Below are 57,216 nucleotides of genomic sequence, written 5' to 3' on the forward strand. Positions count from 1 at the left end.
CAGCCTGCCCCGGGACTCGCTGCTGAGCATTCCCGGGCACGGCCGGAACAAGCTGAACTCGGCGTACTCGTTCGGCGGCCCGAAGCTGCTCACCCGGACCGTGGAACAGGCCACCGGGCTGCGCATCGACCACTACGCGGAGATCGGCTTCGACGGTTTTGTCAACGTGGTCGACGCGGTCGGCGGCGTGGACATGTGCATCCCGGAGGCGATGAAGGACCCGAAGGCCGGGCTGAACGTCAAGGCCGGCTGCCAGCGGCTCGACGGACAGACCGCGCTCGGTTACGTGCGCACCCGCGCCACCCCCCGGGCCGACCTGGACCGCGTTCAGCACCAGCGTGAGTTCCTGTCCGCGCTGATGAAGCAGGTGGCCAGCCCGTGGACGGTGCTCAACCCGTTCCGGCTGGTCGGGCTGGTGCGCGCGATGCCGGGCGCACTCACGGTGGACAGCAGCGACCACCTGTGGAACCTGGTCGGGCTGGCGCTCGCGATGCACAGGCTGTCCGGCGGCAGCGGCGTGACGACCACGGTGCCGATCGGCGGGTTCAGCACGGTCAACGGCAGCTCGGTGCTGCGTTGGGACAACACCCGCGCCAAGCAGCTGTTCGGCGCGCTGGAGAAGGACCAGCAAGTACCCAAGTCCGCCCTGGGCTGAGTTTTTGTACCGCGAGTCGGGGCTCTCAGCACACCGTGTCGCGGACCTCAGCACACAATCGACGTGTGGCGGACGCGGCGTGGCGGGAGTTGTTGGGGCAGGCCTGGTCGGCCGTGGCGGGCGGGACGGCGATGCCTGCCGAGCTACGGGTAGACGGGCCCCCCATCGGCGAGCTGCCGTCCACGCTGCCGGTGGCGGACACCGCGCTAGCCTGCACCGGAACGGCGTTGCTCGCGGCGGTGGCCCTGGGCCGGAGCCGGTCCGGCGCGGCCGGCTCGCGAGGTGCCGGGCGGCCGGTCGCGCCAGGTGCCGGGCAGCCGGCCGCGCTGCGCGCCGAGCAGGTGGCGGCCGCCGTCCGGAGCGAGGCATACCTGCTGGTCGACGGCACACCGCTGGGCCCGGGGTTCGCGCCGCTGTCCCGGTTCTGGCGCACCGAGGACGGCTGGATCCGCACGCACGCGAACTATCCGTGGCACCGGGCCGCGTTGCTCGCCGCGCTCGACGCCGACGAGGACGGGGTGGCCGCCGCGCTCGCCGAACTCCCGGCCGCCGAAGCCGAACAGCGAGTGGTGGACGCCGGTGGGGTGGCCGCGGCACTGCGCGGCGCCGAGCAGTGGGTGGCGCACCCGCACGGCCGGGTGGTCGCCGGTCAACCGCTGGTCACCGACACCCACTTCGAGACCCACACCCGCCGCGCGGCAGGGAGCCCGCGCCGCCCGGAGCCAGGGCCAGAACCAGGGTCACTGCCCGCCTCCGGCATCCGGGTGCTGGACCTGACCAGGGTCATCGCCGGCCCGGTGGCCACCCGCTACCTCGCCGCACTCGGCGCCGACGTCCTGCGGCTGGACCACCCGGACCGCCCCGAGCTGCCGATCCACCGCTACGACGGGCTGGTCGGCAAGCGCAGCGCACTGCTGGACGCGGCCACCCCGGACGGCGCCGCGCGGCTGCACGAGCTGTTGGCCGGCGCCGATGTGCTGGTCCACGGCTACCGGCCCGGCGCGCTTGCCCGGTTCGGGCTGGCCGGCGCCGCGCTCGCCGAGCGGCACCCGGGGCTCGTCGTGGTGGCGATGTCGGCCTGGGGCAGCCAGGGACCGTGGGGCGACCGGCGCGGGTTCGACAGCATCGTGCAGACGGCGGTCGGCATCGCGGCGCGGGAGTCCCGGGACGGCGACCCGTCCACGGTGGGCTCGGACGCCCGGCCGGGGGCACTGCCGTGTCAGCTGCTCGACCACGGCACCGGCTACCTGTGCGCGGCCGCCGCGTTGGACGGGTTGCGGCGCCAGGCCGAGTCGGGCGGTACCTGGCTGCGCGAACTGTCGCTGGTCCGCACCGCGCACTGGTTGCTCGCGCAGCCGGCCACCGAGCGCCGACCGCCGGTGCCCGCGACCGACACCGACTGGCTCACCGAGGTCCCCAGCGCCGACGGCCCGGTGACCACGGTGACCCCGCCCGGGTCACTCGACGGCGCCCCGCTGAGCTGGCCGGACCTGCGGCTGCGTTACGGCATCGACGCAGCTCAGTGGTCGTGAGTGGCAAGTGTTGCCAGAGCGACACTTGCCACTCACGAGGTAGGCGCGGGTCAGGCGGTGCGGCGGGGGCGTTTGGTGCCCTTGCCGGCGGTGCGGGGTTTGGGCGTGGACTCGGACTTGGTGTCGGCTTTGGGCTCGGCCTTGCTCTTGGCGGGAGCCTTGGCGGGGGCCTTCGTCGCGGTCTTCGTGCCGCCGGCGGACTCGGGCTCCGGGTCGTCCGCCGCTCCGGACCGCTGCGCGGGCACCTTCGCCGCCCCGGCCGACCCACCGGCCCCGGCCCCGGTCCCGGACGAGCCGGCCTTCGCCGCTTCGACGCTGCGCTGCAGGGCGGTGAGCAGGTCGGTCATGCTGTCCGCGCCGGTGCTCCCGGAGTCGGCCGCCACGGGCGCTTCCCGGGTGTCGCCGGTGCTGCGCTTGCGGTCGATCAGCTCGATCATCGCGTCGCGGTACTCGTCGGTGAACCGGCTCGGGTCGAACTCCGCGCCCATGCTGTCCACCAGCGAAGAGGCCATCTGCATCTCCTGCGGACGCAGCTCCACCTCGGCGTCGAGGATGTCGAACTCGGGCGTGCGCACCTCGTCCGGCCAGAGCATGGTCTGCAGCACGATGACCTTGTCCCGGACCCGCAGCAGCGCCAGCGTCTCTCGGGACCGGATGGCCACCTTGACCAGCGCCATCCGGTCGGTCGTGCGCAGCGCCTCGCGGAGCAGGGCGTACGGCTTGGCGGCCTTGGAGTCCGGCTCGAGGAAGTAGCTGCGGTCCAGCAGCAGCGGGTCGACCTCGTCGGACGGCACGAACTCCATCACGTCGATCTCGCGGTTGCCACTGGCGGCCGGTAGCGACTCCAGGTCTGCCTCGTCGAGCGTGATCAGCTCGCCGTCCTCGGTCTCGAAGCCCTTGACGATGTCGGCGTACTCGACCTCGTTGCCGCACACCTCGCAGACCCGCTTGTACCGGATCCGACCGCCGTCCGCGCCGTGGACCTGGTGGAAGCGGACGTCGTGGTTCTCCGTCGCCGAGTACAGCTTCACCGGCACGCTGACCAGACCGAACGACACCGCGCCGGTCCACATTGCGCGCATGGTCGGTCTCCTCCCCTTGGCATGCGTCGTGGGTGACAGCATGAGCCCGTGGACCCCATGCTCGCCACCCCTGGATCTCTTCCGGTCGGTGCCCAGTGGTGTTACGAGGTCAAATGGGACGGCATGCGGCTGCTCGCCGACATCAGCTCGGGAGCCCAGCAGGGCGGCGCTCCGGGGGCGGCGCAGCCGCGGCTGCGGCTGGCCAGCCGGACCGATCGGGACATGACCCGGCACTTCCCGGAGCTGGGCGGACTGACCGGTCAGCTGTCCGATGCGCTGCTGGACGGCGAGGTGGTGTCGCTGGCCGGCGGCGCGCCGTCGTTCGCCACGCTGGCCGACCGGTTCCACCGGGTGCCGACGCCGGCCGAGGTGGCCGCCCGACCGGTGATCTACCTGGTGTTCGACGTGCTGCGGCTGTACGGGGTGTCGCTGGTGGACCGCCCGCTGACCGAGCGCCGGGCCACGCTGGAGCGGCTCGGGCTGGACGGCGTGCCCCAGGTGCAGCTGTCCCCGGTGTACGACGACGGCCCGGCGCTGTTCACCGCGACGGCCGAGCAGGGCCTGGAGGGTGTGATCGCCAAGCGCCGGGACTCGGTGTACCGGCCCGGCCGGCGCAGTCCGTCCTGGGTGAAGGTGACGCACCGGCTGACCCAGGACTGCGTGGTCGGCGGTTGGCGCCCGGAGCGCACCCACCCGTCGCGGATCGGCGGCCTGCTGCTCGGGGTACCGGGGCCTGACGGCGGACTGCGCTTCGCCGGCCGGGTCGGCTCCGGGGTGGCCGGGGAGGCGGTGCAGCACGCGCTGCGGGACCGGCTGACCGCGGCCGAGGCGTCCCCGTTCGACGAGGCGCTGCCCCGCGAGGACGTCGTCGACGCGCACTGGTGTGAACCGACGCTCTTTGTCGAGGTGAGCCACACGGGGTGGACAGATGGTCACCGTCTGCGACATCCGGTGCTCTCTCGGCTGCGATTGGACCGTTGAGACCCTCGCGCCACCCGATCGGGTTAGTCGAACTAACGCCTCGGGTGGGTGTCAGGTGCTGCGGGTACCCGCCGATGCGGCCACTATGGGCCGCGACCGTGATCGCCACGTCCACAAGGAGGGCGCTATGAGTTTCCTTGACAAGGCGAAGGAAATGCTCGGCAAGCACGACGACAAGGTCGACCAGGGCATGGACAAGCTCGGTGGAATGGCCAAGGGCAAGTTCCAGGGCCATGACGAGCAGATCGACAAAGTGACCCAGATGGGCAAGGACTACGACTTCGGTGGTGGCACGGAGGGGGGCGGCAACGAGGGCGGCGGTCAGAAACCTCCGCCCGCCGCCGAGCAGCCCCCCGCCCAGTAATACCGGTCCGTCCCACGGCGGCGCGCTGGCCAGAGATGGCAGTGCGCCGCCGTACGGCTATCTTGACGCTGGTGACCACGATGTTCACCTGGCAGAGCAGTGACGGCCGGGCCATGGAAAGTGCCCGGGTGCTGCTCAGCGCGGGCGGGATGCGCGCGCTGGGTCGGTCCGTCCACGTGCCGCTGGACGGGCCGACATTCACCGCCTCCTACCGGTTGACCGTGGACGAGCAGGGTGCACTCGCCCGGCTGTCGGTCACCAGCGCGGCCGCTGACCGGGAGCGCAACCTCACGCTGAACCGCACCGAGGACGGCTACTGGATGCTGGACACCGGCTCCGGTGGCGGCCGTGCCGACTTCGCCGGTGCCCTCGACGTCGACCTGGCCTACAGCCCGCTGTACAACTCGCTGCCGATCCGCCGGCTGGGGCTGCACCGCCAATCCGGCGACCACGAGCTGCCGATGGTGTTCGTCTCGCTGCCCACCCTGAAGGTCGAGCTGGTCACCCAGTGCTATCGGACGGTGAGCCCGCTGGACGAACAGGGCCGGTCGGCCGTGCACTTCCGCTGGGCCGACTTCGCGTCCGAGCTCGTGGTCGACGAACAGGGCATGGTGCTGGACTACCCGGGCCTGGCTACCCGGATCTGATCCACTACTCCCAGCCGACCAGGACCTGACCGTGGCGGCCGAGTTCGCGCAGCCCCGCCATGTCGGTGTCCCTGGCCACCTTCAGCTCGGGTGCCGAGCGCGCGGTGCGCCACTGTTGGCGGCCCCGGTGCCCGGCGTTCACGGTGGCGGCCAGGCCGCCGGTGGAGGCCAGCGAGCCGCGCGCGGCGCCGAGGCGGCCGAGTGCGTCGTCCACCGCCGTGAGCAGCGCGGGCCGGTTCCCCTCACACATCGCCAGCACCAGCTCCGGGCGGGTGTCGGCGACCCGGGTGCCGTCGGCGAACGACCCCGCGGCCAGCAGCATGGCCAGCGCGCCCGCGCCGGGCTCACCGCCCCGCTCGTCCCCGGCCGCGACGGCGGCCAGCACGGCGGCCAGCAGGTGCGGCAGGTGGGAGATCCGGGCCACCGCCGCGTCGTGTTCCTCGGCGGCGGCCGGCACCACCCTGGCCCCGCAGTCCCAGGCCAGCTCCGCGACGTCCGCCCACACCTCGGCGTCGGTTCCGTCGTCGGCGGCGACTACCCAGTTCGCGCCGCCGAACAGCGTGGTCGACCCCGCCGCCCAGCCGGACTCGGCGGTGCCGGCCATCGGGTGCCCGCCGACGTACCGGGCGGTGGGCGCGTACTTCTCCACCGCGTCCCGCATCGCGACCTTGACGCTCACCACGTCCGTCAGCCGGCAGCGCGGGGCCACCGCGTGCACCCGGCGCAGCACCCCGGGCACCGCGGGCAGCGGCATCCCGAGTATGACCAGCGCGTCCGCGTCCTGGGCTCGGACCAGGGCCTCGTCGGTGCTCGGCGCGACGTCGTACCCGTCCGCCCGGGCGGCGGCGGCGGTAGATTCGGACGCGGTCGCCGCCCAGACGGTCCGGCCGGCGGCCACCGCGGCGCGGGCCAGTGAGCCGCCGATGAGTCCGAGCCCGAGCACACAGATTGGCCGTGAAGTCACGGGCCGGGAGCCTACGCCGGGGCGCCGGGCGTCCCGGGCGCGAGTCACTCGTGCCGTTGCTCGCGGAGAAGGGACCTCTCGGCGCAAGAACCCGTCCCGTCGTCGGCGATTCCGAGACCCCGATTTGTCACCCGTTCGAGCTACGGGTTAACTTCGCCTCGCGAGTTCTGGGGGGCGCTTGCCGGCCATCCCCAACCGGCGGCGTCGGATGGCTCGCCGGGATCGAGAGGGCGTCGATGCCCACTGTCGAACATCGCCGTGCGGCCCAGTCCCCGTTGCCGGTGACTGGCCGCTGTCACCGCTGCGGTGACCAGGTGATCGGCTGCACGGACCACGAAGACCGCCTGATCGCGGTGCACCCGATCGCCGTGCCGGGCGGCGAACTGATCATCAACGGCAGCCAGTGCCGAATAGTGCAGGTACTCACGTCGAGGGAGGCCTCCGCCGCACACCGGCGCGGTGACCTGGGATTTGTGCCGCACGCCAGGCTCTGTCGTCGTCCAGGACTCCGTTGACCGCCCGCTCCGTGCCCCGAGCGCGAAGCGTGACCAGCGCTGCCGGTGCGGCGAACAGGGCTGTCAGCGCAGCGCGTCGAGCGCCATCCCGGCGTACATGGCCACCCCGTCGGCCATCGCGGACTCGTCGAACTGCACCCGGTTGGAGTGGTTCGGCGGGGCGTTCTCCGGGTTCAGGTGCGGCGGGCAGCCGCCGAGGAAGGCCAGCGCCCCGGGCACCTGGTTGAGGACGTAGGCGAAGTCCTCCGAGCCGAGGATCGGGCTGGCCATCGGGCTGACCCGGGCTGGCCCGAGCACCGTGGCGGCCACGGCGTCCACCCGGGACGCCGCGCCGGGGTCGTTGACGACGATCGGGTAACCCGGCTCGAGCTGCACGCTGGCCGTACAGCCGTACGCGGCGGCGGTGTGCTGACACACCAGGCGGACCTGTTCGTGCAGGAAGACCCTGGTGTGCTCGGACAGCGTGCGCAGGGTCGCCTCGAGGAACGCCGACTCGGGGATGATGTTGGACGTGGTGCCGGCGCGGATGTGGGCGACCGTGAGCACGGCCGGTTCGAGCGCGGTGACCCGGCGGGTGATCATGGTCTGAAGTGCACCGACCATCGCGGCGGCGGCCGGTACCGGGTCCAGCGCATCGTGCGGCGCGGAGGCGTGCCCGCCCCGCCCGAGCACGGTCACCCGCAGTACGTCGGCCGCCGCCATCAGCGGTCCCGGCCGGGTCTGCACGGTGCCCGCCGGAATGGTGGCGCTGATGTGCAGCGCGTACGCCGAGCTCGGCACCCCGGCCGGCCCGGCGGCGTCCAGCAGCCCCTCGCCGATCATGTACCGGGCGCCGTGCTGCCCCTCCTCGCCCGGCTGGAACATCAGCAGTACCCGCCCCGCGAGCAGGTCACGGCGGTCGGCGAGCAGCCGTGCCGCCGAGGCGAGCATCGCGGTGTGCGTGTCGTGCCCGCAGGCGTGCATGGTGCCGTCGATCATCGAGGCGTACGGCAGGCCGGTCTGCTCGGTCAACGGCAGCGCGTCCATGTCGCCGCGCAGCAGCACGGTCGGCCCCGGCCGGTCGCCCTCGAGCACCGCGACCACCGAGCTGCAGGACCGCCCGGTGTGCACCTTCACCGGCAGGTCGGCCAGCTCGTTCAGCACCGCGGTGCGGGTCAGCGGCAGCTCGAGTCCCAGCTCCGGGTGGCGGTGCAGCCGGCGACGAAGCGTGACAGTGCGGGGCTGCAGCGCGCGGGCCGCGTCGGTCAGGCCGGCGAGCCGGCGGTCGGGGTTGTCCGGCATGCCCTGATCCTGGCATCAAACTCAGCGTATTGGTGCGGGGTGTGCCGGTCCCTCGGTCCGGTGATCTTCCGGCGGCGTTCGCCGACCGCTCCGTGCCGGGTGTGACCAGCGGGTGGCTCAGTCCTCGTCGCCATGTGTGACGGATGTCGAATCGGTCTTCCCCGGTCGTCCGAACGGACAACTCTGTTGGACCAACGGGTCAACTTCAGGTTGTGGTTTGGACCACATACAGAAATGGGCTTACCTTGGTGCTATGGCCGTCCAGTCTGTTCGTGACTCCGCCAACGCACGGACCGTTTCTCGGGCCGAGGCGAAGGAAGAGGTGCTGCCCGGGTTCGCGGTTGCCGCGATCCGGGAAGAGGGGCGTTGGCGCTGTGCCCGGCTGGAGGCCGAAGCGCTGGTCGATCTCGACACGGCGATCACCGAGCTGCGCGGACTGCGCTCCACCGGTGCCGTGCTGGGGTTGCTCGCGGTCGACGACTGCTTCTTCGTGCTGCTACGGCCGGTGCCGGGCGGCGTGTCACTGATGCTGTCCGACGCGGTTGCCGCGCTGGACTACGACGTGGCCGCCGACGTGCTGGACCTGCTGCGCGTCGACCTGCCGCCGGAGGACGCGGGCGACGACGAGCCGTGGCCCGAGGGGGACATGGCCATCGTGGCCGACTTCGGGTTGCCCGCCGACGAGCTCGAGGTACTCGCCGGTGAGTGGGAGCTCTACCCCGACGAGCAGCTGGCCGCGATCGGGCGCCGGTGCGGTTTCGCCGATGCGCTCGCCGAGGTCCTGAACGGCAACTGACGCTCAGGCGCAGCCACGTGCATACCGAGGCCGACGAAGCGCTGGTCCGACGCGCCCTGCAGGTTGCCCGGGGCGCGCTGGAGACCGGGGATGTGCCGGTCGGCGCGGTCGTCTTCGGCGCCGACGGCACGGAGCTGTCCGCCGCGTGCAATGCCAGGGAAGCCCTCGGTGACCCCACCGCGCACGCCGAGGTGCTCGCGCTGCGGGCCGCCGCATCGGTGGTGGGCCACTGGCGGCTCGACGGCGCAACCCTGGCGGTGACCGTGGAGCCGTGCACGATGTGCGCCGGGGCGATCGGGCTGGCCAAGGTGTCCCGGGTGGTCTTCGGCGCCTGGGAGCCGAAGACCGGTGCGGTGGGTTCGCTGTGGGACGTGCTGCGCGACCGGCGGGTGCTGCACCGGCCGCAGGTGATCGGCGGGGTGCTGGCCGAGGACTGCGCCGCGCTGCTCGGCGACTTCTTCGCCGACCGCCGCGCCCACTGACTCCGCGCCGCCCGGTGGCTCGTACCGGCGCCCTGTGGATAGGCCGCGACAGACTGTCAGGCCCACCGGGCAGACTGGGCGCCGTGAGCAAACGTGACAGCCACCGCTGGCGCCGGCGACACAGCGGGCTGACCCTCGATGTGCTCGCCAACGAGTTGTTCCACGGCTCGAGCAGGCACAGCGAGGGCGAGGGCTGGGCGGTTCGGCACGCGCAGCGCCTGGTCGCCAAGGCGTCCGGTGTGGCAGCGCCGTTCGGGCAGGCGGCCGACGCCGCGCTGACCGGCGGGCTGGACGCGACCTGGCGGATCGGCTGGCAACCGATGGACATCTGGCAGGTCTTCCGGCGCCGGATGGACGACGAGGTCGCCGAGTTCATCGTCGGCGCGATCGCGGCCGAGGCCGTCCGGTATCCGGCGGCCGCGTCGCACCCGAGGTGGCGGGCGCAGCTGGCGGAGCTGGGCGCGAGGCAGTGGTGGCCCCAGGACAAGCCCTACGCCGAGGCGTGGGCCGAGCGGGCGGGCATCGACACGGTCTCGATGCTTGCGCTCGTGCTCGAGGCACTGGCCCACCTGCGCGTACTGCAACCGGAACCGGAGCTGATCCCCCCGCCGGGTAGCTACAGCGGGCCGGGGCCGGCCTCCGGTTCGCCTCAGTCATCGATATCCGGGTCATCGGCCTCCGCCGAGGTCGACCCGAAGGTGCTGGCCAAGGTGCGCGCGCTGCTGGCGAAGGCGGAGTCCACCGAGTTCCCCGAAGAGGCCGACGCGTTCTTTGCCAAGGCGCAGGAGCTGATGAGCCGGTACTCGCTGGAGCGCGCGGTCGTCGAGGCGCTGGACTCAGCGGGCCGCGGGGTGCCGGTGCGTACGGGTGGGCGGCGGATCTGGCTGGACAGTCCGTACCTGGGGCCGAAATCAATGCTGGTCACCGTCGTGGCCTCGGCCAACCGGTGTCAGGCGGTGTTCGCCCAGGCGCTCGGTTTCGTCACGGTGATCGGCGAGGAGACCGACACCGAAATCGTCGAGGTGCTCACCACGTCGCTCCTGGTCCAGGCCGGCCGCGCGATGCTGGCCACCGGTAGTCAGGTCGACCGGCGCGGCCAGTCCCGGACGAAGTCGTTCCGGCAGTCGTTCCTGATCTCCTACGCGCAGCGGATCGGCGAGAGGCTGCTCGAGGCGACCGAGCGGGCCGAGGCGGAGGTCACCGAGTCGATCGGCGACGGCCGGCTGCTACCGGTGCTCGCCGCGCGGGAGGAAGCCGTGCAGCAGCGGGTCGCGGAGCTCTTCCCACACCTGGTCAGCCGCCGGGTGTCGGCGTCCAACCCCGCCGGGTGGACGGCCGGGCGGGCCGCCGCCGACCTCGCCGTGCTGGACGTCCACCGCGCAGTCAACGACTGAGCCCGCGCACCTGTCAGCGGCGGGGCGGCAGCACGTCGGCCACCACGATGGCGACGTTGTCCGGGGCGCCCGCGCGGCGGACGAGTGCGATCAGCTCGCCGACCACCCCGTTCGGATCCTGGTGACGCATCAGCGTGTCGCGCAGGACCACCGGGTGCAGCACGGTGTGCAGGCCGTCGGAGCAGAGCAGGTAGCGGTCGCCGGGGCTGGGGTCGTACTGGGGCAGTACCGAGGGCTCGACGATGTCCCCGCCGTGCAGCGCCCGGGTCAGGATTGCCCGCTGCGGGTGCCGCGCGGCCTCGTGCTCGGTCAACTCACCCTTGTCGATCATGCCCTGTACCAGGGTGTCGTCGTGGGTGAGCTGCAGCAGGTCGCCATTGCGCAGCAGGTATGCCCGCGAGTCGCCGACGTGCACCAGGGCGAGCTCGGAACCGGACCAGGCCAGCGCGGTCAGCGTCGTCCCGGCGCCGGACAGCGCACTGTCCGACGTGGTCAGCGCCCGGACCGCGTCGGCGGCACGCTGTGCGGCCAGCCGCAGGCCGTCCAGCAGCGCACCCGGTTGCGGCGCCGGCGCGGCGGCCATCGCCTGCAGCGCGGAGGCGCTGACCAGTCCGTTCGGGCTGGGCGGCCCGAAGCCGTCGGCGACCGCGAGCAGCCCGTCGCCGGCCCAGGCCGCGTCCAGATTCTCACCGCGCACCAGGCCGCGATCGGTGTGCGCGGCGTAGCGCAGCGTCAGTGGCGGCGCACTCGAATCGGTCATGCGGGAGCCCTCTCCGGACACGGGTTCTCCCGAACAGGGTGCACCATCGCGGCCCGGCCGACCCCGGCCCGTCCCGGTCGGTGCGCCCACCGCGGCTCGGCGGGCTCGCGCGGGTCTGTCGGCCCGCGTGGCTCGGGATGGCTCAGCGGACCCGGACCATGTCCTCGTGGTGCTGGGCGAGCATTTTCTCCAGGGTGGCCGCGTCCCGGTCGCGGATCGCGGCGACCATGTTGGTGTGCACCTCCATGTTGTGCGCCCGGGGACCCTCCTGGCCCTCGACGAAGCTGGCCTTGGTCATCGTCGCGCTGAGCACCGACACGATCGTCTGGTACAGCCCGATCAGCACCTCGATCCGGGACGCCCTGGCGATCGCCAGGTGCAGCCGCAGGTTGGCGTCCATCCAGGCGCGTGGGTTCTCGCGGGCGGCACGCATGTCGTCCAGCGCCCACTCCATGGCCCGGATGTCCTCCGGGGTGGCCCGCTGCATGGCCACCGCCGGGAACATGGTGTCCAGGTACCGGCGGGCCTCGAAGAGCTGTTCCGGGTCGACGGCGAGCCCCTGGTGCCACAGGTCGATGCCCCCGAGGCGGACCTGCGGCGGCGGGTTGGCCACGAACACCCCGCCGTTCGGCCCGGGTTTGACCTCCACCAGGTCCCGTTCGCGCAGGATGCGCAGCGCCTCGTTCATCACCGACGGGCTGACCCCGAACCGGCTGATCAGCTCGGTGCGCAGGCCGAGACGGGTGCCCGGCTCGGCGTGCTCGGCCAGAATCTGCGTCTCGAGCGTTGCGGCGACCTGCTGCGCCCGGGAAGCTCGAGGTGTCGGGTCAGCCGCCATCCGGTCCTCCGGTGCTGGTCATCGACGTGATCGTAGGCCGTGAAAATCAAATGCCACTAGAATGAGAGCACCTCAGCAGCGGCTTCGTCAAAGTTCTGAGCCAACCTCTTGAATTCTGATACTAGGATTTCTAAGGTCGGAGTCGCAACGGCAGCGCAGCCAGGAGGTGTGGCCCCATGACCGACCGGGATGGGCTGGTCGATCTTCACACTCACGCGATCTCGCCGGCGATGCCCGATCTGGGCGCCGCCGAGCCAGGTTATCGCTGGCCGTCGGTGCAGCGGCTCGACGACACGACGGCGCGGATCCTGCTCGGCGGTGCTCCGTACCGGGACGTGGACGACCGCTGCTGGTCCGCCGATCGCCGGCTCCGGGACATGGATGCCGACGGCGTCGCGGTGCAGGTCGTCTCGCCGACCCCGGTCACCTTCTGCCACGACGCCCCGGCCGACGGCGCCGCCGTGCTCGCCGCCGCGCAGAACGAGTTCCTTGCCGAGCTCACCGGCGCCCACCCGGACCGGTTCCGCGCGCTCGGCGCCGTGCCGCTGCAGGACACCGGACGGGCGATCGCCGAGCTGCGCCGCTGCATCCACGAGCTGGGCTTTCTCGGTGTGGAGATCGGCACCAGGGTCGGCGACACCGAGCTCGGCGACCCCGAGTTGGACCCGTTCTTCGACGCCGCCGCCGAGCTCGGCGCGCTGGTCTTCGTGCACCCCGCCGACGTCACGCTGGACCCCCGGCTGACCAAGCTCAAGATCCCGTTCGGCGCCGGCATGCCGTCCGAGACCGGGATCGCCGCCGCCGGCCTGCTCACCAGCGGTGCGTTCGGCCGCCGCCGCCCGGGGTTGCGGATGTGTCTCGCGCACGGCGGTGGCACCCTGCCCTGGCTGCTGCCCCGGTTGGACAAGGGCGAGTGGATCAAGAATTCGGCGGTTCCGGACGAGCAGCTGCCGAGCCGGCTGGCCACCCAGCTCTACAGCGACTCGCTGACCTACGACGCGGCGAGCCTGCTGCTGGCGGTGCACCGCTACGGCGCGGAACATGTGGTGCTGGGCACCGACTACCCGTTCGCGGCCAAGGAGGAGCCCACCGGCGCCGTGCTGAAGGCACCTGATGAGGAGCTGTCCGCGCTGCTCAAGGCGGCCATCGGCAGGGACAACGCACTGGCGCTCATGAAGGGCTAGCTGGAGTGCACCGCACAGATCTGGAGGTAGGCGCGGCATGGCACAGTTCCTCGGACTAGGGATCACCCACTACCCACTGCTCGCCGTCACCGACGAGCACATGGCCGACCTCCTCCGCTGGACCCTGACCGACCCGGGTATCCCCGAGCCGGAGAAGGACCCGGCGAACTGGCCGGAGCTGATGCGTCGGGAATGGGCCGGCGACGGCGGCACGGCGGCCGCCGCCGGGCACCGCAAGGAGCTGCGCGCCGGGTTGGCCCGCACCCGGGAGGCGCTGGACGAGTTCCAGCCGGACGTGGTGCTGGTCTGGGGCGACGACCAGTACGAGAACTTCCGCGAGGAGGTCGTGCCGCCGTTCTGCGTGCTGGCCTACGGTGAGACCGAGGTCGACCCGTTCTCGCTGATGTTCAACCGGGGCGCACCGAACGCCTGGGGCCTGCCGGAGGACACCACGTTCACCCTGCACGGCGATGCGGACGGGGCGCGGCGGCTGGCGAACGACCTGCTGGGCGACGGGTTCGACGTGGCGTACTCGTATCAGAAGCGGGAGAACGGGCACTTCCCGCACGCGATCGCGAACACCCAGCTGTTCCTGGACTACGACAACGCCGGGCGGGAGTTCCCGTACAAGATCCTGCCGATCACGGTGAACTGTTACGGCCAGCACGCCATCGTCCGGCACGGTGGTATGGCCCGGTTCGCCGAGATCACCGACGAGCGGCTGGACCCGGTCGGCCCGACCCCGGCCCGCTGTTTCGCGCTGGGGGCGTCCGTGGCCAGGGCGCTGGCGAAGACCGACAAGCGGGTGGCGCTGGTCGCCTCCTCCAGCTGGTCGCACGCGTTCCTGAACGACAAGGACTGGCACCTGCGCCCTGACACCCCGGCCGACCGGCGGCTCTACGACGCGTTCACCCGCCGGGACTGGGACGTCTGGACGGCCACCACCGGCAAGGAGGTCGTCGATGCCGGTCAGCACGAGATGCTCAACTGGTTCTGCCTTGCCGGCGCCATGCACGAGCTCGACCTACCGCTGAGCTGGTCGGAGTTCGTCACCACCGATGTGTTCAACTCGAACAAGTGCTTCGCGATCTTCGGTGAGGCGGGGGCTCCGGATCAGTTGTGACCCGGCGGCGGTGAATGAGCTGACCGGGATCGACGGCCGGCGATACAGTCGTCGCTCGGTTGCAAGGACGCGGCACATAGGGAGCAGGTTCGGTGTCAGAGACGACGGGGTTGGCCGAGTTCCGGGCCGCGCGGCAGTTCTTGTTGGACAACCGGGAGGACTACGACGCGGCGTATGCCGGGTTCCGGTGGCCGGTGCTGGACGAGTTCAACTGGGCGTTGGAGTGGTTCGACCACCTGGGTGCCGCCCCGGACAGCGCGGATCGGCCGGCGTTGTGGATCGTCGAGCAGGACGGCTCGGAGCGGAAGTGGACCTATGCGGAGATGTCCGCCCGGTCCAACCAGGTGGCCAACTGGCTGCGCTCGCGCGGGGTGGTGCGCGGTGACCGGATCGTGCTGATGCTGGGCAACCAGGTCGAGCTGTGGGAGATGATCCTGGCGGCGATGAAGCTGGGCGCGGTGGTCATCCCGGCGACCACGCTGCTGGCCGAGTCCGACCTGCGCGACCGGATCGACCGGGGTCAGGCCAAGCACGTGGTGGTGGCGTCGGCGGAGACCGACAAGTGGTCGGCCGTGTCGGGTGAGTACACCCGGATCGCGGTGGGCGAGCAGGTCGAGGGCTGGGTGTCCTACGCCGACTCGGGCAACGAGTCGCCGGTGTTCACCCCGGACGGGGTCACGAAGGCGTCGGACACGCTGTTGCTGTACTTCACCTCGGGCACCACGGCGAAGCCGAAGCTGGTGGAGCACACCCAGGTGTCCTACCCGGTGGGGCATCTGTCCACGATGTACTGGATCGGCCTCGAACCCGGCGACGTGCACCTGAACATCTCCTCGCCGGGCTGGGCCAAGCACGCCTGGTCGAACGTGTACGCGCCGTGGAACGCCGGCGCCACCGTATTGATCTACAACTACGCCAGGTTCGACGCGGCGACCATGCTGGAGGTGATCGGTCGGTGCGGCGTCGACTCGTTCTGCGCGCCGCCGACGGTGTGGCGGATGCTGATCCAGGCTGACCTGACCGCGTTGAAGACCCCGCCGGCGAAGGTGGTCGGCGCCGGTGAGCCGTTGAACCCTGAGGTCATCGAGCAGGTGGAGAAGGCTTGGGGGGTGAAGATCCGGGACGGTTTCGGCCAGACCGAGACGACCGTGCAGATCGGCAACTCGCCCGGTCAGATGGTGAAGCCGGGTTCGATGGGCCGCCCGATCCCCGGCTTCACGGTGGCGCTGGTGGACGTGGCCTCGGGTGAGGTCGCGGAGGAAGGCGAGATCTGCCTGGAGCTGACCGAGCGGCCGCTCGGGTTGATGGTGGGTTACCGGGACGACGCGGAGCGCAACGCCGAGGCGATGGCCGGCGGCTACTACCACACCGGTGACGTGGCCAACCGCGACGACGACGGCTACATCACCTATGTCGGTCGCGCGGACGACGTGTTCAAGGCGTCCGACTACCGGATCAGCCCGTTCGAGCTGGAGAGCGTGCTGATCGAGCACCCGGCGGTGGCCGAGGCCGCCGTCGTACCGCAGCCGGACCCGATCCGGCTGGCCGTGCCGAAGGCGTACGTGGTGCTCGCCGCCGGGCACGCCGCCGACCGGGATACCGCGCTGTCCATCCTGCGCTACGCCCGCGAACAGCTCGCCCCGTACAAGCGGATCCGCCGCCTGGAGTTCGCCGACCTGCCCAAAACGATCTCCGGCAAGATCCGTCGCGTCCAGCTGCGCGGCCAGGAGCAGGGCGGCTCCCGGCAGGGGGAGTACCGCGAGGAGGACTTCCCGGAGCTCAAGGACTCCTGACGCCGGTAGCGCCGGACCCGAGGAATGATCCCGGACCCGGCAGTGTCCTAGGTCCCTGCCGGTCGACATCCGATAGTAGGGGGCACGGACATGGCGAACGAGGGCACCGCGAACGCGCGGGGGACCGCGACCTACGACTTCACCGGCTCGACCGTGCTGGTCACCGGCGGCGGAACCGGGATCGGGTTGGCCATCACCGAGGCGTTCCTCGCCGCCGGCGCGAACGTGGTCATCACCGGGCGGCGCAAGGACAAGCTCGACGAGGCTCTGAAGGACGCCGACCCGGCTCGCTCGGCCGCCATCACCACGGACGTCAGCGACGGGCAGCAGGTCCGCCAACTGGTCGACCAGGTCATCAACCGCTTCGGCCGGCTGGACGTGGTGGTCAGCAATGCCGCCGGGTATGCCAACGGGCCGTTGACCGAGCTGGACGACGCCGACTGGGAGTCGTTGCGGGGGGCCAACATCGACGGGTTCTTCCACCTGGCCAAGGCCACGCTGCCGAAGTTGGCCGAGTCCGGCGGCAACCTGGTGGCGGTGTCCAGCGTGTCCGGCATGCGCGGTGACTGGGGCCAGGCCGGCTACAACGCGACCAAGGCGGCGGTGTCCAACTTCGTCCGCTCGCTGGCGCTGGACTGGGGTCCGAAGGGCGTGCGGCTCAACGCGGTGGCCCCGGCGTTCACCGTCACCGATGTCACGCGCCCGTTCGCCGAGGACGAGGCGCTGCTCCCTCGGTTCGTCAACCGTGTCGCGCTCGGCCGGGTGGGCCAGCCCGCCGACATCGCCCCGGCCGTGCTGTTCCTGGCCAGCTCGGCGGCGTCCTACGTGACCGGTGTGGTCCTGCCGGTCGACGGCGGCACCAGCGCCTCCACCGGCCAGGCGCACATCTGAGCTGGGCGCCCCGGCTCAACGGTGATGCGGGCCCTGGCTCGCGGCCCGCACGGCTGAGGTAAGGTTTTCGGCGGTGGCGTGTCCGAGCGGCCGAAGGAGCACGCCTCGAAAGCGTGTGAGGTGCAAGCCTCCGTGGGTTCAAATCCCACCGCCACCGCCAGTGTGACCAGGCAAAACGCCGGGCCTCCCGCACAGGGAGCGCCCGGCTTTTCGCTTGTGGTTGCAGTTCTGGTTGCAGTTGTTCGAGTCTGAGCAGTTCTCGAGGCTCCGAGGGGGCGACAGCACTTCTCACACGACCGACGTTGTGTCGCCGTAAACTGTGGGACTCGCTTCAACTAGCGGCCTGCTCGAGTACTTGGGTTGGTCACCACGGCTGTCTTCTGGTGCTCGTCCGGTCCGAGCGCCGTGCGGTAGAACGGCGTCCGGTCCAGCACACCCGACGGGGTCAGCTACCGAAGTACCCCGAATTAGATCGCTTGCTCCAAGATCTGGGTTCAAGTCCGTTGACCGGTCTGTCGAGATGATCGCCGCGAACCGAAGAGATGCTGTGACCGGGGTAACGTCCAGGCGCTGAGCCTCGACCTTGTAGTCACACGGGACGCGCAGGAGGAACGATGCCCAAGCCCACCAGAGTTGGAAAATTTGGTGAATATCTTGTTGACGAGGCCGGCGGAATAGTGTGGATATGGGAGGACGGGAACTGGGTGGAAGGACTCGATCCCATATTCGCTTCACCTGACGTTGAGGTATTGCGCCGCCTCGAAGACCCGCAAGACGAAGTCGACGATGAGTAACTCGGCCGACACCACCCCGTCCTCGTCAATCCAAGAGGAGGTCGTCCATGCCCAGGCAGGCAGTCAGACTCGATCTGCTGCAAAGTGGATCATCAGCACACTCGCAGCGACAGCTGGAGTCATCTTCGGTGTTGGTCCGATTGTCTCAAGGCCGACGCTCTCATGGCAACATGACAGCCTGCAGCTAATCGTCGCCATAATATTAGGTGCCGCAAGCCTAATTGGGATTGTCGTTCTAATATTGAAAGTCGCCGCGATTTTGATGCCCGTGCGCGTTACGCTATCTTCTTTGCCGTCAGTCTTGATTGCCGAGCTAGATGGATCTGCCGGAACACGTCTTCCCAATGATGCAAATAGTTTCAATAATTTCGTCGAGAATCTCAAGAAGCACGAACTTCGCGCCGTAAACATGTCGGCCGATGTTCGTCGTACGGAAAGGAAACTTCGGAGCTTGCCGCGAGGCGACGCCCGGACATTGCTCGAAAAGCGGCTCGCCGTTCTTGAACCCGAAGCTGCTACTGCCATCGCCAACAGGGAGGTATACTGGGAGACGACTCGGCGGCTGCTCCGCGACGCCACATTTATACAGCTCCGCAAACTTTACGAAGATCGAAGTAAATCTATCTGTTTCTTTGCTCTACTGGCAGCCCTAGGAGGGCTCGGATTTCAGCTATCGTTAGCCGCAGACAACAAGGAACCAGTGGGACAGGTCGCGTACGTGACCCCTATCTTGTCAGATATCGGCCAAAAAATATGGAGTGGACTCCAATTTGACCGATGCCGGCTACCCTCCGGGGAGGTTCCGGTAATTCTCGAAGGCGGCAGTGGTAGCAGTATTGATCCTTATCGATTTACAACCATGGAGGTCGTTAACGGCTGTCCAACAGAATCAATCAGCCTCTCTTCCGATCAAATCTTGATGCGCCACCCTGAACGAAACACGATCAAGATCGAACTGACGAAGTAATGACACGATAAATCATGCTGGTCCGCGGCCGCCCGCACTAACAGGTGTAGCAACATCGTCAACTGGTCCTCGGTAGGATCCATCGGTTTGACTAACCCACAATGCGCCGTGCACCCGCAGTGCAAGACGATGTGGGGCTAGCTCGCTCGACGTACTATCGAAGATCGCCTCGCCCACAACGCATGGTAGGTTTCGGCTTCTGAGATCCCGATCGATCGCCTCGACTACCCAGACGTACCGCGAGAACCGAGCGGTACGGTACTCGCGAATCGCTCGGCGGGTAAAGCCGCGACCATCTAGCCTCTGCTTGTAGGTGTTCGACGTCTGCGCGTAGGTGCGGAGTGCAAGTCTATCTTGAGAGATCAGAGTATCGAGACTGCTAACGTTCGCTAAGCCAGATTTGGCTTCACGTGCCGCAACGACACGGCGAGATACACCTACAAGGAATGTCCCGCCAGCACGTTCTGCTGCCTCAGGAGCGAGCCATAGCTTCGCGGGCGTAGGTATTTGCAGCGTCCGCCAAGGCGCGTGCTCACGTGTCTCACTGGTTAGCGGATCAATGTAGGTGTCGTACTGGATATTGGCGACGCGCAGATAAGGGCCTACTTGGTCGTCGTGTCGTATCAGTTCCACACCCTGTCTCTCAAGCGTTAGGCGACGCCACCCAATGAGAACAAATGCATGATCCAAGGTGTTGATAATTACTGGATAGCCTGAATTTAGGTAGCGGCATGCGACGGAGGCGATTCGGGAATCCCATCGTGCGGCAGGCTCGCCTTCAACTGGCGTTGGATCCGGCTTCCCCCAAGGGAGTTTTTGTTGCGGGAGCCGCCCCACGGCGTAATACGTTGCAGGCAAGCCAAACTTCCGAAACAGATCACTGACCTGCGACGCTGTAAGGCCGACAGTCGGAAGCGGTCTGTTTGGGGTTAGCCGTGGGTCTGCAAGAAGAGCGAAGTCTGCACTTACGCGGCGGCTCACGTCCCCGCGCAGCATCGCACTGTAATGACACATCCATGCTGCAGCATGTGCACAGGACCCCAAACCTGCATCCTGCTGAGCGAATGGGGCGGCGATAATCTCGAGCGGCTGACCGAAGAGGTATACGATCTCCCTCTCCGCAGTGCGCACATAGTCAACCATATCTGCGGGGGGACTCAGCATCGCGCGTGCGACCGGTCCAGTTCTGGAGGGTCGCACGACGACGTAACCTAAATAGCCGCAAGCATCCGGTAGATCGACAAGGCGTCCAGTCTCGATTCTCGTCGAGAAGAAATGGATCCGATGGGTCGAATCCGGTATGAAGCGGAATGATCGCGCGTAGAATGCAGCGTATTCGCTGCGATAGTCTAGATCAAGATAGCGGGTCTCAACGACTACTGTCTTTGTGCCGTGTTCACGGGCTATCTGCAAGCATCTGCGCAGCGGACGGGAGTTGTTGCATGGTAGATATCTCTTGAGTAGTTTATCCCAGTCCTCTGAAGCGGTTGGGTAAACAATCTCGGCAGGATTTGGGTACTCCCAGTCCTTGAGTTGCATGATCGCCGTTACTCGCCCGGAGGCAAACTAGAGTCCGAGGAGATGGACGCACCGGCAACCGTGAACACGCTGGGCGGTCCTGTTTGCTTCTGGGACACTTTTAGTCCTTCACGGGTTGCAAGCGATGAGAGAGTGATTGTAGTCACATCGGAGCACGCTGTAGCCTATCGGGTGATGAGCGTTGCTCAACGCGGCTACGTTCAGTGACGGGCCGCCGCTCAGCGTAGCCGGACTGGAGGTTGCATTGTCATAACGATTTGTGTGACACTGGGACGTTGCGGTAACGGTCGGCCCGGGTCACTCGTATCTACGGCTATAAGACTGCAAGGAGGGCCTAGTGACGACAAGAAAGAACGTTCTTGAGCCGGCCAAGACCGACTTGGAGCTGCCTCAGCGGCCCGACGAGTTGATCGATGAAGACGACAAGCAGCGCCTTGAGCAGGATCTTGAAGAGCTATCGCGCAGTCGTCGCGCGGTGGAGGCAGAGGTTGCTATGGCTCGGTCACCGTGGGGGGATTAAGTCTGATGGCTCGCGCCAAATTCTGCTAGCGAGAGTCGTGATCTAGACGTCTGCGCGGTGCTGACGCCCCACACCGGAATCAGGCAGCTCGAGGTCCGACGTCGGCTTGTGTTGCCCGATGCGGGTGGGCTACACCCGTCGCCAGCCCCAACTCGATGCAAGTAGTTCGGTCTGCGGTACGCCACCGATCGCCCTCCGTTGGGCTACGAGTCGGGCTGGTCTTCGGCTGTTGGGCGGCTTGGTGGGAGGCGGTGTTCTGTAACAGACGGGCGGTAGACGGGCCTCGGTCCTGCGCCCAAGTCGCAGCGACTGATCGATCAGGTCTGAGCCGCCGTCTGCACGCGGTGGCCGGGGCGCCGTCAAGGGAGCACCCCGGCACTCTCGCAAGAACACGATGTCCAGTTCGACGCGGCGGCCCGGGTCCGTTATCGGTGCCCGCCGGCTTTTGCGCTCGATGGTGGCTCTCCTGGTGGCTTCCAGATGAGGTCGCCTATTTGGTCTGCAACTTCTCGCCGGATGGATGCGACGATGTGCTGGTACCGCACTGCCATCGCGGTGCTTGACCAGCCCATCACCGCCATCACAGTCCGCTCGGTGACGCCGAGCAGCAGCAACACAGTGGCGGCGGAGTGTCGAGCATCGTGCAACCGGCGTTCCGGAACTCCCGCCCGTTCGAGCAGTTGCTTCCACGCGGTGTAGTCGGTACGCGGGTTGAGCGGCTGACCGGTCGGCGTCGTAAAGACGTAGCCGGTCTCAGTCCACAGATCACACGCGGCCTCGCGCTCCATGTCTTGGCGTTCCCGGTGCCTCTTCAGTAGTGACACGAGGGGATCGGGCAGACCCATACCCCGCTTTCCTGCTCGTGACTTCGTGTCGGACGTCTCTGGCCTCAGAGGGAGTCGGTCGGGGCAGTGACCGCCGTACCTGTGGCCGCACGGCTCCTTGCAGCCGTGCATCCACTTCGGCCTGAGGCGGCTTCGCAGCACGAGCAGTGTGCCGCTGTCGAGGTCGACATCAGTCCACTTGAGTCCGAGCGCCTCCCCCTGCCGGAGCCCCAAAGCCAGGGCCACCGCCCACCGGGCACTGTTTCGGTCGGAGTCGGCGACGTCGAGGATTCGCTTGACCTCCTCCACCGTGCACGGCTCGACCTCCTCCTCGTCGGGCCGCGGCGCGCGTGCCAGGACGGCCGGGTTCTCTGTGATGTGCTTCCGTCGCAGCGCCTCGTTGAGCGCTCCCCGGATCGTGCGATGAACCTGGTGAGCCGTCGCCGGCCTGGAGCCGTTCTTGACCATCTTTCGATAGAGCCGTTCGAGATGCTCCGGCTCGAGCCGGTCGATGCGATGCGCGCCGATACCTGGAATGAGGTGAACTCGGACTGCCACCCCGTATGCGGAGTGCGCGTTCTCGGTGATCGCCGGCGGCGCCACGATCGTCTCCAGCCAGTGCGTTAGCCACTGTTCGACAGTCCATGTCTGGCCGGCCTTCCGTACGCTGCCGTCATCACGTTGCCGTTCGAGAACGCGAACCTTCGTGGTGACTTCTGCTCTCGTCTTTCCCCGGACGTGGCGCCGGTCAGACTTGCCGTTGTCTTTGAGTCCGACGGTGACGTAGCCGTGCCAACTTTGGTCCTTCTCGCTGTAGTAGATGCTGGACCGGCCGTTCGCCGCTCGTGAGTTCTTGCGTGCCATGGTCAGCCCCTCCTCAGCTGCGTCCGGACGGTGGTTTGGTCGGCGACTAGTCGGGCTGCGTACTCACGGACCGAGTCGATGTGAACTCGTCGTAGGCGTCCGATCTGGACGGATGCGATTTCTCCGGCCATAACGAGGGAGTACGTCTTGGTCTTGCCGATTCCCAGGCTTTCGGCGGCCTCCTCGACGGTCAGCAGCACCCGCGTGGGCATTGCAGGTGTCGTGGGGTCGGGGGTCTCCCGTGGTTGGTCAACGGCGAGCAGGCGAGCAAGCTGGGCGAGCAGCCCGGCTACCTCCGTGGTGCGTGTGGACGGCTGATTGGCGGTGTAGTGCCGCAGGTGGCTTTGGGTGCCCATGCTGGTGGGATCTCCTCTGTGGCAGCGCTGGTGGTGGGCGCGTTTCGGTGCATGGGTTGCCTCCTGTGATTGGGGTGGTTCGTGGACGCCACGGAGTGGCTGGTGGGGTCGGTAACCCCGGTAACGTCGGTAACTTGCCTGTTCAGGCGGTTACCGTTAGGTGCGCGGTTACCGAGGGATCGGTAACCGAGCTTGGTGCGCCAGCTATTCATGCGTTCCCGGCTGCGATGCGGTTACCGACGGATCGGTAACCGAGGATTCATTGGTAACCGGCTGACCTGCGCGGTTACCGGAGTTACCGGGGTTACCGCTGCCGGCGGGTTCGGTGACGGCGGGCAGGTAGCGGCTCCAGGCGTCGGCTAGGCCGAGCTGGCGGTCGGTGCCGTAGATGACGTAGCCCTTGACGGTGGCGCTGGCGTGCTTGAACGGCACGATCCGCACCCCGTAGCGACCGAGTTCTTTGGAGAGACGCCGGGCGTCGAGTGGTCGGCCTTCGAGGTCTGCCCATCCTGATTCCTCCATCTCGAGAAGCGCGGCCAGCAGCACGGCCGACGGCAGCCGGTCGGCTTGGTGGCGGGTGAAGATGGCGCGCAGGTCGGCCAGCAGCCGCACACCGGTGGAGCGGACCTGAGGCCCGCTGTCGAGCACGAAGTACTCGCACGCGGCCCTGGCGGTGGCTGGCCAGTGCCCGCCGGCTGCATCGGCGATGGCGAGAAGTGGCTCCCAAATCTCGGCAGGGCGATCGGTGACTCCGTCCGGGATGTCGGGTTCGGCAACCCCGACCTCGTCGGCGATCGTTGACATCCAGGCGGCGAGCGACTCCCGGACCGGCGTCGCTGCTCGTTCGACCACCCGTTGTCGGAATGGCTCTACAGCCTGGTCGGCCCGGCGGCGGCGCATGTGGATGGTGACCGCCCGGGTGGTGATGGTGTCGGGCATGGCGCCGGCGATCCCGGCCAGTGCCGCCGGGGCGAAGACGTGGAACCGCTGGACCTTCATCGCCTTGGCATCGCCGACACACCGCGCGACGGTCGCGCCGTTCTTGTAGCCGGCGTTCAACAGTGCGCGTAGGTCCTCGTTGCTACCTCCGTTCTGGTTGAAGATCGCGTCTACCTCGTCGAACAAGATGGAGATCGGCCCGGCCGATACGAGTCGAAAGAGCGCCGCAGGTGTGGCCGAGATAGTCATCTCCGGCGCAGCGACCAGGTGGGCGGCGACTTCCAACACGCGGGTCTTGCCGGATCCGGGTTCGGCGGAGTCCAACACCAATCGCGGGGTGATATAGAAGCGGTCGACCACATGCGTGTGGGCGTACCAGAGCGTCAGCGTGGGGACGCAGTGGCCGTCCGGGAACACGCTGTAGCGCGAGACGAACGCCGCCACCTCGTCCAGCACATCGTGCCCCTGCCGGGGGATCGCGCCTGGCGGGGCGGGCCCGAGCCAGTCGAGGGGGCGGAGCGGGGTGACCTCAGTCGACTCGTCGGTTTCTTGCGCGCTCTCGGCCGGTACGCCGCGAGCGCGGCCGGTCAGCCACAGTGCTTGGCAGTCCTCGGAGCAGAAGTCGTCTGACGGAGCAACGCCCAGCGGCCTGCCGCACTTGCGGCACACGCGGCCGTCGGTCTCGCTGATCGCGGAGTCGATCGCGGTCATGGTGTAGTCCCAATCGCTAGTCATGTGCGCACCTCCTGCGGCGTGCTCTGGCGATGTGCGCGGTGACGCGCCGGGTTGATCAGGCCCCGCGCTCATGCGCCGCACTTCTCGCTGGTGGCCTGCTCGACAGTGGGCAGACGTCGGGGTCTGCGAGCGCCGTAGACCAGCCCGGACCGGATCGTCGTGGCCAGGCCCCGCACCGTGCAGTCGCACGGCCCGGCGGCGATCGGCTCGGCGGCGCGGGTCAGCATGACCTCGGCTTCGGACATGTCCAGGGCACCGCCGGCAGCGAGCTGGCCGAGGGCGCGGGCGGCGGTGAACACCGCCGCGTTGTGGTGCCCGCTCCCGGCTGTGTGGACTCGCTGCAACTCCTCGCGCAGTACTGCCGCGAGATACCGCCCCGGTGAACGGAGCGCCGCCGAGAGCGGTTCAGCTGCCCCTGAGCTGGCCGTGGAGCGGTCAGCAGACAGTGCCCGGTGTAGCCAAGTGGGCAGCTCAGTGGGCGGGGTGTCATCCAGCAGTTCGTAGGACCCGCCGGAGCGCCCGGCCCGGGTTCGGCTGGGCCGTCGGGGTGCGAGCCAGCACCCCGGTGCCAGGACATAGCCGCCGACACCCCGGCTGTCGAGCAGCACTCCGAGCGTCCGGGCACTGTTGCCGATCGGGGGGCCGGCCGGTGCCCGGAAGTACAGGTGCTGTCCGCCGGACGGGGTGCTCACGGTAAAGGTGTCCGGGATCTCGGCCCCGGCGGCCGCCGCGAGCTCGGCGAGGGTGTCCAGGCCCGTGACGAGCCGACCGGTGCCGGCGACGGTGCCAGGTTTGGGCATGTCGCAGTCGATGACCACCAGCCCGGACGGTCCGGCAGCGATCCCGGCATTGAACCGGGGCCGCTGGCTGTAGAAGGCGATCAACCGCGCCGGGTCGGTGCTGGCGCGCTGTTGCCAGTCGGTGATCGCGGGGCGCTTGTCGCCGGGCCGGACCGGGAACAGGTGCCAGCCTTGCTCAGCGCAGCAGATCCAGCCGGTGATCCGAGCGCGTACGTCCGGCGGCAGCCCGCCGAATGCGTTGCTGATGAGGCGTTGGGTACAGAGGTCGGTGCTCATAGCTGGCGAACTCCTGGTGACGGTAAGTGACTGTTGTTGGGTGTGGAAGGCCGCGTCGTGTCCCGATGTCGGGTATCGCGGCGGATGGTGGAGCGGGGTTAGCTGGGTAGTTAGGTGCCGGCGGGCGAGTTAGTTTCTTCACTCGCCGGGTTAGGCACGCCCTCTGAGCTGCTGACCTGCGATGAGTTAGGGTTAGTGCCGAGTTAGGTCGGACCGATCCGGGGCCTGGGGAGGCCGATCCGCGCGGTTTTGACGGACCGATCCGACCTAACTCAGCACGTGCGGCACCTAGTCCTGCTCATCCAGGTCTCCGGTTGCCCGGCTAGCCAGGGCGTCACGGATAGTGACCGGATCGACTGGCCACTTGTTGCCGGTGGAGGGCACCTTGACCCCGTGTGTGGTGGCTAGGCGCTCGCGTAGTGCCTTGCCGGTCAGCTGCCGATAAGGCAGCCAGCGAGGGGCATGCGCGGACAGCAGAGCGGGCAGGTCCGCGACTGGGACCGGCTCGTCACCGAGCACAGCGTCCAGGTCCTCCAGTAGATCCCGGGTGGCCTCGATCGCAGGGGCTCGCGTCGCGGCGCCGGGAACCCTGCCGCGTTCCTCGATCGCAGCCATGGAGCGCTCGATCAGTGGGGTGATCTGGTCGTTGTCCTTGGAGATGTCCAGGAAGTAGACCTGCACGATCTCCGAGCGCTGTCCGGAGAACCCCTTGACCACCGCTGTTCCCTTGTCAGTGCCCGGGATCAGCTCGGTCGCCCGGTGACCACCGGCGTAAGCACCCTGACCCAGCAGGGCGTCGTTGGCCACGTGGTCCCCGACGGCGAACGCGATGCCGTTTGAGCAGTTGCGGGTCACGTCCCGAGGCATCGAGTCCTTGGTCGGCGCCTGGGTGGAGACGATCAGGTGGATTCCGCGCTTGCGACCTAATCGGACGATGTCGCACAAGAGCTTCGAGATCTCCGCGCCGTAGGTGCCGTGCTGGATGGCCACGTGCGCCTCTTCCAGCAGGCAAAACAGCGGGTGGAGCCCGACATTTCGGCTGGCCCACTCCCTGGTGACGGCCGGGATTTCGTAGCGGACCAGCAGCTCACCTCGTGCTTGGACCTCGGCGTGCAGCTCGCGCAGCTGCTCGAGGATCTGTTCGATGTGCTCGTCCTCTGCGCCCATCACGTACCGGGAACAGCGAGGCCGGAACGCTTCGAAGTCGAAGTTGGTGTCCGGTACCCAAATCCGCAGCTCAGCGGTCGGATCCAGGGCGGCGCCGACCATGATGCAGCGGGCCGCCGAGGACTTGCCCTGTCCGGGCTGGCCGCCGGTGATCGTGTTGCGCTCGATCAGTGGCGCCGAGATCGGTGTACCGCGCAGCGTCCGTCCGAACGGGGCGCCCTTGAAAACGTCCACCGCACCGTCTTCGAGCAGCGGATACGCGCCGGCGCCCTCGGCCAGGGCGCCCTTGTCGGCGACCCACAGATCCAGGATGCCGGCTTCGGTGCCGGTAGTCGGCCACACCTCCTTCGCCAGCCTGTGCAGCCCGGTGGCGAGGTCCGCGCGGCGCCGCGCGATCTTCTCCGCCGTGACCCCGGCAGGCAGCCGTAGCACTGCGTGCGTGCCGCGCCCGTCGACTCGGGCTGGGGTGAGGAACTGCATCGGCAGACCCTGCTTGAGGTAGGCGTTGATCTGCGGGATCCGCAACGCCTCCAACGCGCGGGCAATGGTGGTCTCGTCGATCGAGACGTCCATGTCAGCCTCTGCCGAGGTGTTGAGCCATCTCGGTGCGTTGCCGAGCCGGCGGCCTTCTCGGTAGGCGGCCAGCACCAGCCAGAACGGCAGCGACATCAGCAGCGGCGTCCAGGCGATCGCCAGTGCGGTGAGCACCCACCGGATCACGGCCAGGATCCCGAGGATGAAGCTCGTGAACTGGCCTGCACCGGAGATCTCCACGAACAGACCCGTGAGCAAGGTGAGCAGCACGAGCGCCGAGACCGTTCCGAGCGCGACCCGGGCGACCCCGGCGATGAGGGTGGGTAGTTCGCGGACGCGATCGTGACGGGCCTGCTTGACCTGTTCCTTTCGCTCGATCCACTCCCCGACCCGTACGTGATCGCCCATGGCTTCGGCGGCTCGGATCTGCCGGCGGAACGCACCCATCGTGGAGGCGTCCCACGCTCGCCGCAGCCATGACTCCACTCCCTGGTAGATGTGCACGCCGGTACGGGCCGCCAGCCGGCCGGCTTGGGCCGGTCGCTCGGACTGGCGGATGACCAGCGCGGCCTGTGACGCCCGGGCCAACGTCGCCTGGCGGACGGCAACGGCTCGCGAGATCCGCCGGTCAAGCTCGGCGTTCTCCTGCTCGGTGAGCACCTCGGCGTGGATCACCTCGCCCGGCGCCTGTTCGGTGGGGGCGAAGACTCGACCGTCCCCGGTCCTGCCGTTCACGAGCTGCCGGGGATCGTCGTTCGTGAACGGACCGGCCGGCTGGTTCGTGAACGGGTCCTCGGGCTCCTCGTCCGGTCCGACGGGGTTGATAGTCAGCTCAGACATCGTGGGGCTCCTTGCTGTCGACCTGGTGGTTGGCAGAGCCGGCCTGGTGGAACGTCTTGGCGGAGGGACCACCAGGCAGGGTGTTGTCGGTCTGTCCGGTGCGTGCCCGGATCGGGTTGTGGTCGGTTCCTGTGCTGGGCCCGTCGGGGTTTTCTCTATGGGTGCTCACCGGAGTGGTCAGTCCTTCGTTCATGTCAGGTGGTTCCTTGGGGTTCGTGGTTGTTGTGTTCACGCGGCTACCTCCTCTTCAGCACGAGCGGTGGTGTTCGGTAGGTCCGTGACCGGGCCCGTCTGGTCGCGTTCGGCGCGCAGCGCCTTGGCGAGGTTCACTGAGGTGCCGGCCGAGCAGCCGGTGACTTGACGGCACCACACCGGAGTCGGATCGACCTCCGGAGTTAGCGCGGCGCGGGCGTCGGTGAGGTAGTCGGCGAACAGCCGACGTGGCGCCGCCTTCTTAGGCTTGCGGCGGCCCGGTCGCTCGGCACGTGGTGCCGGCGGGCTGGCCGATTTGGGAGTCCGCATCGTCGACGACTCGGGCTGCTCGACAGCCGGGGCCTGCGCGCTGCTGGACTTCTCAGCGGGCTCGTCGATTAAGTGGTGCAGGGTCGCCCCGGCGCCCAGGACCAGGACCGGGAGGCACGAGACGAAGACCACGACGGCGACTGGGGCCTTGGCGTAGCCCTGGATGGTGAGCAGGTGATAGATAACCTGTCCGACCAGGCCCAACCCCAGCCCGCCCATTGAGGACCACTTGGCGAAGCGCCGAGCCTTGACCCGCATCGGCCGCGCCGACAGCCAGGTGCCCAACGCGTACGCCGAGTAGGCCTCCACCCCGACCGGCAGTGTGATCGCCGTGTTGAGCTGCACCTGGTCAGCGATCCCGGGTAGCGGGTGGACCAGCCCGAACGCGCACATCTCCCCCAGGGCGACCCAGCCTGACCAGATCGCGACCGACGCCGGAAGTGCGAGCACCCAGAGCTGCCAGCCGCGGGGCAGCCGTAGCCGGCGCGGCCAGCCCAGCGCGGTGAAAATGTCGATGATGCTCACCGGTTTTCCCCTTCCCACAACATGGCGATCTCGAAGTCCAGGTCGATGAACAGCTCTTCCGCGCCGAGAGGGACGTGGTCGTAGGTCAGCTCCAGGAACTCGGACAGATCGACGGCGTCCAGCTCGAACAGCGCGTAGCCCGAGGGCGAACTCAGCTCCAGCACGGTGATGAACAGCTCGGCCTCATCAGGGCGGATGTGGACGTCTCCGATCCCGGCCGGGGCGTGCAGACCTTCGGCCAGCAACTCCCTACTCAGCACCCACGGCACGTCGCCGGCGTCGGTGCGCCCGGTCTGAAACACCACCCAGACTGCGTAGGGATCAGTGGCGTCCCACCGCAGCTCGACTCGGACCGGCATCGGCTCGCCGTCACCCTGTAGCTGTGCGACCACCAGGGCCGTGACGCTTTCGCTGTTCATCGCCGTTTCCCTTTCCGGCGCGCGCCGTGGGAGGCGTCTTCGATAGTCGTGGTGACCGTGACCAGTCGGCCCACCGTGATCCCGGCCAACAGGCCTGGCACTCCGAGCACCAGCGCCACGGTGCCGAAACTCGGGCTGGCTACGTGGGTCATCACCACCCACTGCGTGACCGCGATGACCGCCCCGACTAGCCCGGAAGTCAGCAAGACTTGCCCGGTACGGGATATCTCTCGGGCCCGGCGTTCGATGGTGCGGCCGGCCTTAGCTCCGGAGTTGAACGCCCATAGCGCGCCGAGCACCGCGAGCACAGCCACAATCCCGGTGTTCATCGGACACCTCCGCCGATCTGGTCCCGGCCGGCGGAGCTTTGGCGCAATACCATGGGGCTCTCCTTGCTGTCGTCCTGGTGGTTGGGAGACCCGGCCCGGTGGAACGTCTTGGCGGAGGGACCGCCGGGCCGGGGTGCAAACCGCTCAGCTGCGTCGTTTGCCGCCATCACCGCTTACCGCCGGTGGCGTCGTCGGCTGATCTGGGGCCGGCCGGCGGAATCGGGCTGGCGTCGTCCGGCTCGCCGGTAGGGATCACGAACAACCGCTCGGCCAGCGGCATCGCCAGGATGTGCTGGGCGTAGACGCGGACTTCTAGGAACCGCTGGGCTGCTTGACCGGCTTGGCTGATGGCCTCCGGTACCTCATCAAGGACGAACAGCCCAACGACTGCACCTGCGATCAGCCAGGCGATCCGACCGCCGGCGGCGTCCAACAACGTCGGGACCGAACCGGCTTTGATGAAAGTGACCGCGACACCGATCACGCCCATGTCGAGCGCCACTCGGAGCAGTGCTGCCAGCAGATCCCGGCGCGACTCGAAAACGGCCTCGCTCGGGTACCGATCAATGATCACCATGTCGCGCTCCTCGTAGTCGTTCGAATTGGTCGGGTTCTCGTTGTGCCAGCTCATCGCTGGTCTCTCCTCTCGGTGCCGCTGTTGTTGTCCTGCTTGCTGTCGTCCTGGTGGTCGGGTGACCCGGCCTGGTGAGACGACTTGGCGGAGGGACCACCAGGGCGAGCCCGCTTCAGGGCTGGGCATGTTGGGCACGGTGGGTGCCTCGGTATCGCTGACGTGGCGTTCCTGGGCGGCCGAGCAGAACCGGCAGGTGCGGTACTCGAACGCGCAGGAACCGTCGGCGAAGAACTCGTCCGCGTGGTCGGCGATTGCCTGGTCACAGCCGCAGGCCAGCCACGGGGTAAACACGTGCGGTCCGTTACAGGCGCGCTCTGGGGGTGCCGGTAGACGGCCAAACCAGCTCATCAGGCCACCTCGCCTACCGGCTGCGAAGCGACGTCGCGCAGTGGCAGCGACCGAACCACGGCGGCAAGGGCCCGGCGCTCCATCCGGCGGCGCCGGCGTTCCGCCGCACTGCCATCCATCAGTGCCGACGTCGGCTCCGGTGACTCGGTGACCGTCCTAGCTACGTCCGCGATCAGGGATGCGATCGCTGTCTCGTCAAGCCCGTCAGGGAAGTAGTTCCTCTGACGTGCGTTGCGTGAGTTGCTCTTCACTGCTCCTCCAAGGGTTTGGGTCCGTTAGTCCCCGACACCCCCACGCCACGCCCCAAGCAAGACGGCAAGACGTGGAGGATCGGCGCACAACGGCGCAGGTGGCAGCCTTGTTGACCTCCGATGACCCGGCCGGCAGCGGGGATCCGCTGGGCACCGGGCAGCGCGTGGCAGGTCTGCCAGAACACGGTTTCCGCTATGGAGTTCTCAAAGAACGAAGGCGCAGCCGTCACGCCAGCCCCGAGAGCTGACTGGAGGTCCAGCGGCCTGGGAGGTGCCCGAACTGGTCGGGCACCAGGCCGGAACGCTGGCGTCCCGCGATGGCGCAGACTGTCAATATCGCGCTCAGTTTGATACTAAATTGGTAGTTAGTCAACAGGCTGGTGTCACTTCACGCTCGATGTTGTTAGTGAGGGCTAGGCTGGGGAGCTGCGACCACAGGAGGGCCGATGGAGCACGACTGGCAGGCCGTTGGCGATGCGCTCACAGCCCGTCTGGACGAGCAGGGCATGACCATGACCGACCTCGCCGGGGCCGCACAGGTCTCTCTCACGACGGTCCGCGAGCTGGTGCATGTGCTGAACACGCGACGCCGTCAGCCGCGAACCCTCGCGGCGATCTCCGAGGCCGTTGGCTGGCCAGCGGACCACCTCGGCAAGGTGCTTCGCGGTCAGATCTCGGCCGTGCCCCGCGACCCGGCCCAACGTGCCGACATGGCAGCCCGACTCGAGGCAGTAGAGAAGCGGCTGGCTGAGATCGAGCGGCAGATTCAGAGCTGACTCTGCGTCCGCTCCGCCGGGCTGATCCGGTTGTTTGTGTGTTCCCGTTGCTTCCATGTGACTAGGAAACCGCGATTCGAACCGCCGCAATAGGCGATCTCTAGTCGCCTTCGCGCTATTCCCAGATCGAATATTCTCGAACGAACTACCCGCAGGTCAGGGCGCTCCAGGCGTCTCCGACGATCTCGCTCAGATCCGATCTTTTTGGCTGCCAACCCAGCTCGGTGCGGATTAGAGAACTGTCGGCCAGTACCTCGGGCGGTTCGTTCGCCGGAGGGCGGCGGCGCAGGGGGACTGGTCGTCCAGTCGCGGACTCGGTGGCCGCAATGACGTCGCTGACCTTGGTGCGGCGGCCACTACCGACGTTGTAGGTGCGCCAGGTGCCGGGCTCGCACGCGGCCAGGGCAAGGGAGAACGCTGCCGCCATGTCCGCCACGTGGACGAAGTCGCGGACCGCCGATCCATCGCCGTTGACCACCATCTCTGGCGCCCGACCTTGCTGGACAGCCAGGAGCTTCGGTATGAGTCGGCTCTCGTCCAGGTCCCCGCGTCCGTACGCCGCGCCGGCGATGTTGACGGCGCGGAGGCTGGTAGCTCCGATCGCGCCGGTCGCGGCAAGGTCTGCCGACGCTTGGTCTGCTGCGAGCTTGCTGGTCCCGTACGGGCTGCTCGGATCCAGGGGAGTGGTCTCTGTCATCGGCTGTACTGCCTGTGTGCCGTAGACGGCGCAGGTAGATGCCAGGACGATCCGAGTGGGTGCTGTTGCTTCGAGGAGCCCGCTCAGGATGGCGAGCGTCCCCCCGACATTGGTCTCCCAGTAGTCGAGGGGTCGAGCGAAGGATTCGCGGACCTTGGCTATGCCGGCCAGGTGGCAGACGCCCTCGATACCCGTGAGCGCCCGGCGAGTCGCCTCACGGTCGCGAAGGTCGCCGACCGCGCGCGCCACGCCTTTCGGTACCTCAGCGGTGTCGGTGCGGGTGAGCGCAGTGACTTCGTGGCCTTCGGCGACCAGGAGAGACGCAACCGCGAAGCCGACGAACCCGCTTGCGCCAGTAACGAGAACCCTCATCGGCCCAGCAGCGTGTGGCGGTGCTGCCACGCCAGCTCAATGCAAGCACGGGAGATTGGCGACAGTGGCTCCGAGCGCAGGCGCTCCCGGGCATCCGACGTGAACGGGATGCCAACGGTCGGTCGGCCAGCTTGCGTGCTGATTGCCTCACCCTCCTCGTTGACTGCCACCATCTCCGAGAACAGCTCATCAAACGTCGGGGCCTCGATGACAGCGACTGTGAGCAGCTCAACCCACAAGGTCAGTGGTTCGAGCACCATCGCGCAGGCGGAGACGCGGAAGTCGCCGGCTTGGCGAGCCTTCTTGAAGGATGCGAACGGCTCGTCCGTGTCGTAGTCGATCGGATCGATGCTGTTGCCGTCGTGCTCGGCGTTGCCGAGGAACTCCTCCGAGAACTCGCGCTGGATGTTGCGCCAGAGCGAGAAGTCATTCGACTGGTGAGCCGGCGCTATGGCGGCCGGTTGGAACACGCCTGCTGGCGCAACGTGGTACATGCCGCCGGCGGCCGCGACTGCCTTCGCATCGCGCCGGTGCAGGTACATGCGGTGGCCTTCGATCGGGTCACGCCGGATGGTGAGCGTGTTGATGCTCGGCAGCATCGGTCGCTTCAACAGGTCGAACGGATCCATGATCGCCCGACGGAACGGTAGGTCCGCAAAGCTCGGGCGCTTCCGACCTGCGTTCAGCCAGGCCAGAGCGAACTCATGGCCCAATGCCTCGCCGACGTCGAGTACGTCGAAGTAGCTGGTGTAGTTGAACCCGAGTGCGCCTCGGTTGCCGGCCCACTCAACGTCGAGCAGCCGGTAGCTCACCCGGTTGTCGAGCAGCTTTGGTCGCGCGAGATCTCGGAGTGCACGCGAGTAGCGGTCGTAGCGCTTGCCAGTCGCCATCAACGGGCGCGCTTGAGCAGACTCGGACGACCTGCCATCCAGCTCGGTGCAAGGCGATTCTGGGCGCCACGCCAGGTCGACGTTGACCAGGTCAACGGGCGAGTCGGGCACCCACTCTGGCAGCGTCAGGACTGACGTCCCCGGGATGCGCTGCTCACGGGGATAGAGGTCGGCGGCCAGGTCTCCCAAGTGAGCGCGGTTCGCGTTCAGTTCGCGCCTAACGGCCCGCCAGCGCTCCTGACTGTCATGGACCGTGCCCGGCTTGTCGCTCACCAGGGCGGCGTGGGGGACGGAGTCCTGGGAGTGATCGGGGAGCACCCCTAACCGTTCAGGTGGGATGCCCAGCGTGGTGGCGATGTGGCGCAGCTCAGAGACGTCTCTAAGTGCCTGTGAGCCCTTCTCCAACTTGGACAAGCGGGACTGGGTCGTGCGGAGCTTGACTGCGGCCTCCTGCTGCGTCAGGTTCTCCCGCGTCCGGTACCAGCGGATGACCTCGCCGACATCCGAACCGTCAGGCGGTGCCGACGCGGCATGCGCAACCTGCAACCACTCTTGACCTGTCGAGGTAAGCCCCACGGTTCCCCCCCGTGCCGTAGTGAATGCGTCCAATGATCGCAGGGGTACGACGGCATGTCAGGGGTTGAGCCATGGCCTGAGCCTGCTAGCTGACGTTTGCCGCCGTCTGGGCATCGCTCGTGCTCGTCCGGCCATGGATAGTTGGCCGTCGTGTCTCCGCGTAGTGGGCCTCCTCGCCCGGGACAGTGTGCAGTACCTTCAGGTGCCTCCCCAGTACTTGCCAGTGAAGGTGGCTCAAGATCCCGATGGAATCGCCGCAGAACTATGGCTCACCTGGTCCGCGTCGTCCATGCGGGAGCAGGGACTGTGAGGTTTTTCCTGTGCGGATGGCAGTACGACCCGAACTGTGCCTGTGCGGAGAGACTGACAACCGTAGTCTTTACAGTTCGCAGACCCCATTCGATCTTGCACGTGCTGGGTTGGCCGAGATCGGCGGGTCATGACTGCTTTGGTCCCTAGAATGTCAGGCGCTCTCCGCGTTGTAGACCTCTTCTGCGGCGCAGGAGGGCTCTCGGAGGGGTTTCGGCAAGCTGGGTATCGAGTCATTGCAGGTAGTGACCAGGATCCCGATGCCATCGCTACATACGAGGCCAACTTCCCGGCAGCTCGCGTTTTGTGTGGGGACGTGCGGGACTCCGCTCTCCGCGAACAGCTCGCCGAGGTGACAGCCACGGCTGATGTACTCGTGGGTGGACCACCGTGCCAAGCGTTCTCTCAAGTCCGCAACCATACTCGCCTGATCGACGACCCTCGAAATAGCCTGTACCGAGAATTCGTCCGCGCGGTGCAGAACGCGCGCCCCATCGGATTCCTTATGGAGAACGTACCTGGGATGGCACAAATGGGGGTCAAGGAACAGGTTCAAGCGGACCTTGAGCTCGATGGTGAATACCGAGTCTCCGCCCAGCTTGTGGACGCTGCCGACTTCGGCGTGCCGCAAACGCGCAAGCGCCTGCTGTTCCTCGGGGTGCGCTCAGACCTCGGAACTGAACCTCCGTCGCTGACCGGAACGGGCGCAACCGGCGCCCTACAGCTAGTCAGACTCCCTCGCGGGATTGCCCGCTCGGAGGAGAGTCTGAGGTCTGGGTACGCCGTCACCGCACGGACTGACGAGGTAGGTGAGATGCTTGCTGTCCGCCTTGCTGACGCGCTCGACGAGGGCCTGGTGTCAGTCTCACAGGCTATTGGCGACCTAGCTCAGCTACATCCTGGCAGGCGTGCAGAGACGCTCGAGACCGGCGAGCTCCCAGTGGCGACGTCGGCCTACCAGAAGCTAATGCGGGCCGGTTGTCGAGCCGCGCTGACCAACGTCAGCGTGCCGCGCTGCCAACGGGACACGGTTCTTCGACTCGCCGGCATCCCTCCCGGAGGAAACCACCGCGACCTTCCCGACTACCTCCGCGCTCGATACCTGAGTGGCGCGAAGTGGGGGCCCAGCAATGGCAGCGGGCGTCTAGGTCGCTCCCACTACTACGCCTACCGAAGGCTGCATTCCGACCTGTGGGCATGGACCCTCAACACCAAGGCAGACTGTGCCTACCACTACTCGGTCCCTAGATCACTGAGTGTCCGCGAGTTCGCCAGGCTCCAAAGCTTTCCGGATCGGTTTCACTTCACCACCGATTGTCGGAACGGTATTCTGCCCGGGCGAATCAGCGGCGGCGCGGCACACTCTCGTTACCGCCAAGTCGGTAACGCTGTGCCACCATCGCTTGCCGCAGCCGCAGCAGCCGCGTTGCGGCTCTCCCTCGTGGATCCTTGCGATCGAGCCATACAAATTGACTACCCGTTGATTCAGATGTGAGTTGGATGTCGTCAGAGTTCTTCGAAATGAAGCCTCATACCGACTCCGATGGGGCTGCTGTCCTCCGCTGTTTGGATACCGGGATACCCAGGACAGCAAACCGAGGCGCAAGTCGTCCATCATCAAGCGCTCGCACCCCTCGCGAGGCGAGCGCGGCCGCGTCAACCGCCAGTACCGCTGGAGTGCGGCGGCGGATGCAAGCCCAACGCACGCGTGACACTCGACCTGAGCTCGAATTGCGGCGCTTCTTGCACGCTCTGGGGATGCGCTACCGCGTGGATCGTGCGCCGCTCCCCGGGATGCGTCGACGAGCCGACCTCGTATTCGGACCAGCACGGGTCGCGGTGTACGTCGATGGCTGCTTCTGGCACGGCTGCGCACATCACGGCAATCGGCCTGCCCGAAACAGCGAGTACTGGGAGGCGAAACTTGACGGCAATAGACGCCGCGACGCCGACACTGATGCGAAGCTCACAGCGGCAGGATGGCTGTCGCTGCGAGTATGGGAGCACGAGCCTGTAGAGGATGCCGCTGCTCGGATTGCCGCGTCCGTACGTCGGCGTCTGCCCCAGCGGAGAGTACGTCATTCAGATGAGGTAGGGCTGAAGTAGCCGAGCCTCGTCTCGAGCCTGGTGCCGGTGACGAGCCCGCGGTCCAGAAACCTGTTGAACTCTTCGCATGCGGTTTCCGGTACCAGCGCACAGGAGTGGCAGGCTGCGAGGTTGCATGAGTCCGGGCCCTGACCGCCGGAGTTGCCTGATTCCATGCATATCGGATCGGCAGAACACCATTGAGCGTTGCCGAGGGCCGATTCGACCACACTCTCGAACATCCCGGGCCTGCCCATTCGAACGAGCCCGCCCATTGTGCCCTCACTGTCTCCTGCAGCGGTATAGATGAGGACTGCGGCCATGTCATCACCGACAAATAGCCGCTCGCGGAGCGAAGCGCTGCTGTAACCGCAGTCGAATGTCAGCTGATTCATCAGTAGGTGCGAGAGGGTGTGAAGGAGTACGAACCGGGCAGTGACGTCGCGGTCGCGCAGTTGCCGCTGTTGTTGTGCGATCGCGTAAAGCGAACCAAGACGATTGGCCCGCTCCCGAACGCGTGCCTGACCTTCCCACTCCCGAAGTCTGTCAGCGTGCAGGCGCAGCAGAATACCCTCGCCGTTGACCACATACGCTGGGAGCCAATCATGCGACGCGCCATTTTGGCGAAGCAGTAATTTGCGGTCGGTCAGTCCGAACGCTGAATCGGCGTTGATCCGGCTGAACCCATAGAGTGCGCGCGTCTCACGCAATCGTTCCACGAGTCGCATGCCGTAAAGGTGGCTTCCGGTGATTCCCGAATAGGGCCGATCTGGCGATTTAATCTTGAGTTCTGGTTTGTCGTAAGTACCTGTAAGTGCTTTATACTCAGGCTCACGGAAACTCATCTCGTTCCACTCTTCGCCGGGCGCGCCAGCAGGTTCCGTAACCTTCTCGAGCGAAATGAAATCGAGCGCTTCCTGTACTTGTGTGTCGGTGTATGGCTTGAGCAGCCTCTGAGCTGTCTTGTGCAGCCGGAGTTTAGCCGGGCTGGCCTCGTGCCCTGCATTATCTCGGGTGTCGATAAAGAATCTGATGAAGGTCCCAAAGTCTCCCGTGCTGAGGATCTCGAACAGCTTAGGGTCGATATCACGTTCTTGCGGCAGGAAGATCGCGCTGCGCACCAGTGCGTAGTAGACGTTAGCCGCAGCCCTTAGGCTCCCGCGTAGGGGTTGGCCGCAGCCTTTTCCTATAGCCGTGCCGTGCCACACCGATACGCCCGGGCAGGCATAGAGCTCGTTGCCGCCTGCTAAGTTGTCGGAGAGGAATGAACTAGCAGGTCTGTTATCGCGCGAGGGAATACCATCGGTTACGCGCGCCATTGTGCGCCTTGCTTTGCAGCTTGTGCATTCTACGAGCTGTGCAGCGAGGCTGGCCGCGCCTGTGCCTCGCAGGGTTAGTGGTCCCCGACAGCTTGGGTTTACGTCCCTGTGGACCCACTCGATGAAAGGGAAGTCCTGTAGGTGCCCGTAGTCGCAAATGGCGACAAAAGGTACCTGCGAGATGATGGGACCTTTCTTTCCGGACTGGGCGCATCTCCCGCACCGAGGTGTCTCGCGGTAGTCGAGCGTGAGCTGGCTCAAGTGTTTGCAGCGCCGGCAGAAATACCAAGTTGGAAAGCGAAGAAATGGGACTGTGAGGTACAGGTTCGGTTGGTCGCTCGCGCCATAGGCATTCCTCCGCCAATCGGGCGGTGTGCGGAATCCGGTTACCCCCAGCGCTGCCTCCAGGCGCCATTCTGTGATATCGAACTCGTCTTCTTCGATCCTGTCTGTGTCGCCATTCGACCGCTCAAACCAGTGGTCCAGGCCTGCGGCGACTACTCCAGTTCCGTCTGAGAGCACTGTCATCGATCCCACGCCGAATGGCGCGACCAGTTGGGCGCGGCGTATATTTCCGTAACTCACAGGTCGACCTCCTCGGCCCCGGCAGCGCGTCTGTATGCGCTACTTACTTCGACCCTGCAGTCTGCGTCGACGTCCCGCATCGAGTTGGGCGTAGCCCATGACAGCTTCCTTGCCTCGTCGGGGACCCATTGTCCGGCTCGACGCAGTAGCGGAACGTTTTCACCGGCACCCGAGGCCTGCCATTCCGTGCGCTGCCATTGTCTCCACTCGTGTAGTCGTCTGCGAAGTACTCGCTTTAGCTCATCGCTCTCGGCTGGATCCACCGCTGCTACACGTTTGATGAGCAGATCACCGGCCCGCGCGGTCAGCTCTTCATCGAATGGCCAAGGGGCGAGCTTCTCGGAACCGAGTTGCCGAACCAGCGCTACAAGGACGCCATGGAGAGCGCGGTCGAGCACAGGCGGCGAGAATGGTGTCGCGCTAGTCGGCTCGACTTGGGCATAAAGCCGTGAATGGTAAGAGCGAAAATGTTCGAAGTGGGAGCGATCGCGCGGTTTGCTGGCCCCGTAGATGGTCGCGACGAGGCCGGGCCGGTCCTTCCATCGACGACCTACGCGACCTGTCACCTGAATGTACTGTGAGGTGGACTTGGGTTGGCCGACAACTGCCATGACACTGAGTCGGTCGATGTCGATTCCGACTTCAATGATGTTCGATGCGATGCAGACGTCAAGTGCGCTCCCACTCTTGTAGGGACGCTGCAAGTCTTCGATGGCCTGTGGTATCTCGTCGTGCCGCAGCCGGCTGGTGAGCTCCTTGGTTCTAGGGAGTCTGCGAACTTCCGACCAGTCAGTGCCGTACCTGGTGTGCAGGACATTGAGATAGTCGGGAATGTCAGACTGGAGGAGCGTGAGTGAGGTTCCGAGTTCGCGAAGGCTATTGAAGAAAGACAGGAGGGTCCACCAAGGATCTCGCTGTTGTTCGGGTAGGTTCTCTGCCGCCTGCAGCAGTGCCGCGAACGTGCGAACTTGCGCTGTCTGCGTTGAGCCGAGTCCCGGGGCGTGGATTCCGACGTACATGCGCCCTGGTGACAGGGTGCCATTGGCCTCGCGCGCGTACTGGGCGAAGAACGAGTCGGCGGCATTGAGGCCATGCGGTGGGAAGAGTCGCACATCATCGCGCGCGTAGAGCGCCTTGGCTTGGTCTTCGTATCTGCGTACTGTCGCGGTCGACGTCACGATCTTTGGCTTGATGCTGCGACCCTGACGTTTGTCGGTGCACAGCGCCTCGATCGCGGTTTCATAGAGGCCAACCATGGAACCCAGAGGGCCGCTGATGAGGTGCAGCTCGTCCTGAATGATGAGCTCAGGTGGGCTAGCGACTCGGTTTCCGTCTGGTCCAATGCCGAAAATGCGGCGTGCCTCGGGCCGCCAGGTGAGCGCAGCGAACTTATCCACTGTGCCGAGCAGGAAGTCCGGCGGAGATTGGTAGATCGCCTCGTCGACTACGCTGACCGGAAGTCCTTCGCGATTATTGTAGGGACAGAGCCGCTCCGGACATTGGAAGATGACTTCGCCCCCGGACTCGGTGTATCCGGCGACTCGGACTCCCTTTGCGGGTGGATTGTCAAGCGGTCCCAGCTGTGCGGCGCACCACGGGCACCGCAGCAAGAGGAATGGGTTCTCTGCCTTCTTGTCTGGCTTCTGCATCTTACGCAATGCGCTTTTGGCGTCAACGTGAAAGTTGGGAGTTGTTCCTCCGCCCAGCCAGACTCCGATTCGGAAGGGTCCGCCAAGCTCTGGGTGTGCCTTGCGCTGTTGGTCGAGCGCACAGATAAGCGCAGCGGCACGGCTAAACTGCTGGGTTGTCAAAAGCCGCAGGGTGTAGCGCATCAGCACCTGTACCCCGTTGTCGGCAGGATGTTTGAGGCGTCGTAGCAGAATCGAAACTGCTGCGAGCCCCAGGTAAGCTTCTGTCTTACCGCCTCCAGTTGGAAAGAAGATCAGCTCGACGCTGTCGCGGTCCGGATCGCGCGGATCCACGATGCTGGGCAGCGTCGCTAACATGAAGCCAATCTGGAAGGCGCGCCACGCACGTTCCCCTCTGCCGTCGGGTGCAGGGTTCGGCGCTCCCTCCACGACGAAGCGGCCCCCTTCGTTGCGGGTAGGGCGGGTGGGCCTGGCGCTGCGCAGCTGCTGCTCGAGCATGGCGGCATTCATCAGCTGAAACGCCTTCGCAACGTGGGCGTCGCTCGTGAGTAGCCGGAGTCCGGCACGCATGCGATTTAGTGCGTACCCGCATTCGTGCAGGTGTCGCGCTGCGGTCGTGCTGTGGGGTTCGGAGAGGGCTTGAGCCTCGACCTTTCTTTGCTCGATCCAGTGCGCGTACTCGTCGACGACGCGTCGCAGGGTCGCTCGTCCGTCGTCATGAGGGTCCTCTCCCGCGAGGGGGGCGATCGGGACAGTGATGGCTGTGCCGTCTTCCAACGTGATCTCGGGCGTGATGCTAGGCGTTTCGAACGTGGGCATCGCCTCAGCGGAAAGGACGAGATTTCCTTCGTCCCGCTGCCAGTCTGCTGCGCAGCCGTGTCCGACTGCGTACGTCGCCTCATCGCGGTAGAGCAGGTTGAAGCTCGCAACCTCGGGGTCCTTGGTGTGCTCCTCACGGTCGGGGTAGGGCTCGAAACAGGCTGCCCCGGATGTGCGAAGACGCATGTGGACCTGGAATAGGCAGCGTCCGTCGAGGGGACGTGCGTTGCTGGTGCGGTTCACTAGTGTTGCGGTGATAAGGCTTTGCCGGGCCCCCCACGGCCGACAGTAGAGCTCGAGGGAGAGGTTCAGCGCCGGCCAGTGCTCGGATAAGTCACATGGCACTACCTTGCTCTCGACGTTGAGGATCTCATCTGCTCGGATCGAGGCGGTGGTCGCCGCAGGTTTTCGTAGCCACCATTCGCGGGGTTTACCGTCACTATGAACGTGAATCTGCGAGTACGTCGCCCCGCTCACATCTAAGAGAATCTGCGCATCGTCTCGGCCCAGAGTGACTAGGAAGCTAAGGCCCATTGCGCTAGGTTTGAAGGAGTTCGCCAGTGATACATCGAAATCTCCGGAATCCGCAGCTCCGGGGATGCTGCGGTGCCGAGACGTGTCGTCAGGCGTGGACCTGGCGGCGCCTTGCTGGTCGTCTGTGCCCTGGCCACCGCTGGCGGCCAGGTCGTCGCCCGGTTCTGGCCTCTGACGTGGGGGGTAGAGAACAGCCACCCCATAGCGCCGCGTAGGCGGATCCCGCTGGAGAATTTCCTCGCCCGTCACGCTATCGACCCAGGGCCCGTAGCTGTCCTCCGGATTCAGAAAGTGGACAGTTTCGTCCTTGATCTCCAGGTGATGTCCCGCTGGGCGCGGTCCGACTAGCTCCTGCCTGAGCGCATTCAGGACGGCTTCGCGGCCGCTGGTCTGGTGGATATTGGGCGTGGTCACGCAGTGGCCTCCGTCGCGAAAAATCGGGGAGTCGCGAGTTGCTTCAGCATGGTTCTGGTGGATTCGTGAGCTATCACGATCAGCCACTCCGTCGGCCGGCTTAGCGCTACGTAGAGCTCGGCTTGGGCAGCCTCACTCGTGATGTCGTCGACGCCAGTGAGGATCACGACAGGGGCTTCTAGCCCCTTGAATGAGTGCACAGTGCGAGCGGTGACCCAGCCTGGCTTCGTCGTGTCGCCCGAGTCAACGCGGTGACGCCACGGTTCGTCTGCGGGCAGGTTGCACAAAGCGGGGTTGTTACGCGTGTTACTCAGCACTGCGACGTCCCCAGCTTCGATCTTGTGGTTGCGCAAACGAGCGAAGACGGATGCGAGAACCTGCGCCTGATCCTGCTGTTGGCCGTAGAAGAAAGTCCTCGGCATGTGACCATTGTCGGGCCGCAAGATCCGGCGGTAGCCGCTCTCGAGGCCGGCGACCGCACGGGTGTACTCGGCGACGGAGGGCGTGTTCCTGCAGTTGGTAAACAGGTCGAAGCGGACTGCGTCGGGCGCACGTTGAAGCAGTTCGTTGAGATGCCCGGTACCGCCGTACAGTGCCTGCCGCTCGAGGTCGCTGAAGAACGTCCAGTGCCCGGCGGCCAAGCCGTCGCTAAGAGACGCGTCCATGCAGTCCAGATAGTTGCCGGTGAGTAGGTCCTGGGCCTCGTCGACAACGAGCACGTCGTGGGTGGGTCCTGTCGATAGCAGTCGCTCCAGGGCCAGATCGGGCAGGGTCGTGGCCCACCAAGAGGAGTTGTCGTTGGCACTGGGCCGGCCGGCAATCTCATGAAGGTAGGAGTGCCAGGTCCTCACGTCATAGCGGGCGCCTTGTGCCTGTGCCTGCGACTGCAGCCACTGTGCGAGCGATCGGTTATAGCAGGCCAGCAGCACTCTCGCGCCGGATGCGGCGGCGCGGCGGGCGGCCTCCATGGCGAGGAACGTCTTGCCAGTGCCGGCGGGGCCGTTGAAGTGCAGGCGCCTGACGCTGGCGAGCGAGTCGAGGGCGTCGTACTGCTCTTCAGTGAATCGCAGGAGTTCGTCGCGCGTGCGCGCCCGAGTCGTCTTCCTGCTCTCGTACAACTCGAGAGACGGCCGAAGCTTGCGGACAATGATGTCTACTTGCTCGCTAGTGGGTTCGAGGCTGTCCGCGAGCCAAATCTTGCCTATAGACCGGTAGTGCTCGCGTGCCGAGGTGAGGACCTTGGTGACGTTGGCGTCGATGGGCCGGGCAAGCAGCGCCCGTGCATCGAGGAGTTGCCACGGATGCCACTCAGCAGGGTGCTGCTGGTCGCAATCGGCGTGAGTGAAGGCGACGGCGCTGGCGAAGGGAATTCCCTCGAGCGCCGGGGCATGACGCGTGAGTTCCCTGCGAGTGCTGTGCATGGCGTCCGCCGCTTGCCTAAAGGGCGAGCGGGCGGTTGGGATTTCTCTCCCGAGGTGCCACAGTCCACCGCTGTCGCGGTGCGCCCGCTTGTGGGCCTTCACCTCAAGACAAAGTACCCCGAGCGCGGGTACGACGATCACGAAGTCGGTTTCGCCCTCGGTCTGTCTGACATGACGTGGAAGGGAGAGGCTGTGCAGGACGGTCCACTGCGCGGTCCCGGGTGCGTTGGCCAACTTGTTGAACAGAAGCTTCTCGCCGGGGCTTGTAGTCTCGGGGTCTACGAAGGCCGGGATCATCCGCGCCACTAGAGCCTGCCTGCTGGTTGAGGGATACGCAGCTTGCTCGGGTGAATATCGACGGTGCTGCGATCTTTGGCCTCGACGCGGTAGATCGCCAGTGCGCCTGCGTCGAGCGCAGGAAGGTGTACTTCGAGGTATCCGCAGGTCTGAAGTGGTGCGAGGTCGGCCAACTGCAACTGGTTCTCCAGCAACTCGCGCATCTGGTGCCCGGCCCTGATGTGTGCGCCATGGATCACGCCCATGTCGACCCAGATCTGTCCGGCATCCGCCTCAGTTATGCCGGCGTACAGACAGATCGCTGTGAAGTCTTGTTTGCTCTGGGTGCGGATGCCGTCCGGCGAAAGCCATCGGCCGAGATTGTTGGCGTTGCATCCCAGCTCATGCAGTCGCCGCGTGGCGCGGTGGACGCCGTCGAGATGCACCGCTCGGCGCAGGGCGCTTTTCCAGCGCTGCTGCTGGCCGCGCAGGGCGCCACAGCGTTCGCCGAGGATCTTGTTTGCGAGCATTGCAAGGGTGTCCTCGTCACCGGTGCGCTGCCGAAGCAAGATGAAGTCGCCCGGTTCGAGATCGCTCGTAGTGACGCTTGTGATCACCTCGCCTTTGGCAGCGCCAGGTGAGACGGTCAGTACCGTGGTGGCCCATTCTGCTGCTTCCAGCAGGACGGTGTGGTTTCCAGCGAGGAGGTAAACGCGGGCGCGCACGCTCTCGAGCGGGCCCGCTTCTTGGCTGTGCGGGCGCAAGGCGACCCAATTGATGGGAGGGGGCTCTACAGCGAAGGCAGAGGCTGCAAGCCTTCGGGAGCGTTGGCCCCTGATCTGCACCGAAGGCATCCCGCCGGCGGGGAGCGCCGAGGGGATCGAGTCGCGGTCCCGCGCGCTGGCCCTCTGGACGAGGGTGACCTGCTCAGCGCGCGGCGAGGTGAAGACCCAATCTGGGAATAGGTTCGATGCTCCTACGACTGTTGGCCGCCGTTGAGGATGCAGACGACCGCGTCGTTCAGTGTGCCGATGTCGGGGTCGTGAGCAGGCCCCGTCGGCGGGTGCCGGACGGGGCCTGGTCGTCGGGGTGGCGCGGTGGTCGTCAGGGTGGCGTGGTCGTGATCAGTCGGCGGTGACTTCGGCGACGGCGGTGCGGGTGGAGGACTCGTCGACGATGGCCTTGTCCGCGGCGAACGCGGCGACCAGCGCCTGGACGGCGAGGTTGTTGACCGCGCGTGGGTAGCCGCGGCTGGTTTGGTGGATTAGCGCGGTGGCGTCGTCGGAGAACAGGGTGTCGGACCGTCCGGCGAGTGCGACGTGATGTCGTAGGTAGCTGCTGGTCTCCTCGCCGGTCATCGGGGGCATGGCGTAGCGCAGTCCGATTCGCTGGTCCAGTGCGGCGAGGACGCCGAGTTTCATCCTTCGCCGCAGGGTCGGCTGGCCGACGAGCAGGCAGGCGAACGGGCTGGTGGAGTCCATGTCGTGGTTAGTGAGCATGCGGATCGACTCGAGCTGGGCGTGATCGAGCAGGTGGGCTTCGTCGATGACCACGACGGGGGTGCGGCCGCGTTCGACCTGCTCGACCGCGAGGGCGTCGACGGTCTGTGGGACCAGGGTGGCGTGGTGGGTCAGGGGTCGCTGCCCGAGGGCGGCGACGATCTGGTGGTGGATGCCGCGGACCCCGACGGTTGGGTTGGGCAGGTAGATGATGGTGTGTCTTGTGGGGTCCAGGGCGGCGAGCGCGGCGCGGACGGCGACGGTCTTCCCGGCCCCGACCTCGCCGGTGATCACTCCGATCCGGTGTTCGGTGACGCACCAGCCGATTCGGGCGACGGCCTCGCCGTGGCTGGCGTGGCGGTGCAGCATCCCGGGGGCGAGGTCGCGGCCGAACGGGGTGCGGGTGAACCCGAAGAAACCTTGCAGCCGGTCGATCACGACGCCACCTCCCGGTTGATCTCGCCGGCGCTGAGCTCGGTGCCGGTGAGCAGGTCGAGCTGACCGGGCAGCTCGACGGCGGCGTTGCTCAGCGCGGCGTAGTTGACGCCGTGGGCGAGCTCGGTCTGGTGCGCGTCGGCGATCAGGCGGGCGTAGTCGATCCCGGTCGCCGCGGGCGCTTCAGGTGGGGTTTCGGGTCGCGCCTTGACATGTGAGTGGCGGCCGATGCGGTGCGGGATCGCTGTCCCGGCTGGGACACCACGCACCCGAACCTGCACTGTGGTGAGGTCGAACGGGTCGAACACCAGCTCGACGCGGTGCCCGACCAGGATCGGGTCGACCTGGTAGGTGTTGCCCTGCAATGACACCAACGCGGTCTTGGTGACCGTGCGGTGGGCCTCCCAGAGGAACGCCTCGGCCAGCGCGGCGGGTGCGGGGAGCGGGAACGGGCCGCCGGCGTGCCAGCGTGCCAGCGGTGGGTGCCCGGTCTCGGAGTGGACTCGGCGGTGATAGACGGTCTCGACCCAGGCGGTGAACAACAGGTTCAGCTCGTCCAGATCCGCGACCAGGTGCCGGCCGGGCTCGCCGGTGAGCTTCCCGGTGATCTCGACGAGGAACTGCTCGCGGACGGTCCGGAAGAACCGCTCGATCTTCCCCCTGCCCTGCGGTCGGCCCGGGGTGGAGTGGATCAACCGGATCCCGAGTGTCGCGCAGGCCCGCAGCAGCCAGGCATCGACGAACGCCGACCCGTTGTCGACATAGACCCCGTCTGGGACGCCGCGCGAGCCCAGCGCCGGGCGCAGCGCCGCGGCCAGGCGCACGGTGTCCTCGGCGAACCCGAACCGGTGCCCGACGATCGCCCGGGAGTGGTCGTCGAGGAACGCGAACAGATACGTCTTGCGGCCGCCGACGGTCGGGCCGTGCAGGGCGTCACCGGTCCAGAGCTCGTTGGGCCGGTCAGCTTCGAACCGGCCGAACACCGCCTCGCTCCCGGGTCCGCCAGCGGCGAGCGCCCCGAGCGCGGCGGCGATCCGCGGGTCCTGGGCGAAGTGGCGTTGCAGGGTTCGTTCCCCGGGCGCCCACCCCATCTGAGAGCGCAGGATGCGCCGAACCTGAGTCGCGGTCCGGGACGGGTTCTCGCGCTTGAGCGCGACCGCCATCTCGATCACCTCGACCGGCAGCCTGGGTGCGGACTGGCGCGGGTCAGGCACCAACGCGTCGAACCCACCCCGGCGCCACGCCCGGATCCACCGGTCCAGCGTGTCGCGGGAGATCGTGCGGCGCCGCCCGGCTGGGTCGAGGTGTTCACGCGCGGCGATCTCACGGACCAGCCGGCCCCGGGCCTTGCTCGACAGCCGCGGGTCAGCGGCCTCGCGGATCAGCTGATAGCGGAACAGCCCGATCGCTCGGGCCCGCTCCGCTCGTACCGCTATTTCGTCGTGTCTCACTGCCATGGGTGAGCCACCTCCTCGTCACGCTCGTCGGACAGAACAAGCGGCGAGCCTCACCGAGGAAGATCACCCAGCATCAGGGGCAACTCGTGTTGATCAGCCCCGCCCGGTCAGAGCGGGCCAGCCCGGCAGCAGCAACCGGCCTGCCGAGACCGCGGCGGCTACCTGCCAGACCGGCACCTCGACGACGGAGAACCGGGTCGCAAGCGCCGCGGCAGCGGCGGTGAGCGCGGCGATCGCGTCCGCCCACGCCGACCCGGCCGGCCCAGGCAGAACCGGATCCGACGCCAGCGCCCGGCACCACCGGGTGAACACCGCGCGGACCCCGTCGACCCGGGCGGCGAAGCGCCGCAACCAGCCACGCACCGTCTCCGGCGGCCGGGCCAACAACGCCGCGATCCGGCGGTGCCCGACACCGGTCGCCTTCGCCGCCAACGCCGCCCCGATCACCGCGGCGGTGTCCGCGCGGCGGACCAGCACCACCACCGGGAGCAGCACATGCGTCGCCCGGCAGCCGGTGCACCGTGATCGCCGCGGCACCATCCGAACCGGGCTGTCCGGCCCGCGGACCGTCCGGGCGCGAGCCCGGCCCCATCCGGCCAGCACGCCCGCGCATCCCGGACACACCAACTGCCCCGATCGGAGACGTTCCTCGACCGCGACCACATCGGTCTCTACCGTGAGCATCGCGCCTCCGAGCGCAACCACACGGCCCTCCCGCACGCTTCCGGCCAAGGACACAGCGGGAGGGCCGTGGCCTACCCCGACCCGAAGATCGTCACGGTGACGGCGCCGACGAACACGGTCAACACGACTCGCCCGAACCAGACCGGATCTGCAAGCTCAACGGCGCAGACCCGGCACTCCGTCGTCATCCCCAGCGGCGGCTGACATACGACCAACTGACTTGCGTGTGCCGGGTAGTCCCGCAGCTCTGGTGCCGTGAGGACTGCTGCGAGCGGAAGTTGAGTTGCGGCGAAATAGTTCCAGACGGCTGGGACACTCTTAGGGTCTCTGATTAGGAGTGTGGCTGAAGTATCGGCGCCATCGGTGACCATCTCCTTGATTGCCTGACTCAAGGCCATGCTTGGGTTTAACGTCAGCTGCTGGAGGGCTTCGAGGGCCTCGGATGCCCAGTACTGCAGCTCTGCGCTTCCCCCTTCTGCGAGCGGAAGAACGGCCGTGGCCGCGCGGGTGTAGTGATCGTGCAGTCCCATGGCTGAGTGATCTGTCGGTAGCGGCAAGGTGTGGAGATGCCACGTTGCCTTCCGAAGCGGCCCGAGAGCGGTGAACCATGGCTCGTCATGAGCCTGAGCCCCAAGAAAGGACTCGAGCCCATGAACGGACAGGCTGAGCCGGTCGGCTTCTCCGTCATCGACGATGGCTCGCAAGATCTCCGCGCTTTTCTGCAACGCATAGAGTTGATCGAGCGATATCAGGTTCATTGTTGCTCCAAGTAAGCGAGCACCTCGACGCCCGCGGGCGTGGGGGTTAGCAAATCCTCCGCATCGGAGAGGCTCCGCGCCCGGTCGGCAAGGACAGCCTCAACAGCAGCGTCCGCCGAGGGCGCGCTGCGGTCGAGCAACATCACAGTCGCCCGAGCGGAGATGCGATTACGCCAACGCAGAATGGCGACAGGTCCGTCGAACACGGCAACCGGAAACGTTTGTTCAGCACGCTTGGGCAACGACTCGGCAGTTGCAGCAAGCAGGTCAGCACGGTACGGAGTTCCGGGCAGGATGTGGGGCCGGACGACCTGCGCTGCAGTGACAGAAAGGGAGGCGCCCCGGGCCAGACAGATGGAGCCGAGCTCCTCCGCGAGTGTTCGCATGCTGCCGACAGCGGCGCTAAGCGGTGTTGAGCACGAGCAATAGGCCCGGCTGTCGATGCCAGGGAGCAGATTGGCGAGGAGGCGATCTGCTGTCGTCTGCCACGAGTAAGGGCCCACCTGGGATCTAGTTTTGCCACGAGGATGGGACCAGGGGCTTGCCAGTGATGGGACCACCTGTTTGCCAGTAGTGGGACCACCCGGCGTGGCTCCCCGCCTTCCGGTCGTGCGGCCGTTGTGGTCGTCCGCATGTCCTATCGGGAGGTGTCCGTGATCGAGGTTAGAGAGATCCTTCGGCTGTGGTTGGAAGGCCGTTCGCTGCGCGCTGTGAGCACGTTGGCGGGGGTGGACCGCAAGACGGTCCGCCGGTACGTCGCTGCCGCTGAGGCGGCCGGGCTGGCCCAGGAGTGCGGCCCTGAGCAGCTGACCGATGAGCTGCTCGGGACGGTCCTGGGCGCGGTGCGACCGGACCGCCCACGCGGTGTTGGGGCGGCCCGGGAGTCCCTGGATGCCCATCGGGAGCAGATCGCGGCCTGGCTGAAACAGGGGCTGACCTTGGCCAAAGTCCATGTGCTGCTGGGCCGGCGCGGGGCGGTGGTGCCCTATCGCACGCTGCACCGCTACGCGGTCAGCGAGTTGGCCTTCGGCCGGCGCCAGCCCACGGTCCCGGTTGTCGACGGCAACCCTGGTGAGGAGCTACAGGTCGATTTCGGTCGACTCGGGCTGATCCCGGACCCAGTTCGTGGGGCACGGCGGGTCGCCCATGGGCTGATCTTCACCGCGGTGTATTCGCGGCACATGTTCCTTTACCCGACTCACCGCCAAACACTCGAAGAAGTGATCGCCGGGTTCGAGGCCGCCTGGGCGTTCTTCGGTGGCGTTTTCAAAGTCGTCATTCCCGATAATATGAAATCGATCGTCGATCAGGCCGATAACATCGAACCCCGGCTCAATGATAGTTTCCGCGAATACGCCCAAGCTCGGGGCTTCGTAGTCGACCCGGCGCGGGTCCGCCATCCTCGGGACAAACCCAGGGTCGAAAAATGTGTGCAATATGTACGGTCCAGCTTCTTCGCCGGGGAGGACTTCACCGATCTGAACGACTGCCGGGCCCGCGCCGTGTTGTGGTGCGCCCAGGTCGCCGGAACGCGTATCCATGGCACCACCTGCGCACGCCCAGCTGAGGTGTTCGACGCCGAGGAAGCACCCCTGCTGCTGGCGGCCCCCGCGCAGAGGTTCGCGATCCCGGTCTACACCAAACCCAAGGTCGCACCTGATCGGCATGTCGAGGTGGCCAGAGCGCTGTATTCGGTGCCCGGGGAGCTGATCGGGCAGCGGCTGACCGCTCGTGCTGATGGGCACACGGTCAAGCTGTTCCGCCGCGGCCAGCTGATCAAAGTTCATCTCCGGCAGGAACCGGGGCGGCGGCGCACCGACCCGGCGGATCTGCCCAGCGAGGTGTCCACCTACGCGATGCGCGACCTCGACGCGCTGGCTCGCCGCGCGACTGGCTATGGCGAGCACATCGGCGCCTACGCGGCCGCGCTGCTGGATCATCCGCTGCCCTGGACCAAGATGCGCCAGGTCTATCGGCTCCTCGGACTGGTCCGCCGCCACGGCGCTGACCGGGTCGAACAGGCATGCAAGCGGGCCTTGGAGGTCGAGGCGGTCAACGTCGGGCTAATCGACCGGATGCTCACCCGGGGGCTGGAAGCCGACACCACCCGCGGCACCGCCACCGGCCAGCTCGCCATCCCCATCCCGGCCGCCGTTGATACCGCCGCCTCGAAGGTGGTGCCCGCCGCGCGACGGTTCGTCCGCGACGCCGGCGAGTTCGCCACCGGTGCCACCGGGCAGATGCGGCGCCCGTCGTGACCACCAACGCCCGTCCCAGCCCCGTCCCGCGCGGGTCCGTGCAGCGAGTCGAGGTATCCGGCGATCTCAAGGACCTGATGCGCCGGCTCAAACTCGGGCGGCTGCTCGACACCCTGCCCGAACGCCTCGCGTTGGCCCGCACCCAACACCTGCCGCATCACGAGTTCCTGGAGATGCTGTTCGCTGATGAGGTCACCCGCCGCGACCAACAAGCCACCCTGCTGCGCGCCCGCTCCGCGCACCTGGACCCGACCATGGTCCTGGAGGCCTGGGACGACTCCACGGCCGTCGCGTTCGACCGGACACTGTGGGCAGAGTTGTGCTCGCTGCGATTCCTCACCCAAACGAACAATGTGCTCATCATGGGACCCGTGGGAGTGGGGAAAACATTCCTGGCCAACGCCCTCGGGCATGCCGCGGTCCGCCGCAAATACACCGTGCACATCGAACGTGCCGACAAACTGTTCAAACGGCTACGCGCCGCCCGTCTCGATCACACCCACGAAGAGGAAATGCGGAAACTGCACCGGGTTGAACTATTGATACTCGACGATCTGGCATTGCACCCGCTGGGCACCGAGCAGACCAGTGATTTTTATGAGCTGATCGTGGAACGCCACCGCGAGGCCTCCACGATCATCACCTCGAACCGGGAACCCCCAGAGATGCTGACCATGATGGCCGACCCGCTGCTGGCCCAGTCCGCGATCGACCGGCTGCAGTCCGCCGCCTTCGAACTCATCGTCGAGGGCCAAAGCTACCGCCAGCGCCAACGACCACGCATCGGCCAACCCCTCGACGCCGCGCAGGAGGACAGATGACCGAGAAACGTTGACGTCAACCACGTCCCTACACGACGATCAGCACACGGCCCACGACCGCCGAAGTGGTCCCTAGCTGGTGACAAAACGGTGGTCCCTTACTCGTGGCACCTGACATCTGCCGCGGGCGCGCGCCGCCGCCCGAAGTCCTCCTCACCGGGCCCCAGAGGCTGGATGTCCGAGCACTTGTCCCATCGGCGGCGGGCGCCACCGAGATCTAGGTATTGCTGACCAGCGCGGACGTCGACACCCTGAATGCGGCTGCAAGTGTAGAACTTGTTCCTGTCGAGGTGGCGGACCCAAGTACCTTCAGGTAGGCGTCGAAGCATCTGCCAGTGTGTGGCTGGGTCGGGATCCTGCTCGTAGAGCGTTTCAGCCACTCCCAGCAGAGCCAGGACGGCGGCCGCCTGCCGGGTGGGCAGGGTGACCAGAATATTCAGGCGTTCGTTTGCCGAAGTGTGTTGGGCGGCAGTTGAGCCAAGCCTCCAGAGCCATGAGGCCCACGTACTCAGCGGAGCGAGCGGGTCCTCCGTCCCCCAGTGGACCGCTACCGGCATCGGCCCCCTAGTCCGTTGGCTTGGCACCACCATGGCAGGGGGCACCGACAGTCCGGACGTGGTCGGCGAGGGGGAAACGGGCTGGGCCGGCACCTGCAGTCCATCACTAGCCAGAGGCGCCCACGGTAGGGCGTCGGTATGATCCGCGGCGCCCATGCCTGCTGCCCGTCTGTTTGGTGGATAGTGGACCAAGTGGCTCTTCAGCTCGACCGACGATTTGCTGCAGTCGTTTCTGAGATCGCACGCAGTGTGTTCCTCGTTACACTCCGCCACTATCGTGGTCAGTGTTCACCCAGGACCACTAACCTGCTCCTCGCTGAGCAATGAACGCTACGCCAATTGGGTTGCATGCGGGCCCATCCTCGAATCGGATGGCCTAATAGTTCTCGTACGGCCAAACTAGGCGGCGCGTCGACGTAATGGATCTATCAGCACTGCGGCGCGATCCGCCCACCCGGAGGTTGCACGAGGCGCTAGCTCGCGGAGTCGAGCGTCGTGCGGGTCAAGGTCAGATTCCCGAATCTCGAAAGCGTGCAGGGCATGAACCCTGGTGGGATCAGACTCCACCGCCATTTCGCGGTCTGGTTGCAAGGTCAAATCCACGGACAGGGTGTGTGACGGTTAACGTGTGATCTTCCTGCTCTCGCTGGCCGCTGAGCGCCGGAATGTCGCTGGTGGATACCAATCCCATGAGCAGCACACAGCCCACTGGACCGCCCGCCGCCGACGCCTGCAGAGGATTGACTACGTCGGTCCGAGGCGCGGTGGAGTCAGGCGCGGGCTGCGGAAACGCCTCGACCCGGACCGGTCGAGTCGCTGCGCGGAATCCGTACCAGCTGCCCGACCGCCCCCCGAACCTCCCGAGACGAGTGGTTGCATTTCTGGTTGCGATCGCTGGTTGCCACCAGCGATCGGCGCCTACCGGCGCAACCGCTTGACCAGCCAGAACCGATCCGGCGATCGGCGCCGATCATGGGGTCGCAGATCTCGAAAGCGTGTGAGGTGCAAGCCTCCGTGGGTTCAAATCCCACCGCCACCGCCATCTGGCCTGCGGAACGCCGGTCGGGCCGATCATGGTCCGGTCGGCGTCAGTCTCGTTTAGTCTCAGTTGGTGCACGCTTGCGCTATCCACCGGCGTTCGCCGGTTGAGTCGGCGCAGGTCACCGTCGTGCGAGTCGGCAAGAGCTGAGCGTGCGAAGTCGCGTCTAAGGTCCCGATCAGCGGGGTGTGGCGGTCGGCCGAAGCGCGACGGTGGCTGCTCCGTCGTATGCCTCGCAGGCGACCACTGCGTTCTCAACTGCCACGTCGTCGTTGGTCGCAGCAGCCTTTGCCGGCTGACCACCCGTCCTAGCCTCGGGAATGACTGACCGCCGACGTGCAACTCATGGTTGCGTTTTGACGGCTCCGTGTTTATGGTGCAACCATCGGTTGCGAATGTAGGGGAGCGGTTCATGGAATACGGCACCATCGAGCGCGAGATCCACATCGCGGCCGCCCCGGAGGTGGTCTACGAAGTGATCACGAGGCCTGGGCACATCGCGCAGTGGTGGGGCTTCGACGTCACGTTGCCGGCGGAGCCGGGTAGCGCGGGGCGGATGACCCGGCAGCGGCGGGACGGGAACGGGTCGGTCGTCGTGCCGGTCCTCGTCGTCGAGGCGGACCCGCCGCGGCGGTTCGTGTTCCGCTGGGTCCAGCCGGAGGGTCAGCCGGCAACGCCGGAGAACTCGTTCCTCGTGACGTTCGAAGTCGCGCCCGCCGACGGCGGGACGCTGCTGCGCGTCACCGAAGCCGGGTTCCGGGAGATCGGCTGGGAGGCCGCGCAGCTCGAGGCGTACTACCGCGACCACGGTGCTGGCTGGGACGAGCACCTCGCGAGCCTCGCGGCGTACGCGGCAGGGCTGGTGCGGGCGTGAGTCCGACGATCGACGACGAGCTGTGGTCGGCGATCGGTGACTCGACCAGACGCCGCCTGCTGGACCTGCTGCTGGCCGACGGCTCCGGCACGGCAACCAGCCTGAGCGGCTGCATGCCGGTCACCCGTCAGGCGGTTGCAAAGCACCTGGGCGTCCTGGAGCGCGTCGAACTGGTCGCTCCCCGCAAGGACGGCCGCGAGGTGCGGTACGTGGTCAACGAAGCGCAGTTCGCCCGGGCCGTCGAGCAGCTGGCCTCCGTCGGCGCGGCGTGGGATGCGCGACTGCGTCGTATCAAGGCGATCGCCGAGTCGATCCAGACACTGCGATCGGTGGACGGGCCTGACGGCCCAGGCGAAAGGAATGCAGAGAAATGACCGACATTGGAGAGCGCTCCGCGACGCCGGCGAAACCGAGCGAGGACTACCAGCGGACGATCCGCGTGCAGGCAGCTCCCGACGCGTTGTTCGATGCTCTGACCACGGTCTCCGGACTGTCCGCCTGGTGGACCCGTGCCACGGGATCCGGTGACGCCGGCGGCGAGCTCAAGTTCCACTTCGACCACCCTGAGCCGTGCGTCATGCGCGTCGATCAGGCGACCCGGCCGAGATCGGTGCACTGGACCACGACCACCTGCGACTTCCTGCCTGACTGGGTCGGAACGCGTCCGACCTTCACCATCAATCCGGTCGACGGCGACGCGTCCGAGCTCCGCTTCCGCCACCACGGTCTGAGCACGGAGCTGGACTGCATCGAGCAGTGCACTCGCGGCTGGGACCACTTCCTCGACAGCCTGCGTCAGTACGTCGAGGTCAGCCGCGGCATGCCGCACGGCAGTAGCGAGGACAGAGCCCGCCGCGGATCGAGCTAGTGGCGCACGAGGGCGGGCCCGGCCAGCTCGTAGGAGGCCGAAGGCCTCGTCCACCGCCACCGCCAAGGAGCTGCGAGAACGCTGACTGAGCCGATCAAGGTTCGGTCAGTGTTTCGCAGGCTGGTTGCAATTGGTCGATACGGCGCCGTGCTCGGATCGAGCCGGTGGCGTGACTCCGGCCGGATCTTGGCCGGACATTCGCTGACACCCTCACGATCGATGGTCAACTAGCCGGTATACGGCTGCCCATCTCAAGTGGGTTCGGCGGGAGCCGAGAGAGGGAGCCGGACCTGCAATGTCGTGCCCTCCCCCGGTGGGCTGTGCACGGTGATCGTTCCGCCGAGCGCCTCGACCCGGTCGGTGAGCCCGGTCAGCCCAGAGCCGTTGGCCGGATCCGCGCCGCCGATGCCGTCGTCGCGCACGGTCAGCCGCAGGCGACCGTCCACCACGTCGGCCGCAACCCAGATGGTCGTGGGTCGCGCGTGTTTGGCGGCGTTTGTGAACGCCTCCGCGACCACGTAGTAGGCCGCGACCTCCACATGGTCCGGGAGGCGGCCACCGAGGTTGATGTCGAGTTCGACCGGGAGCGGCGAGCGGCGGGCCAACGCCTCGAGCGCTGGATCCAGGCCGCGCCTGGCAAGCAATGCCGGGTGAATGCCGCGCGAGATCTCCCGCAGGTCGTGCAGTGCGGCGACCAGACCGTCGGCGATGTCAGCCAGGTCAGTTCTCAGCTGGGGCTGCGTGTCGGGGACGCTGGCCTGCGCGTTGCGCACTTCGAGCGCGAGTGAGACGAGCCACTGCTGGGTGCCATCGTGCAGGTCGCGCTCGATGCGGCGGCGGATGTTGTCGGTGGCGGTCACCACACGCGCCCGCGATGCCGTGAGGTCGGCCCGCGCCTGGGTGTTGGCGATGGCGGTGCCCACGAGGTCGGTGAAGTCGGCCAGCCTCAGCTCGATGCCCGAGGGGAGCGGCTCGTCCGCCTTGGAGAACGCGCTCATTGCGCCCCAGAGCCGCCCCTCCACCGTGATCGGGGCGCCGACGGTCGAACGGATGCCGCTCTCGCGGGCGATGGCGGCGACGGACCCGGGAGCGCCTTCGTAGTCCTCGATGCGCGCCGGCCTGCCGCTGCTGCGCACCAGAGATCCGATGTTGCGCCCATCCAGCGCGATCCTCGTGCCCGCCGGGACGATCGTCGGCTCACCCCAACTGGCGACGATGGTCGCCGTCCCATCGGCCTCGTAACGCATCAAGCGCGTGCCGTCGACGTCGAGCAGCCGAGCCACCTCCTCGTTGACCGCGGGGAAGACCTTATCCGGCGGGGTGCCCTCCGCGACGACGGTGGCGACCCGGCGCAGGGCGGCCTGCTCTTCAAGCAGATTGGCGAGCTCCGATTGGCTGCGCTGCAGCGAGCTGGCCATGGTGTTGAAAGACTTCTCGAGCACTCCGATCTCGGCGACTCCGGTCGTCGGCATGCGGGTCGACAGATCGCCGCTCGCGAGTCGGTGAGCCGTCACGGATGCCTGGCGGACCGGTCGTACGATCGCCCGGCTCAGGTAGGAGGCGAAGAAGCCGACCAGCACGACGGTCCCGGCCAGCCCGGCGATCGCGGCGATAGTCGCCTGGTTGGCGTTCTCACGCGCGCGGTCATCGCGCTCCGCGGCGACTCGCTGCTCGGTCTGCTCCAGCGTGTTGAAGTCCCACCGGATATCGTCGAACATTACCTGGCCCAACTGCGCGTTCTCCACACTGCGCGCGGTCGGATCGCCGCGTTCCGCCGCC

At 67.0% G+C, this 57,216-nt stretch carries 50 protein-coding genes and 1 tRNA gene (2 of these 51 cut by a window edge); 24 read left to right on the forward strand and 27 right to left on the reverse strand.

The annotated features are described in order from the left end of the window. Window positions 1-655, forward strand: the 3' portion of a protein-coding gene (locus ACTXG6_RS06470; RefSeq protein WP_445186849.1) for an LCP family glycopolymer transferase. It extends 629 nt beyond the left edge of the window; only the last 655 of its 1,284 coding nucleotides appear in the window; its start codon lies beyond the left edge, outside the window; its stop codon occupies window positions 653-655. Between the two features lie 65 nt (window positions 656-720). Next, a complete protein-coding gene (locus ACTXG6_RS06475; protein ID WP_445186850.1) occupies window positions 721-2,187 on the forward strand; it encodes a CoA transferase in 1,467 nt (488 codons plus the stop codon). A gap of 50 nt (window positions 2,188-2,237) precedes the next feature. Here the strand turns inward: ACTXG6_RS06475 and ku are convergent, their stop codons facing one another. Further along, window positions 2,238-3,269 (reverse strand): non-homologous end joining protein Ku, encoded by a 1,032-nt coding sequence (ku, locus tag ACTXG6_RS06480; RefSeq protein WP_445186851.1) that lies wholly within the window; start codon window positions 3,267-3,269, stop codon window positions 2,238-2,240. A gap of 57 nt (window positions 3,270-3,326) precedes the next feature. Here ku and ACTXG6_RS06485 point away from each other — a divergent pair, with 57 nt between their 5' ends. From ACTXG6_RS06485 to ACTXG6_RS06495, 3 genes are all read left to right on the forward strand, one after another. After that, entirely contained in the window at window positions 3,327-4,250 is a 924-nt protein-coding gene (locus ACTXG6_RS06485; RefSeq protein WP_445189930.1) for an ATP-dependent DNA ligase, read from the forward strand. A 127-nt stretch (window positions 4,251-4,377) separates the two neighbouring features. Next, the gene (locus tag ACTXG6_RS06490) at window positions 4,378-4,614 is read left to right on the forward strand and encodes an antitoxin (RefSeq protein ID WP_445186852.1); all 237 of its coding nucleotides are present in this window, start codon (window positions 4,378-4,380) and stop codon (window positions 4,612-4,614) included. An 80-nt stretch (window positions 4,615-4,694) separates the two neighbouring features. Further along, the gene (locus tag ACTXG6_RS06495) at window positions 4,695-5,261 is read left to right on the forward strand and encodes a putative glycolipid-binding domain-containing protein (RefSeq protein WP_445189931.1); all 567 of its coding nucleotides are present in this window, start codon (window positions 4,695-4,697) and stop codon (window positions 5,259-5,261) included. Between the two features lie 4 nt (window positions 5,262-5,265). On the opposite strand, the gene ACTXG6_RS06500 is transcribed toward ACTXG6_RS06495, so the two are convergent. Together ACTXG6_RS06500 and ACTXG6_RS06505 are read right to left on the reverse strand one after the other, a co-directional pair. Further along, complete coding sequence (locus ACTXG6_RS06500) at window positions 5,266-6,225, reverse strand: prephenate dehydrogenase (protein WP_445186853.1); 960 nt, start codon at window positions 6,223-6,225, stop codon at window positions 5,266-5,268. A gap of 578 nt (window positions 6,226-6,803) precedes the next feature. Continuing rightward, a complete protein-coding gene (locus ACTXG6_RS06505; protein WP_445186854.1) occupies window positions 6,804-8,021 on the reverse strand; it encodes a M20 metallopeptidase family protein in 1,218 nt (405 codons plus the stop codon). 253 nt (window positions 8,022-8,274) lie between these two features. Here ACTXG6_RS06505 and ACTXG6_RS06510 point away from each other — a divergent pair, with 253 nt between their 5' ends. The 3 genes from ACTXG6_RS06510 to ACTXG6_RS06520 all read left to right on the forward strand — a co-directional run bounded on the left by ACTXG6_RS06510 (window position 8,275) and on the right by ACTXG6_RS06520 (window position 10,693). After that, window positions 8,275-8,817, forward strand: coding sequence for a tRNA adenosine deaminase-associated protein (locus tag ACTXG6_RS06510; RefSeq protein ID WP_445186855.1), 543 nt, complete (start codon window positions 8,275-8,277; stop codon window positions 8,815-8,817). Between the two features lie 17 nt (window positions 8,818-8,834). After that, a complete protein-coding gene (locus ACTXG6_RS06515) occupies window positions 8,835-9,299 on the forward strand; it encodes a nucleoside deaminase (protein ID WP_445186856.1) in 465 nt (154 codons plus the stop codon). A gap of 83 nt (window positions 9,300-9,382) precedes the next feature. Further along, a complete protein-coding gene (locus tag ACTXG6_RS06520; RefSeq protein ID WP_445186857.1) occupies window positions 9,383-10,693 on the forward strand; it encodes a DUF2786 domain-containing protein in 1,311 nt (436 codons plus the stop codon). Between the two features lie 13 nt (window positions 10,694-10,706). Here ACTXG6_RS06520 and ACTXG6_RS06525 read toward each other — a convergent pair whose 3' ends face one another. Together ACTXG6_RS06525 and ACTXG6_RS06530 are read right to left on the reverse strand one after the other, a co-directional pair. Beyond that, entirely contained in the window at window positions 10,707-11,453 is a 747-nt protein-coding gene (locus tag ACTXG6_RS06525; RefSeq protein WP_445186858.1) for a PP2C family protein-serine/threonine phosphatase, read from the reverse strand. A 142-nt stretch (window positions 11,454-11,595) separates the two neighbouring features. Further along, window positions 11,596-12,291, reverse strand: coding sequence for a FadR/GntR family transcriptional regulator (locus ACTXG6_RS06530; RefSeq protein WP_445186859.1), 696 nt, complete (start codon window positions 12,289-12,291; stop codon window positions 11,596-11,598). 176 nt (window positions 12,292-12,467) lie between these two features. Here ACTXG6_RS06530 and ACTXG6_RS06535 point away from each other — a divergent pair, with 176 nt between their 5' ends. The 8 genes from ACTXG6_RS06535 to ACTXG6_RS06570 all read left to right on the forward strand — a co-directional run bounded on the left by ACTXG6_RS06535 (window position 12,468) and on the right by ACTXG6_RS06570 (window position 21,102). Next, window positions 12,468-13,475, forward strand: a complete 1,008-nt coding sequence (locus ACTXG6_RS06535) for an amidohydrolase family protein (RefSeq protein ID WP_445186860.1) — start codon at window positions 12,468-12,470, stop codon at window positions 13,473-13,475. A 37-nt stretch (window positions 13,476-13,512) separates the two neighbouring features. Continuing rightward, a complete protein-coding gene (locus ACTXG6_RS06540) occupies window positions 13,513-14,598 on the forward strand; it encodes an extradiol ring-cleavage dioxygenase (RefSeq protein WP_445186861.1) in 1,086 nt (361 codons plus the stop codon). 92 nt (window positions 14,599-14,690) lie between these two features. Then, on the forward strand, window positions 14,691-16,391 hold the full coding sequence (locus ACTXG6_RS06545; protein WP_445186862.1) for an AMP-binding protein: 1,701 nt from the start codon (window positions 14,691-14,693) through the stop codon (window positions 16,389-16,391). Window positions 16,392-16,481: 90 nt separating this feature from the next. Next, a complete protein-coding gene (locus tag ACTXG6_RS06550; protein ID WP_445186863.1) occupies window positions 16,482-17,282 on the forward strand; it encodes an SDR family NAD(P)-dependent oxidoreductase in 801 nt (266 codons plus the stop codon). 72 nt (window positions 17,283-17,354) lie between these two features. Beyond that, a tRNA-Ser gene (locus ACTXG6_RS06555) sits at window positions 17,355-17,442 on the forward strand. A 454-nt stretch (window positions 17,443-17,896) separates the two neighbouring features. Beyond that, on the forward strand, window positions 17,897-18,076 hold the full coding sequence (locus tag ACTXG6_RS06560) for a hypothetical protein (RefSeq protein ID WP_445186864.1): 180 nt from the start codon (window positions 17,897-17,899) through the stop codon (window positions 18,074-18,076). Beyond that, window positions 18,069-19,043 (forward strand): hypothetical protein, encoded by a 975-nt coding sequence (locus ACTXG6_RS06565; RefSeq protein ID WP_445186865.1) that lies wholly within the window; start codon window positions 18,069-18,071, stop codon window positions 19,041-19,043. The genes ACTXG6_RS06560 and ACTXG6_RS06565 overlap by 8 nt, the downstream gene beginning before the upstream one ends. 1,876 nt (window positions 19,044-20,919) lie before the next feature. Beyond that, window positions 20,920-21,102: a hypothetical protein gene (locus ACTXG6_RS06570; protein ID WP_445186866.1), complete on the forward strand. Its 183-nt coding sequence runs from the start codon at window positions 20,920-20,922 to the stop codon at window positions 21,100-21,102. A 425-nt stretch (window positions 21,103-21,527) separates the two neighbouring features. Here ACTXG6_RS06570 and ACTXG6_RS06575 read toward each other — a convergent pair whose 3' ends face one another. The 10 genes from ACTXG6_RS06575 to ACTXG6_RS06620 all read right to left on the reverse strand — a co-directional run bounded on the left by ACTXG6_RS06575 (window position 21,528) and on the right by ACTXG6_RS06620 (window position 31,157). After that, entirely contained in the window at window positions 21,528-22,790 is a 1,263-nt protein-coding gene (locus ACTXG6_RS06575) for a tyrosine-type recombinase/integrase (RefSeq protein ID WP_445186867.1), read from the reverse strand. Between the two features lie 2 nt (window positions 22,791-22,792). Beyond that, a complete protein-coding gene (locus ACTXG6_RS06580; protein ID WP_445186868.1) occupies window positions 22,793-23,146 on the reverse strand; it encodes a helix-turn-helix domain-containing protein in 354 nt (117 codons plus the stop codon). 204 nt (window positions 23,147-23,350) lie between these two features. Continuing rightward, window positions 23,351-24,820 (reverse strand): DUF3631 domain-containing protein, encoded by a 1,470-nt coding sequence (locus ACTXG6_RS06585; protein ID WP_445186869.1) that lies wholly within the window; start codon window positions 24,818-24,820, stop codon window positions 23,351-23,353. 68 nt (window positions 24,821-24,888) lie between these two features. Next, window positions 24,889-25,896 carry a bifunctional DNA primase/polymerase gene (locus tag ACTXG6_RS06590; protein WP_445186870.1) on the reverse strand — a complete coding sequence of 336 codons (1,008 nt, stop codon included), beginning with the start codon at window positions 25,894-25,896 and terminating at the stop codon, window positions 24,889-24,891. 288 nt (window positions 25,897-26,184) lie between these two features. Further along, complete coding sequence (locus ACTXG6_RS06595; RefSeq protein WP_445186871.1) at window positions 26,185-28,437, reverse strand: cell division protein FtsK; 2,253 nt, start codon at window positions 28,435-28,437, stop codon at window positions 26,185-26,187. Further along, window positions 28,430-28,630: a hypothetical protein gene (locus tag ACTXG6_RS06600; RefSeq protein WP_445186872.1), complete on the reverse strand. Its 201-nt coding sequence runs from the start codon at window positions 28,628-28,630 to the stop codon at window positions 28,430-28,432. The genes ACTXG6_RS06595 and ACTXG6_RS06600 overlap by 8 nt, the downstream gene beginning before the upstream one ends. Before the next feature lie 35 nt (window positions 28,631-28,665). Then, complete coding sequence (locus tag ACTXG6_RS06605) at window positions 28,666-29,484, reverse strand: hypothetical protein (RefSeq protein ID WP_445186873.1); 819 nt, start codon at window positions 29,482-29,484, stop codon at window positions 28,666-28,668. Further along, window positions 29,481-29,903 carry an SsgA family sporulation/cell division regulator gene (locus ACTXG6_RS06610; protein WP_445186874.1) on the reverse strand — a complete coding sequence of 141 codons (423 nt, stop codon included), beginning with the start codon at window positions 29,901-29,903 and terminating at the stop codon, window positions 29,481-29,483. The genes ACTXG6_RS06605 and ACTXG6_RS06610 overlap by 4 nt, the downstream gene beginning before the upstream one ends. Continuing rightward, complete coding sequence (locus tag ACTXG6_RS06615) at window positions 29,900-30,232, reverse strand: hypothetical protein (RefSeq protein ID WP_445186875.1); 333 nt, start codon at window positions 30,230-30,232, stop codon at window positions 29,900-29,902. Before ACTXG6_RS06615 ends, ACTXG6_RS06610 begins: the two co-directional genes overlap by 4 nt. 166 nt (window positions 30,233-30,398) lie before the next feature. After that, window positions 30,399-31,157, reverse strand: a complete 759-nt coding sequence (locus ACTXG6_RS06620) for a hypothetical protein (protein WP_445186876.1) — start codon at window positions 31,155-31,157, stop codon at window positions 30,399-30,401. A gap of 754 nt (window positions 31,158-31,911) precedes the next feature. On the opposite strand from ACTXG6_RS06620, the gene ACTXG6_RS06625 reads away from it, so the two are divergent. Next, window positions 31,912-32,241: a helix-turn-helix domain-containing protein gene (locus ACTXG6_RS06625; protein ID WP_445186877.1), complete on the forward strand. Its 330-nt coding sequence runs from the start codon at window positions 31,912-31,914 to the stop codon at window positions 32,239-32,241. Between the two features lie 145 nt (window positions 32,242-32,386). Here the strand turns inward: ACTXG6_RS06625 and ACTXG6_RS06630 are convergent, their stop codons facing one another. Both ACTXG6_RS06630 and ACTXG6_RS06635 read right to left on the reverse strand, forming a co-directional pair. After that, the gene (locus tag ACTXG6_RS06630; RefSeq protein ID WP_445186878.1) at window positions 32,387-33,310 is read right to left on the reverse strand and encodes an NAD-dependent epimerase/dehydratase family protein; all 924 of its coding nucleotides are present in this window, start codon (window positions 33,308-33,310) and stop codon (window positions 32,387-32,389) included. Continuing rightward, entirely contained in the window at window positions 33,307-34,746 is a 1,440-nt protein-coding gene (locus ACTXG6_RS06635) for a helix-turn-helix domain-containing protein (protein WP_445186879.1), read from the reverse strand. The genes ACTXG6_RS06630 and ACTXG6_RS06635 overlap by 4 nt, the downstream gene beginning before the upstream one ends. 490 nt (window positions 34,747-35,236) lie before the next feature. Between ACTXG6_RS06635 and ACTXG6_RS06640 the strand changes: the two genes are divergently transcribed. Both ACTXG6_RS06640 and ACTXG6_RS06645 read left to right on the forward strand, forming a co-directional pair. Further along, window positions 35,237-36,580: a DNA cytosine methyltransferase gene (locus ACTXG6_RS06640; RefSeq protein ID WP_445189932.1), complete on the forward strand. Its 1,344-nt coding sequence runs from the start codon at window positions 35,237-35,239 to the stop codon at window positions 36,578-36,580. Window positions 36,581-36,606: 26 nt separating this feature from the next. Beyond that, window positions 36,607-37,191, forward strand: coding sequence for a very short patch repair endonuclease (locus tag ACTXG6_RS06645; protein WP_445189933.1), 585 nt, complete (start codon window positions 36,607-36,609; stop codon window positions 37,189-37,191). On the opposite strand, the gene drmB is transcribed toward ACTXG6_RS06645, so the two are convergent. The 9 genes from drmB to ACTXG6_RS06690 form a co-directional block, all read right to left on the reverse strand. Next, entirely contained in the window at window positions 37,164-39,074 is a 1,911-nt protein-coding gene (drmB, locus tag ACTXG6_RS06650; RefSeq protein ID WP_445186880.1) for a DrmB family protein, read from the reverse strand. The genes ACTXG6_RS06645 and drmB overlap by 28 nt on opposite strands. Then, window positions 39,071-42,490 carry a helicase-related protein gene (locus ACTXG6_RS06655; protein WP_445186881.1) on the reverse strand — a complete coding sequence of 1,140 codons (3,420 nt, stop codon included), beginning with the start codon at window positions 42,488-42,490 and terminating at the stop codon, window positions 39,071-39,073. The genes drmB and ACTXG6_RS06655 overlap by 4 nt, the downstream gene beginning before the upstream one ends. Continuing rightward, window positions 42,487-44,208 carry an NERD domain-containing protein gene (locus ACTXG6_RS06660; RefSeq protein WP_445189934.1) on the reverse strand — a complete coding sequence of 574 codons (1,722 nt, stop codon included), beginning with the start codon at window positions 44,206-44,208 and terminating at the stop codon, window positions 42,487-42,489. Before ACTXG6_RS06660 ends, ACTXG6_RS06655 begins: the two co-directional genes overlap by 4 nt. 8 nt (window positions 44,209-44,216) lie before the next feature. After that, window positions 44,217-44,951 (reverse strand): hypothetical protein, encoded by a 735-nt coding sequence (locus tag ACTXG6_RS06665; protein WP_445186882.1) that lies wholly within the window; start codon window positions 44,949-44,951, stop codon window positions 44,217-44,219. A 360-nt stretch (window positions 44,952-45,311) separates the two neighbouring features. Next, entirely contained in the window at window positions 45,312-46,124 is an 813-nt protein-coding gene (locus ACTXG6_RS06670) for an ExeA family protein (RefSeq protein ID WP_445186883.1), read from the reverse strand. After that, window positions 46,121-47,578: a DDE-type integrase/transposase/recombinase gene (locus tag ACTXG6_RS06675; protein ID WP_445186884.1), complete on the reverse strand. Its 1,458-nt coding sequence runs from the start codon at window positions 47,576-47,578 to the stop codon at window positions 46,121-46,123. The genes ACTXG6_RS06670 and ACTXG6_RS06675 overlap by 4 nt, the downstream gene beginning before the upstream one ends. Window positions 47,579-47,671: 93 nt before the next feature. After that, window positions 47,672-48,262, reverse strand: a complete 591-nt coding sequence (locus ACTXG6_RS06680; RefSeq protein WP_445186885.1) for a hypothetical protein — start codon at window positions 48,260-48,262, stop codon at window positions 47,672-47,674. Window positions 48,263-48,333: 71 nt separating this feature from the next. After that, window positions 48,334-49,020, reverse strand: a complete 687-nt coding sequence (locus ACTXG6_RS06685) for a hypothetical protein (protein ID WP_445186886.1) — start codon at window positions 49,018-49,020, stop codon at window positions 48,334-48,336. Beyond that, entirely contained in the window at window positions 49,017-49,406 is a 390-nt protein-coding gene (locus tag ACTXG6_RS06690; RefSeq protein WP_445186887.1) for a hypothetical protein, read from the reverse strand. Before ACTXG6_RS06690 ends, ACTXG6_RS06685 begins: the two co-directional genes overlap by 4 nt. 246 nt (window positions 49,407-49,652) lie before the next feature. Between ACTXG6_RS06690 and istA the strand changes: the two genes are divergently transcribed. The 5 genes from istA (at window position 49,653) to ACTXG6_RS06715 (ending at window position 55,437) form a co-directional block, all read left to right on the forward strand. Continuing rightward, window positions 49,653-51,278, forward strand: coding sequence for an IS21 family transposase (istA, locus tag ACTXG6_RS06695; protein WP_445186888.1), 1,626 nt, complete (start codon window positions 49,653-49,655; stop codon window positions 51,276-51,278). After that, window positions 51,275-52,099: an ATP-binding protein gene (locus ACTXG6_RS06700; RefSeq protein WP_445186889.1), complete on the forward strand. Its 825-nt coding sequence runs from the start codon at window positions 51,275-51,277 to the stop codon at window positions 52,097-52,099. The genes istA and ACTXG6_RS06700 overlap by 4 nt, the downstream gene beginning before the upstream one ends. A gap of 2,008 nt (window positions 52,100-54,107) precedes the next feature. Continuing rightward, window positions 54,108-54,569: an SRPBCC domain-containing protein gene (locus ACTXG6_RS06705; protein ID WP_445186890.1), complete on the forward strand. Its 462-nt coding sequence runs from the start codon at window positions 54,108-54,110 to the stop codon at window positions 54,567-54,569. Next, on the forward strand, window positions 54,566-54,943 hold the full coding sequence (locus ACTXG6_RS06710; RefSeq protein ID WP_445186891.1) for an ArsR/SmtB family transcription factor: 378 nt from the start codon (window positions 54,566-54,568) through the stop codon (window positions 54,941-54,943). Before ACTXG6_RS06705 ends, ACTXG6_RS06710 begins: the two co-directional genes overlap by 4 nt. Next, entirely contained in the window at window positions 54,940-55,437 is a 498-nt protein-coding gene (locus ACTXG6_RS06715) for an SRPBCC family protein (protein WP_445186892.1), read from the forward strand. The genes ACTXG6_RS06710 and ACTXG6_RS06715 overlap by 4 nt, the downstream gene beginning before the upstream one ends. Window positions 55,438-55,688: 251 nt before the next feature. Here the strand turns inward: ACTXG6_RS06715 and ACTXG6_RS06720 are convergent, their stop codons facing one another. Then, window positions 55,689-57,216, reverse strand: partial view of a CHASE3 domain-containing protein gene (locus ACTXG6_RS06720; protein WP_445186893.1) — the 3' portion only. The gene runs 416 nt beyond the window's last position; the window shows 1,528 of its 1,944 coding nt (coding positions 417-1,944); its start codon lies beyond the right edge, outside the window; it ends in the stop codon at window positions 55,689-55,691.

The organism is Pseudonocardia sp. Cha107L01 (assembly GCF_052566575.1).

What these genes read in the sequence shown, in the direction of transcription:
- ku (WP_445186851.1), bottom strand. Translation starts at nt 3,269, where the DNA reads ATGCGCGCAATGTGGACCGGCGCGGTGTCGTTCGGTCTGGTCAGCGTG.
- ACTXG6_RS06485 (WP_445189930.1), top strand. Translation starts at nt 3,327, where the DNA reads ATGCTCGCCACCCCTGGATCTCTTCCGGTCGGTGCCCAGTGGTGTTAC.
- ACTXG6_RS06490 (WP_445186852.1), top strand. Translation starts at nt 4,378, where the DNA reads ATGAGTTTCCTTGACAAGGCGAAGGAAATGCTCGGCAAGCACGACGAC.
- ACTXG6_RS06495 (WP_445189931.1), top strand. Translation starts at nt 4,695, where the DNA reads ATGTTCACCTGGCAGAGCAGTGACGGCCGGGCCATGGAAAGTGCCCGG.
- ACTXG6_RS06505 (WP_445186854.1), bottom strand. Translation starts at nt 8,021, where the DNA reads ATGCCGGACAACCCCGACCGCCGGCTCGCCGGCCTGACCGACGCGGCC.
- ACTXG6_RS06510 (WP_445186855.1), top strand. Translation starts at nt 8,275, where the DNA reads ATGGCCGTCCAGTCTGTTCGTGACTCCGCCAACGCACGGACCGTTTCT.
- ACTXG6_RS06525 (WP_445186858.1), bottom strand. Translation starts at nt 11,453, where the DNA reads ATGACCGATTCGAGTGCGCCGCCACTGACGCTGCGCTACGCCGCGCAC.
- ACTXG6_RS06530 (WP_445186859.1), bottom strand. Translation starts at nt 12,291, where the DNA reads ATGGCGGCTGACCCGACACCTCGAGCTTCCCGGGCGCAGCAGGTCGCC.
- ACTXG6_RS06535 (WP_445186860.1), top strand. Translation starts at nt 12,468, where the DNA reads ATGACCGACCGGGATGGGCTGGTCGATCTTCACACTCACGCGATCTCG.
- ACTXG6_RS06540 (WP_445186861.1), top strand. Translation starts at nt 13,513, where the DNA reads ATGGCACAGTTCCTCGGACTAGGGATCACCCACTACCCACTGCTCGCC.
- ACTXG6_RS06550 (WP_445186863.1), top strand. Translation starts at nt 16,482, where the DNA reads ATGGCGAACGAGGGCACCGCGAACGCGCGGGGGACCGCGACCTACGAC.
- ACTXG6_RS06560 (WP_445186864.1), top strand. Translation starts at nt 17,897, where the DNA reads ATGCCCAAGCCCACCAGAGTTGGAAAATTTGGTGAATATCTTGTTGAC.
- ACTXG6_RS06565 (WP_445186865.1), top strand. Translation starts at nt 18,069, where the DNA reads ATGAGTAACTCGGCCGACACCACCCCGTCCTCGTCAATCCAAGAGGAG.
- ACTXG6_RS06575 (WP_445186867.1), bottom strand. Translation starts at nt 22,790, where the DNA reads ATGGCACGCAAGAACTCACGAGCGGCGAACGGCCGGTCCAGCATCTAC.
- ACTXG6_RS06580 (WP_445186868.1), bottom strand. Translation starts at nt 23,146, where the DNA reads ATGGGCACCCAAAGCCACCTGCGGCACTACACCGCCAATCAGCCGTCC.
- ACTXG6_RS06585 (WP_445186869.1), bottom strand. Translation starts at nt 24,820, where the DNA reads ATGACTAGCGATTGGGACTACACCATGACCGCGATCGACTCCGCGATC.
- ACTXG6_RS06590 (WP_445186870.1), bottom strand. Translation starts at nt 25,896, where the DNA reads ATGAGCACCGACCTCTGTACCCAACGCCTCATCAGCAACGCATTCGGC.
- ACTXG6_RS06595 (WP_445186871.1), bottom strand. Translation starts at nt 28,437, where the DNA reads ATGTCTGAGCTGACTATCAACCCCGTCGGACCGGACGAGGAGCCCGAG.
- ACTXG6_RS06600 (WP_445186872.1), bottom strand. Translation starts at nt 28,630, where the DNA reads ATGAACGAAGGACTGACCACTCCGGTGAGCACCCATAGAGAAAACCCC.
- ACTXG6_RS06610 (WP_445186874.1), bottom strand. Translation starts at nt 29,903, where the DNA reads ATGAACAGCGAAAGCGTCACGGCCCTGGTGGTCGCACAGCTACAGGGT.
- ACTXG6_RS06615 (WP_445186875.1), bottom strand. Translation starts at nt 30,232, where the DNA reads ATGAACACCGGGATTGTGGCTGTGCTCGCGGTGCTCGGCGCGCTATGG.
- ACTXG6_RS06625 (WP_445186877.1), top strand. Translation starts at nt 31,912, where the DNA reads ATGGAGCACGACTGGCAGGCCGTTGGCGATGCGCTCACAGCCCGTCTG.
- ACTXG6_RS06630 (WP_445186878.1), bottom strand. Translation starts at nt 33,310, where the DNA reads ATGAGGGTTCTCGTTACTGGCGCAAGCGGGTTCGTCGGCTTCGCGGTT.
- ACTXG6_RS06640 (WP_445189932.1), top strand. Translation starts at nt 35,237, where the DNA reads ATGTCAGGCGCTCTCCGCGTTGTAGACCTCTTCTGCGGCGCAGGAGGG.
- ACTXG6_RS06645 (WP_445189933.1), top strand. Translation starts at nt 36,607, where the DNA reads ATGAAGCCTCATACCGACTCCGATGGGGCTGCTGTCCTCCGCTGTTTG.
- ACTXG6_RS06660 (WP_445189934.1), bottom strand. Translation starts at nt 44,208, where the DNA reads ATGATCCCGGCCTTCGTAGACCCCGAGACTACAAGCCCCGGCGAGAAG.
- ACTXG6_RS06675 (WP_445186884.1), bottom strand. Translation starts at nt 47,578, where the DNA reads ATGGCAGTGAGACACGACGAAATAGCGGTACGAGCGGAGCGGGCCCGA.
- ACTXG6_RS06680 (WP_445186885.1), bottom strand. Translation starts at nt 48,262, where the DNA reads ATGCTCACGGTAGAGACCGATGTGGTCGCGGTCGAGGAACGTCTCCGA.
- ACTXG6_RS06685 (WP_445186886.1), bottom strand. Translation starts at nt 49,020, where the DNA reads ATGAACCTGATATCGCTCGATCAACTCTATGCGTTGCAGAAAAGCGCG.
- ACTXG6_RS06690 (WP_445186887.1), bottom strand. Translation starts at nt 49,406, where the DNA reads ATGCGAACACTCGCGGAGGAGCTCGGCTCCATCTGTCTGGCCCGGGGC.
- istA (WP_445186888.1), top strand. Translation starts at nt 49,653, where the DNA reads ATGTCCTATCGGGAGGTGTCCGTGATCGAGGTTAGAGAGATCCTTCGG.
- ACTXG6_RS06705 (WP_445186890.1), top strand. Translation starts at nt 54,108, where the DNA reads ATGGAATACGGCACCATCGAGCGCGAGATCCACATCGCGGCCGCCCCG.
- ACTXG6_RS06715 (WP_445186892.1), top strand. Translation starts at nt 54,940, where the DNA reads ATGACCGACATTGGAGAGCGCTCCGCGACGCCGGCGAAACCGAGCGAG.